The sequence below is a fragment of the Sorangium sp. So ce145 genome (assembly GCF_051525985.1).
GTDB classification, from domain to species: Bacteria; Myxococcota_A; Polyangia; order Polyangiales; family Polyangiaceae; genus Sorangium; species Sorangium cellulosum_B.
On record NZ_CP150315.1, the window covers coordinates 7,437,681 to 7,495,351 of the forward strand.

General features: G+C 71.2%; 44 protein-coding genes (1 of these 44 only partly in view). 19 read left to right on the forward strand and 25 right to left on the reverse strand.

Features of this window, described 5'->3' with window-relative positions; genetic code table 11:
• The 3 genes from WMF34_RS27310 to WMF34_RS27320 form a co-directional block, all read right to left on the reverse strand.
• On the reverse strand, nt 1-108 hold the start of the coding sequence (locus tag WMF34_RS27310; RefSeq protein ID WP_437989617.1) for a hypothetical protein. 600 nt of this gene lie to the left of the window's left edge; 108 of the gene's 708 nt are visible here — the first part of the coding sequence; the start codon lies at nt 106-108; its stop codon lies beyond the left edge, outside the window.
• 170 nt (nt 109-278) lie between these two features.
• The gene (locus WMF34_RS27315) at nt 279-1,028 is read right to left on the reverse strand and encodes a hypothetical protein (RefSeq protein ID WP_437989618.1); all 750 of its coding nucleotides are present in this window, start codon (nt 1,026-1,028) and stop codon (nt 279-281) included.
• 489 nt (nt 1,029-1,517) lie between these two features.
• On the reverse strand, nt 1,518-2,558 hold the full coding sequence (locus WMF34_RS27320) for a hypothetical protein (RefSeq protein ID WP_437989619.1): 1,041 nt from the start codon (nt 2,556-2,558) through the stop codon (nt 1,518-1,520).
• Nucleotides 2,559-3,493: 935 nt separating this feature from the next.
• On the opposite strand from WMF34_RS27320, the gene WMF34_RS27325 reads away from it, so the two are divergent.
• Entirely contained in the window at nt 3,494-4,177 is a 684-nt protein-coding gene (locus WMF34_RS27325) for an HAD family hydrolase (RefSeq protein ID WP_437989620.1), read from the forward strand.
• Nucleotides 4,178-4,247: 70 nt separating this feature from the next.
• Here the strand turns inward: WMF34_RS27325 and WMF34_RS27330 are convergent, their stop codons facing one another.
• From WMF34_RS27330 to WMF34_RS27345, 4 genes are all read right to left on the reverse strand, one after another.
• A complete protein-coding gene (locus WMF34_RS27330) occupies nt 4,248-5,099 on the reverse strand; it encodes a hypothetical protein (protein ID WP_157906934.1) in 852 nt (283 codons plus the stop codon).
• Between the two features lie 104 nt (nt 5,100-5,203).
• Complete coding sequence (locus WMF34_RS27335) at nt 5,204-6,229, reverse strand: AAA family ATPase (protein WP_437989621.1); 1,026 nt, start codon at nt 6,227-6,229, stop codon at nt 5,204-5,206.
• 1,240 nt (nt 6,230-7,469) lie between these two features.
• Entirely contained in the window at nt 7,470-7,601 is a 132-nt protein-coding gene (locus tag WMF34_RS27340; RefSeq protein ID WP_231864268.1) for a cytochrome P450, read from the reverse strand.
• Nucleotides 7,602-7,631: 30 nt separating this feature from the next.
• The gene (locus WMF34_RS27345; RefSeq protein ID WP_437989622.1) at nt 7,632-8,480 is read right to left on the reverse strand and encodes an STAS domain-containing protein; all 849 of its coding nucleotides are present in this window, start codon (nt 8,478-8,480) and stop codon (nt 7,632-7,634) included.
• Between the two features lie 242 nt (nt 8,481-8,722).
• Here WMF34_RS27345 and WMF34_RS27350 point away from each other — a divergent pair, with 242 nt between their 5' ends.
• From WMF34_RS27350 to WMF34_RS27360, 3 genes are all read left to right on the forward strand, one after another.
• A complete protein-coding gene (locus tag WMF34_RS27350) occupies nt 8,723-10,519 on the forward strand; it encodes a MutS-related protein (RefSeq protein ID WP_437989623.1) in 1,797 nt (598 codons plus the stop codon).
• A 1-nt stretch (nt 10,520) separates the two neighbouring features.
• Complete coding sequence (locus WMF34_RS27355) at nt 10,521-11,504, forward strand: hypothetical protein (protein ID WP_437989624.1); 984 nt, start codon at nt 10,521-10,523, stop codon at nt 11,502-11,504.
• Nucleotides 11,505-11,630: 126 nt separating this feature from the next.
• Nucleotides 11,631-12,398 carry a hypothetical protein gene (locus WMF34_RS27360; RefSeq protein WP_044965890.1) on the forward strand — a complete coding sequence of 256 codons (768 nt, stop codon included), beginning with the start codon at nt 11,631-11,633 and terminating at the stop codon, nt 12,396-12,398.
• A 24-nt stretch (nt 12,399-12,422) separates the two neighbouring features.
• Here WMF34_RS27360 and holA read toward each other — a convergent pair whose 3' ends face one another.
• Together holA and WMF34_RS27370 are read right to left on the reverse strand one after the other, a co-directional pair.
• Entirely contained in the window at nt 12,423-13,499 is a 1,077-nt protein-coding gene (gene holA, locus WMF34_RS27365) for a DNA polymerase III subunit delta (protein WP_437989625.1), read from the reverse strand.
• A 101-nt stretch (nt 13,500-13,600) separates the two neighbouring features.
• Nucleotides 13,601-14,140: a hypothetical protein gene (locus WMF34_RS27370; RefSeq protein ID WP_437989626.1), complete on the reverse strand. Its 540-nt coding sequence runs from the start codon at nt 14,138-14,140 to the stop codon at nt 13,601-13,603.
• 54 nt (nt 14,141-14,194) lie between these two features.
• Here WMF34_RS27370 and WMF34_RS27375 point away from each other — a divergent pair, with 54 nt between their 5' ends.
• Nucleotides 14,195-15,451, forward strand: coding sequence for an SLC13 family permease (locus WMF34_RS27375; RefSeq protein ID WP_437989627.1), 1,257 nt, complete (start codon nt 14,195-14,197; stop codon nt 15,449-15,451).
• An 82-nt stretch (nt 15,452-15,533) separates the two neighbouring features.
• Here the strand turns inward: WMF34_RS27375 and WMF34_RS27380 are convergent, their stop codons facing one another.
• A complete protein-coding gene (locus WMF34_RS27380; protein ID WP_437739757.1) occupies nt 15,534-15,731 on the reverse strand; it encodes a hypothetical protein in 198 nt (65 codons plus the stop codon).
• Nucleotides 15,732-16,021: 290 nt separating this feature from the next.
• On the opposite strand from WMF34_RS27380, the gene WMF34_RS27385 reads away from it, so the two are divergent.
• Nucleotides 16,022-16,783: an SDR family oxidoreductase gene (locus WMF34_RS27385; protein ID WP_437989628.1), complete on the forward strand. Its 762-nt coding sequence runs from the start codon at nt 16,022-16,024 to the stop codon at nt 16,781-16,783.
• A gap of 54 nt (nt 16,784-16,837) precedes the next feature.
• Here WMF34_RS27385 and WMF34_RS27390 read toward each other — a convergent pair whose 3' ends face one another.
• The 8 genes from WMF34_RS27390 to WMF34_RS27425 all read right to left on the reverse strand — a co-directional run bounded on the left by WMF34_RS27390 (nt 16,838) and on the right by WMF34_RS27425 (nt 26,769).
• Nucleotides 16,838-17,560 carry a hypothetical protein gene (locus tag WMF34_RS27390; RefSeq protein WP_012237934.1) on the reverse strand — a complete coding sequence of 241 codons (723 nt, stop codon included), beginning with the start codon at nt 17,558-17,560 and terminating at the stop codon, nt 16,838-16,840.
• Nucleotides 17,547-18,881: a B12-binding domain-containing radical SAM protein gene (locus WMF34_RS27395; RefSeq protein WP_162144012.1), complete on the reverse strand. Its 1,335-nt coding sequence runs from the start codon at nt 18,879-18,881 to the stop codon at nt 17,547-17,549. Before WMF34_RS27395 ends, WMF34_RS27390 begins: the two co-directional genes overlap by 14 nt.
• Nucleotides 18,882-19,038: 157 nt before the next feature.
• Entirely contained in the window at nt 19,039-19,881 is an 843-nt protein-coding gene (locus tag WMF34_RS27400) for a CPBP family glutamic-type intramembrane protease (protein WP_437989629.1), read from the reverse strand.
• A gap of 53 nt (nt 19,882-19,934) precedes the next feature.
• Nucleotides 19,935-20,906, reverse strand: a complete 972-nt coding sequence (locus WMF34_RS27405) for an OmpA family protein (RefSeq protein ID WP_012237937.1) — start codon at nt 20,904-20,906, stop codon at nt 19,935-19,937.
• 17 nt (nt 20,907-20,923) lie between these two features.
• The gene (locus tag WMF34_RS27410; protein ID WP_231864269.1) at nt 20,924-21,325 is read right to left on the reverse strand and encodes a DUF4398 domain-containing protein; all 402 of its coding nucleotides are present in this window, start codon (nt 21,323-21,325) and stop codon (nt 20,924-20,926) included.
• A 238-nt stretch (nt 21,326-21,563) separates the two neighbouring features.
• A complete protein-coding gene (locus WMF34_RS27415) occupies nt 21,564-23,462 on the reverse strand; it encodes a DEAD/DEAH box helicase (protein ID WP_437989630.1) in 1,899 nt (632 codons plus the stop codon).
• 254 nt (nt 23,463-23,716) lie between these two features.
• A complete protein-coding gene (locus WMF34_RS27420) occupies nt 23,717-25,672 on the reverse strand; it encodes a glycoside hydrolase family 9 protein (RefSeq protein ID WP_437989631.1) in 1,956 nt (651 codons plus the stop codon).
• 197 nt (nt 25,673-25,869) lie between these two features.
• The gene (locus WMF34_RS27425; protein ID WP_012237941.1) at nt 25,870-26,769 is read right to left on the reverse strand and encodes a 1,4-dihydroxy-2-naphthoyl-CoA synthase; all 900 of its coding nucleotides are present in this window, start codon (nt 26,767-26,769) and stop codon (nt 25,870-25,872) included.
• Nucleotides 26,770-27,072: 303 nt separating this feature from the next.
• On the opposite strand from WMF34_RS27425, the gene WMF34_RS27430 reads away from it, so the two are divergent.
• The 5 genes from WMF34_RS27430 (at nt 27,073) to WMF34_RS27450 (ending at nt 32,896) form a co-directional block, all read left to right on the forward strand.
• Nucleotides 27,073-28,305 (forward strand): PAS domain-containing protein, encoded by a 1,233-nt coding sequence (locus tag WMF34_RS27430; RefSeq protein ID WP_437989632.1) that lies wholly within the window; start codon nt 27,073-27,075, stop codon nt 28,303-28,305.
• A gap of 120 nt (nt 28,306-28,425) precedes the next feature.
• Nucleotides 28,426-29,523 (forward strand): fibrinogen-like YCDxxxxGGGW domain-containing protein, encoded by a 1,098-nt coding sequence (locus WMF34_RS27435; RefSeq protein WP_437989633.1) that lies wholly within the window; start codon nt 28,426-28,428, stop codon nt 29,521-29,523.
• 131 nt (nt 29,524-29,654) lie between these two features.
• Complete coding sequence (locus WMF34_RS27440) at nt 29,655-30,152, forward strand: hypothetical protein (RefSeq protein WP_044965895.1); 498 nt, start codon at nt 29,655-29,657, stop codon at nt 30,150-30,152.
• 26 nt (nt 30,153-30,178) lie between these two features.
• Nucleotides 30,179-30,817: a hypothetical protein gene (locus tag WMF34_RS27445; protein ID WP_157906940.1), complete on the forward strand. Its 639-nt coding sequence runs from the start codon at nt 30,179-30,181 to the stop codon at nt 30,815-30,817.
• 93 nt (nt 30,818-30,910) lie between these two features.
• Entirely contained in the window at nt 30,911-32,896 is a 1,986-nt protein-coding gene (locus WMF34_RS27450) for a protein kinase domain-containing protein (protein ID WP_437989634.1), read from the forward strand.
• Nucleotides 32,897-32,935: 39 nt separating this feature from the next.
• Here WMF34_RS27450 and WMF34_RS27455 read toward each other — a convergent pair whose 3' ends face one another.
• Nucleotides 32,936-33,850 carry a hypothetical protein gene (locus tag WMF34_RS27455; protein ID WP_012237947.1) on the reverse strand — a complete coding sequence of 305 codons (915 nt, stop codon included), beginning with the start codon at nt 33,848-33,850 and terminating at the stop codon, nt 32,936-32,938.
• Nucleotides 33,851-34,079: 229 nt separating this feature from the next.
• Nucleotides 34,080-37,973 carry a protein kinase domain-containing protein gene (locus tag WMF34_RS27460; protein ID WP_437989635.1) on the reverse strand — a complete coding sequence of 1,298 codons (3,894 nt, stop codon included), beginning with the start codon at nt 37,971-37,973 and terminating at the stop codon, nt 34,080-34,082.
• A gap of 206 nt (nt 37,974-38,179) precedes the next feature.
• Here WMF34_RS27460 and WMF34_RS27465 point away from each other — a divergent pair, with 206 nt between their 5' ends.
• Nucleotides 38,180-39,733, forward strand: a complete 1,554-nt coding sequence (locus WMF34_RS27465) for a serine/threonine-protein kinase (protein WP_437989636.1) — start codon at nt 38,180-38,182, stop codon at nt 39,731-39,733.
• 44 nt (nt 39,734-39,777) lie between these two features.
• Here WMF34_RS27465 and WMF34_RS27470 read toward each other — a convergent pair whose 3' ends face one another.
• Nucleotides 39,778-40,848: a class I SAM-dependent methyltransferase gene (locus WMF34_RS27470; RefSeq protein ID WP_437989637.1), complete on the reverse strand. Its 1,071-nt coding sequence runs from the start codon at nt 40,846-40,848 to the stop codon at nt 39,778-39,780.
• Between the two features lie 178 nt (nt 40,849-41,026).
• Here WMF34_RS27470 and cysS point away from each other — a divergent pair, with 178 nt between their 5' ends.
• Both cysS and WMF34_RS27480 read left to right on the forward strand, forming a co-directional pair.
• Nucleotides 41,027-42,565, forward strand: a complete 1,539-nt coding sequence (cysS, locus tag WMF34_RS27475) for a cysteine--tRNA ligase (protein WP_437989638.1) — start codon at nt 41,027-41,029, stop codon at nt 42,563-42,565.
• Nucleotides 42,566-43,280: 715 nt separating this feature from the next.
• Entirely contained in the window at nt 43,281-45,872 is a 2,592-nt protein-coding gene (locus tag WMF34_RS27480; protein WP_437989639.1) for a LamG-like jellyroll fold domain-containing protein, read from the forward strand.
• Between the two features lie 97 nt (nt 45,873-45,969).
• Here WMF34_RS27480 and WMF34_RS27485 read toward each other — a convergent pair whose 3' ends face one another.
• From WMF34_RS27485 to WMF34_RS27500, 4 genes are all read right to left on the reverse strand, one after another.
• Nucleotides 45,970-46,785: an arylamine N-acetyltransferase family protein gene (locus WMF34_RS27485; RefSeq protein WP_437989640.1), complete on the reverse strand. Its 816-nt coding sequence runs from the start codon at nt 46,783-46,785 to the stop codon at nt 45,970-45,972.
• A 101-nt stretch (nt 46,786-46,886) separates the two neighbouring features.
• Nucleotides 46,887-47,957 (reverse strand): type IV pilus twitching motility protein PilT, encoded by a 1,071-nt coding sequence (locus WMF34_RS27490; protein ID WP_012237954.1) that lies wholly within the window; start codon nt 47,955-47,957, stop codon nt 46,887-46,889.
• A 1-nt stretch (nt 47,958) separates the two neighbouring features.
• Entirely contained in the window at nt 47,959-49,803 is a 1,845-nt protein-coding gene (locus WMF34_RS27495; protein WP_437989641.1) for a type IV pilus twitching motility protein PilT, read from the reverse strand.
• Between the two features lie 219 nt (nt 49,804-50,022).
• Entirely contained in the window at nt 50,023-50,538 is a 516-nt protein-coding gene (locus WMF34_RS27500) for a hypothetical protein (protein WP_012237956.1), read from the reverse strand.
• 994 nt (nt 50,539-51,532) lie between these two features.
• Here WMF34_RS27500 and WMF34_RS27505 point away from each other — a divergent pair.
• From WMF34_RS27505 to WMF34_RS27525, 5 genes are all read left to right on the forward strand, one after another.
• Nucleotides 51,533-52,264 carry a class I SAM-dependent DNA methyltransferase gene (locus WMF34_RS27505; RefSeq protein ID WP_437989642.1) on the forward strand — a complete coding sequence of 244 codons (732 nt, stop codon included), beginning with the start codon at nt 51,533-51,535 and terminating at the stop codon, nt 52,262-52,264.
• A 100-nt stretch (nt 52,265-52,364) separates the two neighbouring features.
• Nucleotides 52,365-52,601 carry a hypothetical protein gene (locus WMF34_RS27510; RefSeq protein ID WP_012237958.1) on the forward strand — a complete coding sequence of 79 codons (237 nt, stop codon included), beginning with the start codon at nt 52,365-52,367 and terminating at the stop codon, nt 52,599-52,601.
• Nucleotides 52,602-52,825: 224 nt separating this feature from the next.
• Nucleotides 52,826-54,742 carry a dihydroxy-acid dehydratase gene (ilvD, locus tag WMF34_RS27515; protein ID WP_437293270.1) on the forward strand — a complete coding sequence of 639 codons (1,917 nt, stop codon included), beginning with the start codon at nt 52,826-52,828 and terminating at the stop codon, nt 54,740-54,742.
• Nucleotides 54,743-54,960: 218 nt separating this feature from the next.
• On the forward strand, nt 54,961-56,331 hold the full coding sequence (locus WMF34_RS27520; protein ID WP_437989643.1) for a formylglycine-generating enzyme family protein: 1,371 nt from the start codon (nt 54,961-54,963) through the stop codon (nt 56,329-56,331).
• A 142-nt stretch (nt 56,332-56,473) separates the two neighbouring features.
• Nucleotides 56,474-57,484 carry an FAD-dependent oxidoreductase gene (locus tag WMF34_RS27525; RefSeq protein WP_012237961.1) on the forward strand — a complete coding sequence of 337 codons (1,011 nt, stop codon included), beginning with the start codon at nt 56,474-56,476 and terminating at the stop codon, nt 57,482-57,484.
• The last annotated feature ends 187 nt before the right edge of the window (nt 57,485-57,671 follow it).

The following is a 57,671-nucleotide window of genomic DNA, read 5'->3' on the forward strand; positions in this document are numbered from 1 at the left end:
GACGACCTTCTGCCCGTCCCTGTTGCACGCGATCGTCGTGCAGTCGCCGGGATACTGGCCGCGGTACTCCCCCAGCTCCCGCTGGCACTCGCCATCAACGCACTTCACCGTGCCACACGCGGGGTCCGGCGGGTTGTGGCAGTCGTGCTCGGTCACGCACTCGGAGCGCTCCGGCAGAGGCGCAGGAGCCTCACCCGAGCATGCAATCCAAAGCGCGGCAATGGGGAGCATAGCGCCAGCGGCGAAAAGGTGCTTGCTCGTGATCATGTTGCCTTTCTTCATGGCTCTCTGCCTGAGATGTGCAGTGGGCACGCAATGGGGCAGCTCGCACCGCAGTCGATGCCTGGCTCGGCACCGTTCTTCACTCCATCATCGCACGTCGGGGCACGGCACGTGCCGTCGGTGCACACGCCGCTCTTGCAGGACGCGTGAGCGTCGCACCGGCGACCGGCGGCGCAGGCGGGACACGACGGCGCACCGCAGTCGACGTCGGTCTCGGCGCCGTTCTGAATTCCATCGCGGCAGCTCGTCTCCTCGCACAGCCTGTCCGAGCCACACGCACCCGCGATGCAGTCGCTGTCGACCGCGCACGGTTGTCCTGCCCTGCACGGCTGGCACAGGCCGCCGCAGTCCCGCGCCGTCTCGCCCGAGGCGTCATCGAAGATGCCGTTGTCGCACCACTCGAGGACGCACGTGCCCGATGTCGAGCAGGCGTACGAGGGGGTCCCGCAGTCCTCGTCGTGAATGCATGCGACCCGGTGCCCTTCGCCATCGCAGTACCCGGAGCCCTCTTCAGCTTCTCCTGCTGCCCTCGGCTCGTGTACGCTGACCCCCTGCGCGCATGTGTCGATCGTGCACTCGTTGCCGTCGTTGAAGGCGTCGCTGTCGTTGAGCTCGGCGACCACCCGCCCTGCCTCGTCACACCGCAGGGTCACGCAATCGCCGGTCCGCTGGTTCGGGATTTCATCTGGTAAGGCCAGCCTGCAGACCTCCGCTTCGCACACGGCCTCGCCGCACCGCGGGTCCACGGGCTTCGGACAATCCTCGGTTGTGTAGCACAGCACGACGTTGCACTCGCTGATGGGCCGACATTCCCGCTTGCAGGAGTCGCCCTCTACCTCCCTGGCGCCGGGCTCGCAGCAGCTCTCCTCCTCCGGGTCCGAGCACCTGCAGCGACCTTCGATGCACTGCGCGCCGCTCAGCTTGGGCTGGCAGTCTGCCGTTGAGTCGCACAAAGGCTCCTGTTCCACATCGACATAGGGGTCACCGTTGCAGGCCGCCCAGAGTAAGCCCCCCAGGAACACTGTGCCGGATGCGCACAGCCCGCGCTTCCATCTTCGAGCCATATATCAGGCATCCTCGTCCAGGGGATCGCGGAGATCCGGGCCAGTCGTCGAACGACGCGTGTCGTTCGCATTGCGATCTAGGTCCCCCAATTCTCCGCCCAAATGAACTACCCTTTCAGAACATTGAGCTCGGCTCCGCGCCCCGGAGCACGCCTCTGCCAAGGCCGAGCGCTACCACGAGAACGAGAGTCCCACACCGGGGGCGCTCCCCACGGCCCCCACGCGGACCTTTGCCTGTGGCGCGAGCAGGAACCCCGCGGTCACGGCGCCGGCGGCCGAAAGACCCGCACCGACGAAGGCGCCCACCGACAGGGCCGTGAACGTCTTCGTGCGCCCGTCGGCGTCGGCATACGCGTCGCAGGCAGGGAGCCCCGGCCGGCAATGGAAGACCTCCCACCGCGCCCGGACGAAGGCGGCGTCTCGCTCCTCGGCCGCGTCGTTGGCCTCCAAGACCGAGAGCGCCCCGACGGTGGCTAGGGCAGCCGACGTGGTCGCGAGCGCGCCCACGGTCCACCACCGGAGGGCGGGGTTGCGCGTGGTAGGAAGCGACGCCGCGACGGGCCGCGAGCGCACCTTGCTCACCGGAGGACGCACGGGCGCTTCGGCTCGGGCGCGCGGGAACATCAGCCAGACGGTCCTCTCGCCGCCCGCTTCGACCGCGGCCACGTGCTCACGCTGCGCCCCGGCGAGCTGTCCGCTCACGCGGTGCTGGCCAGGAGCGACGTACACGGGTCGCGGGAGCGGGGACACACCGACCTGCCGCCCGTCCACGAGCACGGCAGCGCCGGGCTCGCTCACGCGCACGTCGAGCGCGCCGACATGCCGCCGTGCTTCCGCGAAGTCGGCCCGCGCCAGCTCGTAGCTCTCCTTGAAGCCCGGCGGCACCCAGATCTTCGGGGCGTCGGGGGTGCCGACCATGTCGAAATAGATCGAGAGAAACTCCGCCGCCCTCTCGAAGTCGTGCAGCCTGAACGACAGCATCCCCACCCGGAACGCGTCGGAGGCGCTCTTCGTGAGCCCCCACAGCGTCAGGTGGATGTCGCGCGCGTCCGCGAGCCTCCCCTCGTCCAGGAGCCGCTTCGCCTCGTCGAGCATCTCCCGCTCCGGCCCGGTAGGCGGCGGCCGCCGCGGGAGCGGCGCTGCCGCCGCCGGCCCTGGGCAGGTGAGCAGCAGCAGGACCGCGGTGATCGGGCTGAAAAGCGGGCGTCGCATGGTCTTGTCTTCCGGGAGGCCTCCGCGCGGCGAGGGCGCCCAGCGGAGCTCGCGAGGGCGCCGCAGGCACGGCGCGCCTCGGGCTCAGGGTCGAGGACCTGGCACGAGAGCTCGAGCAACGCGCTCTCTCGATTTCCAGCGCCTCTCCTACCAGAGATCACCGCGCGGGTGCGCTCGAAACGCTCGACACCAACAGAAGATGTGAGGACGAACGACACGACAAGAACGCGCCAGGATCAGCAACACGCATTGCGTTTATCGAACAAAAATTCTCACACCAGGTGAGATTTTGCTCCAAAATTTTGACCCTGTTCTCAACCTGGGCCAGCTGACGCCCGAGATCACCGAACAGCTGCGTTCGAACCACTCAATATGTAGGCTGGACACCAGCACGAGCACGTTGCGTTGCATTGCATCGATCGAGATAAATTTCTCGCGCTCGATGAGCTAAGGCTCCAAAAATCCTCAACCTGGGTCAGCCGACGCGACGCCGCTCCTCAACCTGGGTGAGCTGGCGCCTCAACCTGGGTGAGCTGGCGGAGCTGGCGCCTCCGCCGCCGCTCCTCAACCTGGGTGAGCTGGCGCCTCCGCCTCAACCTGGGTGAGCTGGCGCCTCAACCTGGGTGAGCTGGCGCCTCAACCTGGGTGAGCTGGCGCCTCCGCCTCAACCTGGGTGAGCCGACGGCGTGAGCCGACGCTCCAGAAATTCCCAGCCTGGATAAGCTGGCGCAGGGCGGCCGACGCAGCGGCCCCTCAACCAGCCGCCGGAAGCCACGCGCCGACGTTACAGCCGCGCCGCGATCGGGCGGACCGGCGCGCCGCTGGCTGGACGCCCGGTCCCCGGCCCAGCCGCCTGTCGAGGCCGCAACGAGGCCGTCGCGCCCGCCGCCCTTCCGCGCTCGCCCTGAGCCGGCGCCGGTCTATACCATGGGGACATGCGCCCCACCGTGCTCCTCTGGGACATCGACGGCACCCTTCTCTCCACCGGCGGCGCAGGCCGGCGCGCCATGGAGCGCGCGTTCGCCCGGTACGCCGACAGGCGCGACGCGTGCGAGGCGTTCTCGTTTGCGGGCATGACCGACCGGGCCATCATCCGGACAGGGCTCGAGACGGTCGGGCGCGAGGCCACGGAGGACGCCATCGACGCGCTCCTCGCGATCTACGTCGAGATCCTCGCGCAGGAGATGTCGCTCGCCGGCGACACCCGGGTCCACGCCGGCGTCATCGAGGCGCTCGACGCCGCCGCCCGGCGCGCGAAGTGCGCCATCGGCCTCGGCACGGGGAACGTCCGCGCCGGGGCGCAGGCGAAGCTCACCCGGGTCGGCATCTACGAGCGGTTCGCGTTCGGCGGCTTCGGCTGCGATCACGAGCGCCGCGACGAGCTCCTGCGCATCGGCGCGGCGCGCGGGGCGGCGATGCTCGAGGCGCCGCTCGAGGCGTGCCGCGTCGTCGTCATCGGCGACACCCCGAAGGACATCGCGGCGGCCCGGGCGATCGGCGCCGAGTCGATCGCCGTGGCCACCGGCACCTACGCCCTCGCAGAGCTCGCCGCATGCGCCCCGACCCACAGCTTCACCGACCTCCGGGCGAGGGGCGCGCTCGAGGCGCTGCTCGGTTGAGATCCGAGATCTCTCGACGAGCGGCCGCCTGGCCGCTGCGGCGCCGATACGACAGGGTGTCTCCGCGAGATCACGCCAATGGTCGACGGATCCTCCGGAAGAGGATCAGATGGCGCGGCGAGCTCTCTGACACGTGGGGCGGCGGGTGCGTGGAGGTCAAACCCGCGTAGGTCCGCCGAACGAGAACCTGTGCTCGGTGACCGATGCGACGCCGGATTGCGGTTCGCAGCTCGCGGATCTCCTGCGGTACCCGATTCAGATCGAGCTGAGCTCTGGCGATCTCCTGGACGAACGTGATCCGACATTCGGGGTCTTTCGGACGCTTTCTGGTCCAGATCCTGGTCGTGAGGTCGCGGAGGATCTCCTTCCCGGAGAACTCCTGCCTCCAGGCGCCGGTGCTCAGCATCGCGCGGTAGCTGGCCTCGTGATCCGTGAGCTTCCTCGCGATCGTGGCCACGTTGCCCCAGTCCGGCTGGAGCGTGGGCAGGACCCGCGCCCACCAGAGGCTACCGGTGATAGCAGCCTCAGCGTCCCCTTGCGATTTGACGCGATCTCTCCGCGGATGTTCGAGAAAATCGTCGACCACCGCATCGCGGATCTCGGTGATCGTACGGCGGCAGCTCATCCACCAGGTGAGCGGCGTCGCGAGCATCGTGAGCTCCTGCTCGACCTGCGCTGCGTTGAGGCCCGACGTGTTGACCTGGCAAGCAGCGATGGCATCCGGGTCGAGGAGGAGGTTCTCGATCTCGACGACATCCGCCGTCAGGACCACCACCGCGTCCTCGTTCCACCGAGCCCGATTGGAACCGCCGAAGTCTCGATCGCGAAAGCCAAAGACGTGCGTATTGTAGTCATTTCGTGCGGCATTCACGACGGCGTGGAGGTGCCCGTGACCACCGGCGACGAGGACCTTGATGTGCAACTCGCCTTCCCACGCCGTCTGGAGGTACGTGCGCGTCTCCTCGTCCTCGACCCAGAGATAGGCCGGGAAATTTCGGTACAGGCCCGTCACGTCCGACGACGGCTTCATGACGCCTCTTGCGTGCACGGAAGGGGCTGCGCTTCGCGCCATGCGCGCGAGCGGGGATCCGTATCCGGCACGAGGAGGAAGCGCGCGTAGCTGGCCGTCTGATCCCAAACCGCATCGGCGTGCGAGGCAACGAGGATCTGCACGTCCGGGGCGAGCGCGTGGAGGGCCGGGAGGATCGTCGCCTGCCACTGCGGATGCAGGTGCAGCTCCGGCTCATCGATGACGAGCAGGCCGCCCTTCCAGTCGTTGAGGATGATCCAGCCCGCAAAGGAGAGGAGCTCGATCTCGCCCGAGCTGATCTGGTCGATGGAGCAGATCCTTCTCCCGTCGTCGGTCACCACGAAGAGATCGGCGAGCAGCTCTTCATCGTCCGGATCGACGATCTGGGCGTCGATGCGGGTGCCGTCGTCCCCGTGGAAACGACTCCACGCATCGTTGAGCCGGTTGAGCCAAGCATCCGCCCTTCCGAACCCCGGCAGGGTCCCCTTGTACCCCCCTCGCGCGCGCTCGTCATTGATCCGTTGCTTGAGCCGCCACAGGCGGTTGGTCTCGTTGTCGATGGGACGCCCGCCGCGCCCGACGAGCGGCTTGATCGGGCCTACCAGCTCCGGCGCGCGCCATGAAGAGAAGTACTCGACGGCCAGAGACTGCAACCACTGAGGAGGAATCGGCTCCTCCGTGCCGTCAGGAAGACGGTGGACGTGCTTGTCCGCCGTGCGGATCCAGGTGGTCGGATTCGCACCGTCGATGGCGACGTCTACTTCGATGATGGCACCTTCGGGGACGAGGACACGCCAGTGCTCTTCCCTGCGGGAGCGCTCGAGGTCACGCACGATGAGCGGGCCCATCCCCAGGCCGAGGAGCACCGCCTCGATCACGCTGGTTTTCCCGCAGCCGTTGGGCCCGGCGAAGACGGCCTGCTGCACTGAATCGCCACGCGGCGTGGTCAGCTCCACCTCCAGCGCTTCCTGGATGCGCCGGAATTTCTCGATCCGGATCCGGAGAATCTTCGGTGCGTGCAAGGGGCCTCCTTCGCGGGCGCGGGACGCTAGCACAGGCCACGGGGCGTTCGAAGGACGGGGCGGGCTCCAGGATCGCGCCGACGTCCGCGCCGCGCCAGACCTGGACCCCGCCGAGCGCGAACCGGAGAGCCGCCGTGGGTCACGCCCCGGCCGACGCTCGCGGTCGAGCACATCCATCGCGGGCGATCGGATCCCGCAGAGGTCGTGCGCCGCGACCCGACGAGAGGCGTCCCCGAGCGGCGGCGGACGCTCTGTTCTGCGGTCTGGAGGGGTCCGGTCCCCCCTTCTGGCACAACAACGAGGGCGTTCGCAGGGCTCTTGGCACAAAAATGCAATGCGAGACGCGAATTTTGGCACATTTTTGCTCCCGAAGACGCTCTGCAGAGCGATCTCTAGGGGTCCGGACCCCGGTGTGTCGCAATGCTTTGCGTTTGAGCCAGTGCCGGCGCCCGTCACCTGGCACAGGCCACGGCGGCCTGGCACAAGTCACGGGCGCTGTCCGCTCCGTGGCACACGGAGGCAGGGGGACAGGCGCCGCGGGCTCGCCCTCGGGTTTGCCGTTCTTCCGGGCGGCTCCCCGACCGCTCGGCCCGCGCGCCAGCTCGCGAGCGGCGCGAGCAGCTTGTCCGCGAGCTCCTGCGCCTCCGGCTCGTCGGGCTCGACCGAGCCCATCATCAGGTGGTGCCGGTGGCCGGTTACGCCGGCCGTGGCACACCACCCATGTGCTCGACCGCATCGCCGATGTTCCTGATCAGGGCTCCAAGGTCGAGCCCGAATCGCGGCGCCCGGGATCAGCGCCCGAACGCGGTCGCGATGGAATGCAGGATTTGCTGCCGCAGCACGCGGGCCGGCCGTCGTACGCGGCGCCGTTGCGCGCCTGTGCCGTCGCGGTCACCGGATAGCCGAGGGCCGAGATCCTGTCGGCGATGCGAAGATCCGAGTGGCGGCCCGGCCGCGGACCACGTGCCTTCCAAGGCCGGCGGCGGCGGCGAGGAGCGCGCAGATGAAGAGGGCGAAACGGCGCCGGCCCATGCGGAGGATGCTTCTCCGGGGGATCCGCCACGGATTGAGCTGCTGGATGCTGCTGTTGCCACGCGGAGGCTCGTGGCGCAGGCCATGGTGAGATGAGAGACGGGGTGCCCGGCGTCAAACACGATCTCCCATGGCCCACGAGGTTCGCTCTCATCCATCCTCTGCTCGACCGTCTCTGTTGCTCCCCGTCCGTCGTGGTCGCTCGGATTCAATGCCCGCCCGTGGAGCTCCGCGCCTCGAATCGCGCCGGCACCCGGCCCGACGGCCCGAGCGCGATCGTGCCGCGCGGGATGGCATAACCGCGGCTCCCGTCGTCCTCGACCGCCTCGCGGACGATCATCCAGGCCGGCGGGTAGAGCCGCGCGCCGCGTCAGAAGAGCCCCTGTTCGCGCATGCATGCCTTCAATGCCTGGCGCAGATTCTGGTACAGGCGGAGGTGGTCGAGCCCGACGCCGAGGCCGACCAGCGTCTGCGCGACATCGGCCCGGATGCCCACGAGGATCCCTGTTGCACCCAGGAGCTTCACGGAGCCGACGATCCGGAGGAGATGGTCGCTGGTGGCCGTGTCGATCACGGCGATGCCGGTGAGATCGAGGATGACGTAGCGGGCCTGTGTCCGCACGACCGCGTCGAGCAGCTCCGAGGTCATCCTGCTGACGCGCTCAGCGTCGAAGTGCCCGAGCAGCGGCAGCGTCACGATGCCGTCCCAGACCTCGATCACGGGCGTCGAGAGCGCATGAATCGTCATCCTTTGCGCCTCGATCTCCCTCCGCGCGGCCTCGAGGGAGGCGATCGTGTCGCGCTGGAAGTCGATCTGCTGCTTCGCCGCCTCGTTCTCGTTGCGCGTGTGGATGAGCGCCGAGACGTCCCGCTGGATCCCCAGGACATACGGCGCGGCGCCGTCCGGAGCTCGTTCGAGCGGGATGAGCAATGTCTCGACCCATGTCACCGATGAGCGGACCTCGATGCCGACCGATCGGTGCTTCTCCAGCCGCACCTCCGTCGGGGGGAGGATCTGGGTCTCTCCGCGGAACGCGCTCCGATAGCCCTGCATCAGCGTGGGACCCAGCACCGCCTCGTTCGCGAACAGGTTGAACACGCCGACCACCGCCGCTCGTGGGACCCCGATGAGCCGCTCGCAGGTGGCATTCATCGCCATCAGCATCCCATCGTCGCGGTAGATGTAGGACATCTCAGGGATATCATCGAGGATGCTCATGATGCTCAACGAGGACAGCGGCGGATAGTCGGGCATGCTGTAGGCTCCAGGTGTTGCGCACATCGGATCGTGCGCCATCGCGTGTCGAGCTCCGGAGCGCGACCGAGCACGCGAACGGACATCGTACTGTAAAGCGTTCGTCCCCAGAAGCTCGATGCCGCCGCGGCAGCGCGCGGCACCACTATTTTCATCGGTGTTCCCTGCGCGGGGGAACTTTTCCCGCGGGCGCGGGTCGTCTGCTCATGCACCCGATCCGCGCGCAGGTCCCCACCGAGAGCATTGCCCGCCCGCCCGAGCCCGGTGAGCCCCACGCGCCCGACGTGCCCCGCGCGCCCGCCCTCCCATCCACGGACAAGATCCCCAGCCTGCTCTTCGTCGACCCGCCCGCGCGGACCGATCTCGACGAGCTGCGACAGTCCCTCTCGTTCGCGTTCACCAGCGGCGTCTCCGGCGGGCTCTTCAGCCAGGCGCTCGATCGGGCGCCCATCGCGCCTTCCACGTGGGATCCGAAGAGCTTCGCGCCGGACCTGTTCCTGGAGGAGCTCGTGGCCCGGTGCTTCCGCGTCCGCGTCGGGGGGCACGAGGCCGTCGTCAACCGAGGGTTCATCCTCCGCGTCCTCTCCCGGCCCCCGAGCGACACGCGCGTGACCGAGCTCCGGAGGGGGATCCTCCACGAGCTCTCGGGCTCACCCACGTTTCGCGGGCAGCTCGAGAGGCTCTACACGGCCTCGTGCCGGATGCGGGGCGCGCTCGAGGGCGCGGTGGCAGGGAAGAAGTTCGATCCGACGCGGCGGCAGCTCGACGTGCTCGCGATCGTCAAAGAGGTCTTCGACCTGATGAGCGGGTCGTTCGAGGGCGCGCGATCGGGCCTCGCCCGGCTGCGCGATTTCGGCCAGGCGGTGCAGGCGACCGAGGGATATCGATCGATGGCCGATCTCCTCGATTACGACGAGCACCTCGCGACGCTCCGCCTGGACATCCGCGTCGGCGCCGACGGCCGCATCCGAGGCTTCGACGTCGTGGCCGTCCGGGAGCGGCAGGAGAACCCGTTCGTGCTGTCGCCGGTGCGGCGCTGGCTCGCGAAGCTCGAGATGTTCTTCCGCGGGTACAGCTTCGGCGACGGAGAGGTCATGGCGAGGCTCGTCGACGCGGTGTTCGAGGGCATCGAGGATCAGGTCGTCAAGCTGGTCCCGCTCGTCGGAGAGATGGAGGTCTACCTGGGAGCGCTCGGCTTCCGGGATCTCGCCGAGGCGGCGGGGCTCGAGGTCTGCCTGCCGGAGCTCCGGTCCGCCGCGGAGGGCGAGCGCGCGCTCCTCGGCCTCTTCAATCCGCTCCTCGTCGCCGGCGGAGGGAAGGCGGTGCCGTGCGACGTCGTGACCGATCGGGCCGACACGACGCTCCTTGTCACGGGGCCGAACTCGGGCGGAAAGACGCGCCTGCTCCAGTCGGTGGCGCTGACGCAGCTCCTCGCGCAGGCGGGCATGTTCGTGCCGGCGCGCAGGGCGAGCGTCGCCCGCGTCCCGGGGCTCGTTGTGTCGCTCATCCAGGAGACGAAGTTCGATCAGAGCGAGGGGCGGCTCGGCATGGAGCTCCTCCGGATCCGGGCGCTCTTCGAGGAGCTCGGCCCGGGAGCGATGGTGATCCTCGACGAGCTCTGCTCGGGGACGAACCCGTCCGAGGGGGAGGAGATCTTCGAGCTCGTCGTCACGCTGCTCGAGAAGCTCCGCCCACAGGCGTTCATCACCACGCATTTCCTGACGTTCGCGGCGCGGCTCGAGCGGGAGAAGGCGATAAGGAATCTCCGGTTCGTCCAGGTGGAGCTCGACGCTGCGCAGAAGCCCACGTACCAGTTCGTCGACGGCGTGGCCGCGACCTCGCTCGCGGCCCAGGCCGCGGCCCGGCTCGGCGTGACCCGCGGCGAGCTCGAGGGACTCATCGATCGCAACATCGATCGCAACCAGCTCGCCTCCCGGGCGATGTCCATCATGGGTCGGGACTCCGCGTTCGCGGGTCCCTCCGTCGTGGGTCGGGAGAGCTGACGTGGCGACGTTCCTCACGACCGAGCGGATGAACCCCGCCCTCCGCGCGCGCGTGGAGCGGGCCGCCAGCCACCGGGCGCGCGCGCGCCATCACGCGGCTCGAGCCGGGATCAAGGGGACGTTCGCGAGCGACAAGCGGCTCGGGCGCGCGCGGCTGCTCACGCTGCTGACGGCGGCGGCCGTCGTGCTCCTCGCGGTCGCGATGTACGTCCAGAATCGCCGCGCCGTCGAGGCCGAACGGCGCGCCCTGCTGGCCGCGCTCGACGAGCGCCGCGCGGAGTTCCCGGCGGGCCACGAGGGCTTCGTCGAGGCGACGGATCGCTGGATCGCCGAGGCCGCGGGCGACGGGGACCCCGCCGACGTCGTGGACCCTTCGCTCCGCGCCCCAGGGGCCCTCGACGCCCTGCTCCGCCGGCCCGCGGTGTACGTGCGCGCTCCTCGCGCCGAGCTGCGCGACGCTCGCGGGATCGACGACGCCGCGCGCGGATCCGACAAGGATGCATTCCTCCTGTGCCTCCTCACGCCTCCGCCCTCGCCCTCGGAGCGCGATCTGCTCACGAAGGTGCGAGGCGTGTACTTTGGCGGGACCAAGGTCGACGAGGAGACAGCGAACGTCCGCCGGCTCGCCGAGGCGCGGCTCGGCCTCGCGGTGCTCGGCCCCGCGTTCGAGGGCTCGGTGCGGGCGGCCCGCGACGTCGCGGCGGTGAAGAGGCACCGCAAGGAGCTGGATCACGCCCCGATCGAGCTGGCGAAGAAGGCGGCCGGCGCGGAGGTGCTGATCGTCGTGGCCGACAGCCCGGTCGAGAGCACGACGTCCGCGAGCTCGGCGCGCGTCTCGCTCGTGGATCTCGCGGCGAAGAAGGTCCTCTTGCGCGTGGGCCGGCGGGTCGACCAGCAAGGGCTCTCGCCGACGGGCGTGCTCCACCGCGAGCAGATCGAGGGCTGCGGCCTCGCCTTCGAGGTGCGGCGCAGCGTCGAGGAGTGAGGGCTTCGCAGAACACTCTCCATGCGCTCTGTCCCCCTGAACAAGCGATGACCTATCAACAATTCATAGGACATCGAGCGGGCAGAAACTCGATCTGGCACCGGTGGGCTGTACGATGACCCCTCGATGACCCTGGAGGAGGCGCTTCGAAGGTTAGCCCCGTTCGCGGAGCCGCAAGGATTCGACATCGAACGCTTGCGACAGAGCCTGGCATCCGATCCGTCGGGCGCGCGGGTGACCCAGGTCTTGCGCGAAGCCCTCGAAGCAGGTGAGGTCACGCCGTCCGCGTGGCAAAGCACGACGTCTTCACCCACCCCCGACGACTTCAGCCCGGCATTCGGTCGACTGTGGGATGAGCTTTGCAGGTTGGACCTTGCCGACTGGGCCCACGGATTCCCCGAACGCTGGAGCCAAGCGGCGCTTCGACTCTGGGCGTACACGAACGGGTGGCTCATCAGCAGCGAGGACGAAGATCTGGCGCTCATGACCGAAGACTTCATTCCGGGGTTGCTCGAGGTCGCCCGAGAGCCCGCTTGCCCGAAGCGAGAGTACGTCCTCGGGCTCGTCCGTTGCTGGGCGCGCAACACCGCCGCCACGGCCGCAGGTCGCGACGCTTTTCCGGACGTGGTCACGCGGCTTGCCGGGTACGAATCGCTTGCACGACAGGCCAACGATCCCGAGCTTGCAGACTACCTTCGGAGGCTTGGCTCTTATGGAGTTCCCGAGCCCGTCGATCGCGAGGGGGCGCACCAGCGCGGACGCGACCTGACTCGGAGCTACGAACCCAAGCCAGAAGAGGTCACGGTAGAGCGCGACGGCGCCTGTTGGCGGGTGGAAATGCCCGAGCGACCGAAGACCCTCCGCATTGCGTTCTCCGACGGCCGCATCTCGTGAGGCGCACTTCGGTGGACGTCGCGCTCAGCGCGCGCACATCTCCATCAGCATCGTCTCCAGGACCGCCTGCGCCGGGCGGCGGCTGCTCTTCAGCGCGAGATCCGTCTCCGCGAGCACGCGCATCCAGCCGGCGAGCGCGCCCCTCGGGAGCTGGCGGACCGACTGCGCCACGTCGTTCGCCTTGAAGGGGGCCACGCCCGCGCGCTGGGCGGCCTCGGCCTGGCTCGCGCCCCCGGCGAGCGCCGACTCGAACTTCACCATCTGCCGCACCGACCACGAGACCGCCCCGAGCAGCCGCAGCCCGCCGTCGCGCGGATCGTAGGCGTCGGCGAGGGCCGCGAGCGCGCGGTCGAGGCGCCGCTTCCCGAGCGCGTCGATCAGCTCCCAGACGGTGCTCTGCCGGACGCGGATGACCACCTGGGCGATCGCGTCCTCGGTGATCGGCTGCTTCGGCCCGACGTACAGCGACAGCCGCTCGAGCGCGTCGACCACGTAGCCGAGCTCGGGCCCGGCGAGCTCGGCGAGCTGATCGGCCACGTCGGGCGCGATCGGGTTGCCCTTCTCGCGGGCGACGGTCGCGATGAAGCCGGGCAAGGCGCGGCGGTTCAGGGGCTCGCACCCGACGAGGAAATCGCCCTTCTTGGCGGCGGTCACGAGGCGGCGCTGGCCGTGGAGCTTCGTCGCGACGAGCACGAGGACCGCGCTCGGCGACGGCGCCTTGGCGTACTCCGCGAGCGCGTCGAGCGGGCTCAGCTGCTTCGACACGCCCCGCTTGCCGCTCGCGCCGCTCGCGCCGCGCTCGTCGTCCCCCTCGCCGTCGTCGCCGTCGTCCTTCTTCTCCCAGCGATCGACGCCGCGGACGAGCACGAAGCGGCGCGGGGCCATCATCGGGAGCATGCGGGCGGCGCCGAGGATCGACTCGACAGGCGCGTCGCCCGCGGTGAACTTGTCCTCGTTGAAGCCGGCGATGCCCCCCTTGGCCGCCGCTTCCCGGATCGCGCTCACCACGCGATCGACCAGCCAGCGCTCCTCCCCCAGCACGAGGTAGACGGGGCGCAGGGCGCCGGTGGCCGCTTCCTTCAAGGCTTGGTCGGGCGTCACCGCTCCGGCATCGGGCGTTCAGGCGGGTGCGTCAAGGGCGCCGCGCTCGCCCCCGGCACCGGCGAGCCCGCGCGCCCGGCCTTCCCCGGCCTTCCCCTCGATCACGGCAGCGAGAACGGGACATCGACCCGCACGTTCGCCCCTGGCGGCGCGACGGCGACCGGCGGGAGCGCGTCGACCAGGCAGGCCGTGACCTCGGGGCGCGACGCCTCGCGATCCTCGATGATGCCGCGCGCGAGCTGCCGGCCCTGCGCGTCGAACGTGAGGTTGAATACGTACTTCACCCCGCGCGGCGCCGGCTGCGCCGCGACCGCCGGCTTGTAGCAGCGCTCGATCAGGGCCGGCCGGTGCGCCTCGAGCGCCCGCGCGGCCTGCGTCGCGACCTCGTCGCGCGGCACGCCCAGCGCGGGCGCCTGGAGCGGACGCGCCGGTGCGCCCGCTCCAGGCGCCCGCGCCGCCGGCCCGGCGGAGGGCGCCGCGGCGGCGGACGCCGCATCGGCAGGCGGCGAGGGCGCTCCCCCGGCGGGGCGCGGGTCCGCGGGGACGCCGGCTGGGCCGTGGCGAAGGCCGAGGTAGACCGCGGCGGCGATCATGGCGCTGCCGAGGAGGATCGCGGTGGGGGTCGAGAGCTGCCTGCCCATGCCTTGGCATTCCCAGTTTGACAGGATCCCCCCCGACCACTCTAGATCCGCGCCGTGTGGTCCGTCCTGCTCGTATTCGCCGTCACGTACATGCTCATCGCGGCGCGGCGCCTGTCGATCCTGCCCATCGGACGCCCGGCCGGCGCGCTCGCGGGCGCGTGCGCCATGGTCCTCCTGAGCGCGATCCAGCCGGGCGCCGGCCTGGACCCGCATGAAGCGTTCGCCGCGATCGAGCCGAACACCATCGGCCTCCTGCTCGGCATGATGCTGCTCGCGGCGTCGCTCGACGCCGCGGGGGTGTTCGAGCGCGCCGCCGCATGGGTGGCGCAGCGGGACCTGTCGCCGGTCCGCCTGCTCTACCTCGTCACGGTGGGCTCCGGGCTCGCCTCCGCGGTGCTGCTGAACGACTCGGTCTGCGTGATGCTGGCGCCGCTCGTCGACCGGACCGCCCGGCGCGCGGGGCTCGAGCGGGCGCCGTACCTCCTCGCGCTCGCGATGGGCGCCAACGCCGGCAGCGCGCTCACGCTCGCCGGCAACCCGCAGAACATGCTCGTGGGCCACCTCTCCGGCATCTCGTACCGCACGTACCTGCTGGAGGCGGGCCCCGCCGCGCTGATCGGGCTCGCCGTCACGGCCGTGATGCTGCACCTGCTGCTCCGGCGCCGCATCTCGGTGCGGACGCCCGCGCCCGAGCCCGAGCTCGCGCCCGAGCCCGCGCCGGCGGGAGGCGCCCGGCCGAGCGCCCTGGCGCCGCTCGCCTGCATCGCGGTCGTGTCCGTGATGTTCGTGCTCGGCGCGAACCTGGCGTGGACGGCGATCGGCGGCGCGACCGCGGTCATCCTGCTTCACCGGCGCGACGCGAACGCTCTGTTCGAGCGGGTGTCGTGGAACGTGCTCATCTTCTTCGGGGCCCTCTTCATCGTCGTGGCGGGCCTCCAGAAGACCGGCATGCCCGAGGAGGCGCTGCGCGCGGCCAGCCCCTTCCTCCCCGCCGGGCCGACGATGGGCCTGCTCGGGCTGAGCATCGCGATGCTCGTCGGGTGCCAGATCGTCTCGAACGTCCCCTTCATCCTCCTGGCGGACTCGTACATCCGCAGCCAGCCCGATCCGCACCTCGCGTGGATCACGACGGCGCTGGTGTCCACGCTCGCGGGCAACCTCACGCTGCTGGGCTCGGTCGCCAACATCATCGTGGTGGAGACGGTGGGCGCCGAGCGCGAGATCGGCTTCCGCGCTTACGCCAAGGTGGGTGTCCCGGTGACGCTCGCCTCGACCGCCGCGGCGCTGGCCTGGCTCCTCCTCGTACGCTGAGCCGCGCCGCCACGGCGCGACCCCGCCGCGCCGCCACGGCGCGACCCCGCCGCGCCGCCACGCGGAGCAGCCGCCGCGCCGATCACAGCGGCGCCTGCTCACGCAGGCGCAGGCGGCGATGGCGCACCCCGGCGCGCGCGAAAGGGCGCCGCCCCGGCGGCCTGCGCCGCACGTCGAGCCACGCGTGGATCACCGTGATCCCGACGGCCGCACAGAACACAGGCCCCATGGCGAGCATCACCAGGAGCCGCAAGGCTTGCCGGATCGCGCGCTTGTTCATGTGGCCCAGCGTACCATCCCAGGTGGGCCCAGCAGCGGATTGAATTGAAAAACTTCAATTCTGCTGCTGGAAAGACCCATGTTCAAGCTCCAGCGCGGAAAAATCTTGTATTGCTGGATCCTGCTCGTTTACAGCTGGGGGTGGCCGATCTCGACCCGCTGTCGACCTTCTGCCGCGCGGCCAGCGGTCCGCGCCCGCGCGGCAGGGAGGCCCTGGAGGCGCGCCTGTGCGGCCGATCTCCTTCGCGGCGGCGAGCGAACCGCGGTCACCCATCTCCCGGAGAAGCCTGAATGGCGCACGAACTATCCAAACGAGTCGCCCTGGTCACCGGCGCTTCCCGCGGCCTCGGGGCGGCCATCGCCCGCAAGCTCGCGGCCTCGGGCGCGCGGGTGGCGGTCAACTACTTCGGCAGCGGCGAGCAGGCGGCGCGCGTGGTCGAGGACATCCGCAAGGGCGGCGGCGAGGCCGAGGCGTTCCGCGCCGACGTGCGCGACGAGCAGGACGTCGCCCGCCTCGTGGGCGAGGTGCAGGCCCGCCTCGGCCCCGTCGAGGTGCTCGTGATCAACGCGACGGGCCCGCAGCCGTTCGTCAAGCTGGAGGACCTGACCTGGAAGCACTGCCTCGACCAGCTCGAGTTCTTCGTGAAGAGCCCGCTCCTCCTCGCGAAGGCGGTGGTCCCGGGGATGAAGCAGCGCCGGTCGGGGCGGATCATCAACATCGGGTCCGAGGTCTTCGAGCAGGGCGTCCCCGAGTTCTCCAGCTACGTCTCGGCGAAGGGCGCGCAGCTCGGCCTCACGCGCTCGTGGGCGATGGAGCTCGGCCCGCACGGGATCACCGTCAACCAGGTGTCCCCCGGCTGGGTCGTCGTCGAGCGCCACATCCAGGAGGGCGCGAGCGCCGAGGCCATCGAGGCCTACCGGGCGAGCAACCCGCTCCGGCGCATGGGCACGCCGGACGACATCGCCGAGGCCGTCGCCTTCCTCGCGTCCGATGCCGCCGAGTTCATCACGGGCCAGAAGCTGTCCGTGAACGGCGGCAGGACCCTGGCCTGAGCGCTCCCAGGCAGGGACAGCAGGACCCGCGCGTCCCCTGTCTCGTGGATCGGGTCAGCGATTCCGGCGGCGCGCTCCGCCGCGCCACCACCGCGCCTTCACGACGAGCACCCCGTAGACGACAAGGAGCGGACCCACCGCGAAGTGCGAGAGCAGCGCGAGCGCCAGGAGCACGCCGTTGACGCCGTCGTCCGGGCTCTTGGCGCGATCGCGCAGCCCTCCCATGATCTCGATCACGCCGGTGGCCAGGTTGAAATACGTGAGTCCCGTCACGATCAGCGCGAGGGGCAGGAGCGTCGCGGTGATCACCGCGGGCCAGCGCAACCCCACGCCACGCCGGAGATAGTGGACGAGCAGCGCGACGCGCCAGCCAGCGACGACCGAAAGAAACCCGAGGTTGACCTGGATGGCCACGGGCATGGAGGTGAAGCGCTCGACCGGGATCGCATAGAGCGCCGCCGGGGGCGCCGTCATCGTGATGACGGTCAGGAGCTTCGCGTACGAGAGCCGCAGCTCGTCCGGGCGCCGGAGCGGCGCCACGACGATCCAGAGAAACGCGCTCAGGAGGATGGCGTAGACGGCCGAGCCAAGGCCCGTCTTGCGCCAGGCGCTGGCGACCGGATCGTCCCAGGTCCGCCCGACGCCGACAAGCCAGGTGCAGGCCAGGCCGAGCGCGAGGTGCCGCCCGTCGAGGCGCGCGAGGTCGTCGCGCGAGAGCCGGAAGGTGAGCAGCCGCCCCGCGGCGCGGGCGAACGACGGTCGATCAGGATCGCGCATTCCGTCCCCTGCGGGCGCGTGTGGCGCGGCGAAACCGGCTGCGCCGGCGCGCGGTCTCCCCCGGACTGTAGAGCTCGCTCATCAGCCAGCGGAACCCTTGCTCGAGCGCCTCCACGCTCATGCGCGCTGGCCTGAAGGTCACGTCGAACAGCGTGCACGCGTCCCAGAACACGGGGCGGAGCAGCCGCCCCTGCAGATCGAGCGCGCGGTGGAGCGCGGTGCCCGGGAACGGCGTGAGCACCGTGATCTGCACCTCGGCGAGATCGCACTCCCGGGCGAACGCGAGCGTGCGCTCGAAGACGCCGTCATCGTCCTCGTCGAAGCCGAGCACGAAGCAGCCGTTCACCGGGATCCCGCGCTCCTGGATGCGGCCGACCGAGTCGACGTAGCGGGCCCGCTCCGCTGCCTTGAACCCCCGCGGCTCCGCGGCCCGGAGCGCGGTCGGATTGACCGACTCGAGGCCGATGAGCAGCTCGGCGCAGTTGGACTCGGCGAGCAGATCGAGGAGCTCTGGATCGTCGGCGACCGAGATGTCCGTCTCGGTGAACCACGCGATCGGGCGCGTTCGCCGCGCGTTGTACTCGACGAAGAGCCGCGCGAGCTCCCGCGCCCAGGGCTTCTGCACGAACGTGTTGTCGTCCGCGAGCTCGAGGAACGGCTGCGGCCACGCCTCGATGATGGCGTCGAGCTCGCGGCGGATGAGCGGGATGGGTTTGCGCTTGTAGGGGCTGATGAGCCGCGAGGCGGCGCAGAAAGTGCAAGCGAGCGGGCAGCCGCGCGTGGCCTGGAGCGTGAAGCGATTGTACCGAGCGACGTCGAGCAAGTCATAACGCGGCACCCGCGCGCCCTCGATCGAAAACGCGGGCCACGCGCCGCTCCGGGCGCTGTACAGCGGGCGCAGCCGGCCCTCGCCGAGCTCGTGGAGCAGCACCGGCCAGAGCAGCTCCCCCTCGCCCTGGACCACCGAATCGGCGTGCTGCGCCGCCTCGTCGGGGAGCGCGGAGGCGTGCAGGCCGCCGAGGACCACGGTGACGCCCTCGGCGCGCAGCCGGTCGGCGAGCGCGTAGGCGTCGAGCGCGCGCGCCGCGAGCGACGAGATGGCGACGACATCGTACCGGCCGTCCACGATGCGCGCGACGTCCGCGTCGGCGATGGCGTCGAGCTCGCGGTACTCCACCTCCCAGCCCTCGGGCGTGTGCGCGGCGATCGTGAGCAGCCCCAGGCTCGGCAGCGACGCGATGACCTCGCTGCGCTCGACGAAGCCCGGCAGCGTCAGCCCCAGGCGCGCGAGCTCCTCGTCCTTGACCCGGACGCCGCTCATCGCGAGAAGAAGCGCGCGTCGCGACCTTCGCCCCATCGTCGTCGCGGGAGGCATATCGCGGTCCCTCCCGGCGGGAAATGAAGTTCGTGCGAGGAGCACCGAGCGCAGCCAGCCGCGAGACGCCTGCTCTACGCGGCGAGGCGGCGGCCGCGCGTCGTCATAGACGCCCTTGATGCCACAGGGAGAGCAGGTCCATCGACGTCGCGACGACGATGTGGATGGCGCAGCCGCCCCAGATGGAGCCGCTCTTCAGGCTCACCGTGCCGAGGATGAACCCGGCGAGCACCGAGCCGAGCGCCTCGGGCAGCGGCTTGCCGAAATGGATCATCGCGTAAGGCACCATCATGGCGAAGATCGACGAGTAGCCGAGCGCGCGGCGGATCCCGTGGAGGAAGAAGCCGCGGTAGAAGAACTCGAGCGCGACGAACTGCGCGGCATAGAGCGCCTCCCACGCCCAGAGCCAGGGCCACAGGCCCTCGCCCGGCGCGAGCTTGTAATAGGGATACTTCGCCTGGAAGGCCGGCGAGAGCGACGCGGCGTAGAGGAACGGCGCCATGACGGCGAACAGGAAGCCATAGACGGGCAGGTGCCGCGCCGTCCCGCGGACGCGCAGGCCGAAGCTCCGGATCGGCGCCCGCAGCACGAGCTTCGCGACGACGAAGGTCGGTATCAGATAGCCGATGAGGCGGCCGAGCGCCCAGACGATCCGCTGGTGAAAGCGGCGATCCGGCGACGTGTTCAGCGCGTCGTGGAGCCTCGCCGCGGCGCCGTCGAGGCCCACGGCGCGCAGGCCATCGACCATCCAGCGCGTGTCGTGCTCGTTGCCCGCGAACCGGACGAAGATGAGCACCCCGATGACGGTGAGGAACACCCACACCATCCGGCGGGTGACCTCCCCCGCGGGCGTGGTGGCCCGGTGGTGCGCCGCCTCGGCGTCGAGCCGATCGCGCAGGTCGATGACGTACTCCTGCCAGATCCGGCGGAAAAAGCGTCCGATCACGCGCGGTGCTTATCACCGCCGGCGCCCCCGGCACAACCGTGGGGCAGGCGGCTCTACTGCTGGGTGGTGGGATTGACGATGATCTCGACACGCCGGTTGTTGGCCCGGCCCTCGGTGCTCGAGTTGTCCGCCACGGGGCGGTCCGGCCCGTGGCCGACGGTCGCGATCTTGTCCCCGGGCAGGCCCGCCGTGATGAGGTGGGCCTTCACGGCGTCGGCGCGCTCCAGCGAGAGCTTGCGGTTCGCCTGGGCGGAGCCGGTCGAGTCGGTGTGCCCCTCGATCCTGATGGGCGGCGACCCCTGGTCCTTCAGCGTGGCCGCGACCTGGCTGAGCTTCTCCTTGGCGATCGGCAGGAGCTCGGACTTGCCCGAGGCGAAGAGCACCGCGCCGGAGAGCGTGATGACCACGCCGCGCTTCTCCTCCTTCACCGCGGCGATCTCCTTGAGGCTCGCGAGCGCCGCGTTCGCGACGCGCTCGGCCTCCCGCCGCGCCGCCTCGGCCTCCTGGCGGGCCTTCTCGGCCGCGGTGCGCGCGCTCTCGGCCTGGAGCCGCGCGCTCTCGGCCTGCTGCTGCGCGGTCTCGGCCTGGGCGCGCGCGTGCCGCTCCCGCTCGATCTGCTGCTGGCCGCTGTGCAGCGCCTCCCTCGCGCTGGCGAGCTGCTGCTGCGAGAGGTCCTTGAAGGCGTCCTCGGCCGCGGCCTTGTCGCGCTGCGCCTGCAGCAGCGCCGCCGCCGCCTCGGCCTCCTGGGCCTTGCGGTCGGCGATGTACGCGAGATCGCGCGTCTGCGGGGCCTCGGGCTCCTCGCCGAACGCCCCCTCGGCGCGGGAGAGCGCCTGCTTCGCCGTGTCGAGCTGGGCGGGCGCGAGGCGCGAGGCGGCGCCTTCCGCCGCGCGCCTGTAGCTCGCGCGGGCGTCGACGAGCTCCTTCGGCGGGACCGCCGCGCCGCACCCCGACGCGGCGTAGAGCGCGGCGCACAGGGCGAGAGACCGGGCAGGCCAGGACGGGTTCTTCACCAGAGAAGCCATCACCATCACCTCTCGCTTCACTTGACCCCCGCCTGCTTCAGTTTCTCGACCTGCTTCAGCGCCTCCTGCGCCTCGGCCTGCGTGGAGCGCACCTTCGCGAGCGCCAGCGCGAGCTCGGCGTCGGCCTCGGCGCGCTGGAGGAGGCGCGTGGCAGACTCGTTGTCCTCGGCCTGCATCTGCTGCTTGGCCTTCTCGAGCTGCTCGCGCGCGAGCTTCAGGTGGAGGGTGGCCTGCGGGTCGGACCCGGCGCCCATCTCGTCGGCCGCGCGGATGGCGGCCTGGGACGAGGCGAGCTGGTCGTTCGGCGGAGGCACGGTGCCGCCGCACGCGGCGAGCGCAAGACCGAGCACTGCAGCGAGCACCGCGGCCGGGCTCGCGAGGCGGCGTAGGGGTGGCTTGTTGTTCGGGCTTCGGTTCACCCGGCCGTTGTACAACACCCGAGGTCTCCGAGAAATCAGGAAACCCCACGCCCTCGCAGGCGATCACAGCCGTAGCGCGGGATCTGCCTCGCACGCGGAGAGAGAGTTCAACGCAAAGGCATCGAGACGCAAAGGCGCAAAAGAAAGAACAATTGCCGTGAATTTTTGCGTCTTCGCGCCCCTCGCGCCGTTGCGTCGGCTCTCTCCGGATGCCTGGCCGGCCTTCCGGCGGGCGGCGCTACTCGACGCGCATCGAGCTCGCGCGGACGATGCGGATCCGCGCGTCGCGCGCGTCGGGCTGGTTGACCGCGCGCGCGAACTCGGGCGCGGCGGGGGACGCCACCTCGACGACGGACGCGGTGGAGCCGATGCGGATCGCGCCGATCTGCTGGCTCGACACGCCGCCGCGGCGGCACACGAGGGCGAGCAGACGCCGGGGGTCCGCGCCGTGGCGCTCCCCCCAGTTGACCTGGAACGGCACGAAGGGGAGGCGCGGGGGCTGCTCCCCGTTGCCCTGACGAGCGGCGGGGCGAGCGCGCGACGGCGCCTCGGACCAGGGCGGCGCGGAGGACCGGGCGCGCGACGGCGCCCCGGACCAGGTTGACGCAGGCGGCCGGGCGCGCGACGGCGCCCCGGACCAGGGCGGCGCCGGCGGCCGGGCGCGCGACGGAGGCGGCTCGGAGCGGGGCGGCGCGACGGCGGTGACGGGCTGCGGAGCGCAGGGGCCGGTGTGCTTCGCCCGCGCAAGGAGGGCCGCGACGAGCTCGGTCGCGTCCATGTCCGCGAGCAGGCGCGCGGCGAGCTGCCTGTGCCGCGCCTCGGGGGCAGGGCCGGACGCCTCGCGGGGGCCGCGCACGTTCGCATCCACCACGGCCGCGTCGCCCGCGGCCGCGTCGCCCGCTGCCGCGCCCTCCAGGCGCACCGCGGCGAGCTCGGCGGCGAGCCGCTCGTCGGCGGCGCGGAGCACGTCGTCCGGCGACGGCGCCGGCCGGAACGTGGCCTCGACGCGCGCGCGCCGGAGCAGCCTCAGCGCGTGCTCTCGCGCGAACGGCGCGACGAGCAGCACGCTCGTCCCCTTGCGGCCCGCCCGGCCGGTGCGGCCGCTCCGGTGCGTGAAGATCTCGGGATCGCCCGGGGGATCGGCGTGGATGACGCGCCCGACCTCGGGGACGTCGATGCCGCGCGCGGCCACGTCGGTCGCGACGAGGGTCGTGATGGCGCCCGAGCGAAACGCGTCGAGCGTACGGGTCCGCTCGCGCTGCTCGAGGTCGCCGCTCAGGGCGCGCGCGGGCAGGCCGAGCGCGGTGAGCTTGTCGGCGAGCTCGGCGGCGCCCTCGCGGGTGCGCACGAAGACGAGCGTGCGCTCGCCGGGCGCGAGGAGCAGCAGATTCACGACCGCCGCGTCGCGCTCCGCCGGCAGCACGAGGTGGGCGACGTGGGCGATGTCGCCGTTCGCGGCGCCGGGGCGCGTGCCCTCGACGCTCACCGCGTCCCGCTGGAAGCGATCGGCGAGCGCCCGGACCTCGCGGGAGAAGGTGGCCGACACGAGGTGGGTCTGGCGATCCCCGGGCATCTTGCCGACGATCGCCTCGAGGTCGTCGCGGAAGCCGAGGTCGAGCATCTGGTCCGCCTCGTCGAGCACGAGGGCGAGGACGCCGCGCGGGTCGAGGGTCCCGCGGTCCAGGTGATCGAGCAGGCGGCCGGGCGTCCCGGCGATGACCAGGGGGTCGCGCCGCAGCGAGCGCGCCTCGGCGCCGAAGCTCGTGCCGCCGGTGACGCACGCGACGCGCGCGCCGAGGGGCGAGAGAAGCCAGCTGAGCTCGCCGGCGATCTGCGCGGCGAGCTCGCGCGTCGGCGCGATGATCACCGCGGCCGGAGCCGCCGCGGTCCGGGGCGCGCCGTCGGGCGCGGCCGCGGCGGCGCGGTCGGCGAGGGCGCGCTCGAGGCGGGGGGCGAGCGCGAGGCCGATGGCCACGGTCTTTCCGGAGCCGGTCTGCGACGAGACACGAAGGTCCCGCCCGGCGAGCTCAGGGGCGAGGACAGCCTGTTGGACGGGGGTGAGGGAGGTGAAGCCGCGGCGGGCGAGGGCGCCCGCGAGCGGCGCGGGCAAGGCGTCGAGCGATGAGTCTGGATTCATGAAAGCCGCGCAACCTAGCAGAAGCTGGACGGTTGTCGCGGCCAATCGCTCAGCCGGCATGGCGCAGCGCGGCGCGGCCACCCTGCGCGCCGGGGGTGGGGAGCTCCCCCCCCGCCCTGCCGGGATGATGGAACCGCCAAGGCGCCAGAAGACGCCAATATGATTGAGATTTTCTTGGCGTCCTTGGCGTCCTTGGCGGCTCAAAAGCCCCGACGTTCAGTCGACGCGCCTCACCGCCGCGCTCCGGAACAATGTCACTGGGCGCTCGCCTTGGCCTTCTCGTCCAGCCAGGCCACCGTCCACGCGAACGGGCTGTTCCAGTTGATCGTGATCTCGTTCGCCGACCACGCCTCGATGTGGTCGATGTAGCACTTCTGCGGGACGCACTTCGCGCGGTCAGCCGTCGCGTCGAGCGCCTCTTTCGCCACCGGATCCTCCAGCCCGGAGTTCGGCCCACCGGAGACCGCGCCGGGAGGAGCGGACGGGAACGACGCGTCCAGCTGGTGCGCCCAGAAGCGATGATGCGGGTTCTCGAGCGGGTTCTCGCCGTAGCCGGAGACATAGGACTTGTCCATCGGGTTGCGCCCGAGGAGGTAGTCCGCGCCCGACGCCACGCCGTCGAAGTACTTCTGCTCTCCGGTGAAGTCGTGGGCGAGCGCCAGGACCAGCATGTTGTTGAGCACGAAGGAGTTCGAGCCCCAGGGATACCCTCTCTCGTTGGCCTTGAAGGGCACCCGGTACCCCTCCGCCCCGATGACCTCGAGGTACTTGTCGGCGATGGCGACCAGCTTGGTCCGGGCCGCCTCACGCTCCGCCGCGGCGTGCTGGGCCTCGACCACGGCGAGCGAGATGGCGCCCAGCCCGTCGACCTGGCCCCACGTCATCGCGCTGAACGTGCCGTCGACGCCGCCGAGCTCCTCGGTGTAGGGCGACGCCGCGAGCTCGGCCTGATACGTGGCGTCCTCCGTGGTGAGGAAGAGCTCGGCGGCCGCCCAGTAGAACTCGTCGCTCAGCTCGGCGTCCCCGTAGCCGCCGCCGCCCACGACGCCGCTCTCGTCCGGGACGACCTTCGGGTTCGCCTTCGCCGCGGTCCACGCCCGCGTCGCGGCCTCGAGGCACTGGGCCGAGAACGTGGGATCGAGCTCGCGCCAGATGCGCGCGGCCTGGGCCGCGGTGGCGGCCAGGTTGAGCGTCGCCGCCGTGCTGACCGGGCGCAGGAAGCGCGGCTGCGGATCCTCGTGCGGCGGCATCGGCAGGCCGGTCCACTCCAGGTCGTGGATCTTGTGGTGCACCATGCCCGCGTTGGCCTGGTTCTCCGGCACCTGCATCGCGAGCATGAACTCGATCTCCCACCGGGCCTCGTCGAGGAGGTCGGGGATCTCGTTCGCGTTCTCGGGGATCTTCAGCTTGCCGTCGCCGAAGTCGTCCGCCGTGGACCCGAGCGCGACGAAGCGCTCGTACTGGTTCAGCAACGTCCAGACGGAGATACCGCCGTTGACCACGTACTTGCCGTGGTCGCCGGCGTCGTACCACCCGCCGGTGACATCGAGCGTGTACGTGCAGCCGAGATCCGCGCCGCAAGGGGCCTCGTCCGGCAGGTGCCCAGCCGGGCGCGCGTGGTCCGGGCCGACGTACTGCTCCAGGATCTCGATGCCAGAACGGTTGTGATAGAAGTACGCGAGCGCGTCGTACTTCATCTGAGAGTAGATGGTCGGGCCCACGTCGAACGGGTGGCTCGACACCTCCCCTACGCGGAGGGTGTACCCCTCGCCGACGGTCGTGAAACCGCTGAAGTCGATGGTGTGCACGTGCTCGCCGGAGCTCGCGTCATCGCCCACGACGCGGGTCGCCCCGCTGGCGACCACCGTGCCGCCGGCGTCGACGAGCTCCCACGCATGCGGCTTGTCGGCCTCGGCGACGACCGTGGCCACCTTGGCGGCGGCCGGCAGGTACCCGACCTGGTTGACGCGGATCAGCTCGGTGCCCGACGGCGGCACCGTCTCGATCGGCGCCTCGCCCCCCGTGCCCCCCGTGCCCCCCGTGCCACCCGTGCCTCCCGCGCCGCCAGAAGCCCCGGCGCCGCCATCGCCGCCCGCGCCACCAGCGCCACCGGAAGCCCCTGCGCCGCCCGCGCCGTTCGAGGGGCTATCGTCGCCGCAGCCAACAGCGGTGAGGCCGCCTGCGAGCGCCAGAAGAAGAGACCCACCCAAACTCAGCCAGGAACGGTCCCGACGAGCCGACTTCGCAGCAAAAGAACAAAGCATGATGCGTATCTCCAGGTGAAGTTGAAGCCGCGTGAGCAGACGGCACACACGGAATCTTACAGCGCCGTCACCATCAATGAAGTGGATGTCGGTGTCAAGCGCGATTGTGGGCGCCTGGCGTGGGAGCGGGCGGCGCGTCGCCGTCAGTAGTGCCAGGGATAACGGGTGAAGTCCGGGCGGCGCTTCTCCAGGAAGGCGTCTCGGCCCTCCTTCGCCTCCTCCGTGCCGTAGGCGAGCCGCGTCGCCTCGCCGGCGAAGAGCTGCTGTCCGACGAGCCCCTCGTCAGGCAGGTTGAAGCCGTACTTCAGCATCCGCATCGCGGTCGGGCTCTTCGAGTTGATGATCGCGCCCCACCGCAGCGCCTCCTCCTCGAGCTCCGCGTGAGGGACGACGGCGTTGACCATCCCCATCGCCGCCGCCTGCTCCGCCGTGTAATCGAGCCCGAGGAAGAAGATCTCCCGCGCCTTCTTCTGCCCCACCTGCCGCGCGAGCAGCGCCGAGCCATACCCGCTGTCGAAGCTCGCGACGTCCGGGTCCGTCTGCTTGAACATCGCGTGCTCGCGGCTCGCCAGCGTCATGTCGCAGACCACGTGGAGGCTGTGGCCGCCGCCCGCCGCCCAGCCGGGCACCACCGCGATGACGACCTTGGGCATGAACCGGATGAGCCGCTGCACCTCCAGGATGTGGAGCCGGCCGAGCCGCGCCGGGTCGGCCTGCCCCGCGCTCTCACCCTCGTATTTGTACCCGTCCTTCCCGCGGATGCGCTGATCGCCGCCGGAGCAGAACGCCCAGCCGCCGTCCTTCGGAGAAGGCCCGTTGCCGGTGATCAGCACACAACCCACGTCCGAGGTCGTGCGCGCGTGCTCGAGCGCGGTGTACAGCTCATCGACGGTGCGGGGACGAAACGCGTTGCGGACCTCGGGTCGGTTGAACGCGATGCGGACGGTGCCCTGGTCCACGGCGCGGTGGTAGGTGAGATCCTCGAACGAGAACCCATCGACCTCACGCCAGCGCGCCGGGTTGAAAATCGCAGAGACGGTCATGGCCCACTCCTTTGGGGCGCGGACCGTACTCGCCTCATCGTGGGCTGGCAACCTCGGCGACATGACAGTGGCGACCTCCGGGCGCGCCCGTGTTCGCCAGACCCGGGCGTCCCTTCTGGCGCAGCCGGCCCAGCACGCCCGCTAACGAGCCTCGCGATACCCTTGACACATAAGGCGTTCTCGTGGACAAGCAGGCTTTGACGCGCGGTGAGGTCGACGTCGCGCCGCCTGGGGATTGCGCGTGCGCGCTCTGGCCAGGCGGCGTGCGAGGCGCTCGCCGGCGTTCGGACAGGGGAATCGCTGATGGCAGGCGGCCTCGACGGCGAGCGCGCTCTGCCTGCCCGCGCGGGGGACGACATGGGCTTGAGCTATGAACGACTTTTCCAGGTCTCGTCAGGACTCCTCGCCACCGCGGACGCGCGTGGCTACTTCCATGATCTGAGCTCTGCCTGGGAGCAGACCCTCGGCTGGTCCCTCGACGAGCTCAGGGCCAGGCCCTACATCGAGCTCGTCCACCCCGACGACCGCGAGGCCACGCTCGCCGAGGCCACCGCGCTGTTCCAGGGTCGCGCGAACGGCCGGTTCGACAACCGTTATGTGTGCAAGGACGGCTCGTACCGCTGGCTCGGCTGGACCGCCCGGGTGGACATGGCCCAAGCGCCCTCCGAGCGCCTCATGGTCGCCACGGCGCTCGACCTGACGAGCGACCGGGAGCGGACGGCGCAGCTCACGCAGGCGATGGAGCTGACCACGGTCTACGAGAAGCTGTTCCGGGTCTCCGTGGGCCTGCTCGTGACCCTGGACGCAGAGGGGTACTTCCGCCACGCCAACCCGGCCTGGGAGCGCACCCTCGGCTGGTCGCCCTCGGAGATGATCGCGAAGCCGTTCATCGAGTTCGTCCACCCCGACGACCGCGAGGCCACGCTCGCCGAGGCCGCCGCGCTCTTCCAGGGCCACACGACCATCAAGTTCGACAACCGGTACGCGTGCAAGGACGGCTCCTACAGGTGGCTCGCGTGGACCGCGCACCTGGACGCGGCCGAGGAGCCGTCGCGCCGCCTCGTCTATGGCACCGCCCACGACGTCACGCCGTACAGGGAGCTGCTCGACAGGCTCGAGCGGACGCTCGCGCGGCTCCGCGACACGATGCAGGCGATGTCGACGCCGCTCATCCCGATCACCGATCGCATCATGGTCATGCCCCTCGTGGGCCAGATGGACTCGGAGCGGATCGATCAGGTGATGTCGGCCGCGCTCGCTGGAGTCCAGTCCACCCAGGCTCAGGCGGTCATCCTCGACGTGACGGGGCTCAAGGAAATCGACACGCGGGTCGCCGCCGGCCTCGTCGACACCGCGAAGGCGCTCCAGCTGCTCGGCGCAAGGACGATCCTGACCGGCATCCGGCCAGCGGTGGCGCAGACGCTCGTCGGGCTCTCGCTCGACCTGGGGGGCCTCCTGACCAAGAGCACGCTCCAGAGCGCCATCGCCTTTGCGCTGCAAAGCGACCAGGGCGCGCCACGGCCCCTCGCCCAATAGAAGCGTCGGAAACGTGCCCGCGCGCAGCGGCGGAGCAGCCGGCCGCGCGGGGCGGATGCGCGCGCCGGGGGGGCTGGTGTATAAGGCCGCGTGGCGTGTGTTCGTGTCCCCGGAGGTCGCATGTCGCTCGGCCAAGGTTCGGTCGCGGGAGCCTGCTGCGCGGCCATCGTGTTGCTCACCGCCGTGTCGGCCTGCTCGACCAGGGTGCGGAGGTTCGGAGACGAGGGCGCCGGAGGCGGCGGGAGCGCCTCGGCGTCGAGCGCCGGCGGCGGCTCGGCCGGGAGCGCCGGCGAGGGCGGCGCTGTCTCGAGCGCGGGCGGCGGCTCTGCGTCGAGCGGCGGGGGCGGGTGCGAGCCCGGTCGCCAGGAGGCCTGTTACGGTGGTCCGCCGGCCACGTTGAACCGCGGAGCCTGCCGCGCCGGCGTGAAGAGCTGCGACGAGGAAGGGAACGGGTTCGGCCCGTGCGCCGGAGAGGTGCTGCCCGCCGCCGAGCGCTGCGACACCGCCGAGGACGAGGACTGCGACGGCGCGGCCAACGCGGGGTGCGCCTACGCCCGGTGCGCCGACGTCCCCCGCGGCCTGCCGAGCGGCGTGTACACCCTCGATCTGGACGGGGCCGGGGGAGATCCGGAGTTCCCCGTGGTGTGCGATCTGGAGACGGACGGAGGAGGGTGGGCGCTCGTCTACAACAGCGTCGGTTCGGCGGAGGGAGAGACGCTGTCGTTCTGGGACATCCCGTACGCCCAGCGGCTCGGGACCAAGGGCGAGCCGGCGCTCGAGCGGAACTTCTACAGGGGCTCCCTCTACCTCGTCGGCCGGGAGTACCGCGACGAGATCGCGGATATCAAGGGCACCGTCGCGGAGGTCATGCGGGCGACCGCCGAAGGCATCGACACGACGACCATGAAGCTCCTCCGCCCCCTGCACGTCTCCGGGGACGCCGACGTCTTCTTCTCCCATTTCCTCTCGGGGTGGTCGTCGGGCGATCACGACGGCGACACTGCCCCCGATAATAACTGCGCCATCGCAGCCCTGAACGTCACGCAGCACTACGCGCAGTGCTGGGAATACAACCTCGGCGCGGACGGGGACGCACCGTTCGACGACGGCGGCTGGGGTCCCCACCTCGGCACGCACGTCGCCGATCAGGCCAGGCTCGCGAACGACAATACACGGTATACCCGGGTGCGGCGAATCTCTCGCTGGACACGGTGGTGAGCCGGGCGCTCATGCGTACCTCCGCGCGTACCTCCGCGCGTCCCCCCGCGCGTACCTTCGCGGATTTCGTGACAATTTCCGGGAGGGTCGGGTATGCTCGCCCGGCCATGCGCTTCTATGCACTGACTTTTATGACGCTCTTCGCGAGCCTCTGCCTGGCGAGCTGCTGGAACAACGGCGGCTGTGTGGAGGGCGACGCGTGCGAGTGCTCCCAGGGTGACGAGTGTTACCTCGGCTGCGACGGTGACGATTGCGACCAGCGCTGCTTCCAGATGAATCGCTGCGGCGCCGTCTGCGAGCACGGGTGCTCGTTCGAGTGCTTCGATGTCGACGAGTGCTCGGCCTCCTGCGGGGACGACTGCGATCTCAACTGCCATAACACGGCGGCGTGCGGGGCCATCTGCGATCGCGACTGCCGGTACGAGTGCCACGACACGAGCCGGTGCGGCGTCAGCGTCGGCTCGGGCAGCGTCGTGACCTGCCGGAACGTGACCACCTGCGAGGTCGAGTGCCGGGGCTCATGCGAGGTGTTCTGCAACAACGTGGGCGGCGAGTGCCGCGTCACCTGCCCCGGCGGCGAGGCTGCGGTCGTGTGCCCGAACGGCTCGCGCTCGTGCGGCGGATGCTGAGGAGACCGAGACCGATGCAGAGAGCGATGACATCGCAGCTTCGCGCGCCGCGCCTCCTGGCCGCCGCGCTCTCGTTCGCGGCGCTGACGATCGGGTGGACCGAGGTCGGCGAGGCGCAGATGACGATCAAGCGCCCCGGCGATCGCCCCGACTACAAGGTCGAGCTGGAGCCGCACCTCCTCCTCACGCCGTTCGAGCCGCTCAGCGGCCCCGGCGCCGGGAGCGGCCTCGGCGCCGGGATGCGCGCCACCATCGACATCGCGCCCGACGGCTTCATCAAGCGCATCAACGACTCGGTCGGGATCGGCTTTGGCCTCGACGGCATCCACTACGGAGGGGACGCGGACTACCGCGGCGAGTGCACCCGCTTCGAGAACGGGCCCGCGGGCACGCGCATCTGCACCGAGGTCGACCGGTACGGGGCGCCCTCGAACTACGTGTTCGGCTCGGTCGTGATGCAGTGGAACTTCTGGCTCCACCGGAAGTGGTCGGTCTTCGGCGAGCCGGGGCTGTCGCTGTATCTCGGCGACGTGGGCCGCAACGGGGTCTTCGGGGTCTCACCGGCCCTGTTCGTCGGCGGCCGCTTCCACTTCACGGAGAAGGTGACGCTCACGATGCGGCTCGGATACCCCGCGTTCTCGCTGGGCGTCTCGTTCCTCCTGTGAATTTCGCGCGCTCGCGGACGCCCGCGTCGCGCGCCCCCGCGCCCCTCCTCACGGCTTCCCCGCGACGCCGGCCGACCTGATATCCTGCGCCGCATGCCGGAGACGCCGCGATCCGAAGAGACGCTCGGCTCGGCCTTGATCGAGGACCTCACGGTCCCGAGGCTCGGCGCGCCGGCCGCGCAGCCCATGGAGGAGCTCTCGAGCTCGGCGCTCACCGAGGACATCGAGGCGATCGAGGCGGCAGCGGCGGCCGGTGGCGCGGGCGGCGACCCGCTGATCGGGAGCCTGATCTCGGGGCGCTACCGCGTCGACGAGCTCATCGGGGAGGGCGGGATGGGCGCCGTCTACCGCGGCGAGCAGGTGCACCTCCGCAAGCAGGTCGCGATCAAGCTGCTCCGGCCCCTGGCCCGGCGGATGCCGGAGCTCGTGGCGCGGTTCGAGCGCGAGGCCGTCGCGGGAGCGCACATCCGGCACCCGAACGTCGTCGCGGCCATCGATTTCGGTCAGCTGGACGACGCGTCGTTCTTCCTCGTCCTCGAGTACGTCGAGGGCACGCCGCTCAAGGACGCGATCGCCAGGGGACGGCTCCCGCCCGCGCGGGCGCTCCGCATCGCGCGTCAGATCGCGTCGGCGCTCGCGGCGGCGCACGAGAAGGGCATCGTCCACCGCGACGTGAAGCCCCTGAACGTCCTGCTCGACGCGCACGATCAGGTCAGGCTCATCGATTTCGGGCTCGCGAAGGTGAACGTCGATCTCCTGTCCAGCCAGAGCCGCAAGACGGCGACGCCGAGCCCCGCCCTGACGAGCGCCGGCGAGGTCTTCGGCACGCTCGCGTACCTCGCGCCGGAGGCGCTGCGCGGGATGGACGCGGTGGACGCGCGCGCGGATCTGTACGCGCTCGGGCTCGTGCTCTACGAGATGCTCACCGGACAGCACCCCTTCGACACGAAGAACGTGGTCGAGCGGCTCAAGCAGCAGGGGCCGGGAGGGCCGCCGGCCCTGCGCGCGCGCGCTCCGGATCTGGAGGTGCCGTACGAGGTCCAGCAGGCCGTGATGCGGCTCATGGAACACGATCCGTCGTTCCGCTTCCAGACGGCTGCCGACGCCATCGCGGCGCTCGATGAGGGGCTCGCGGCGCTCGCTCGTTCGGCCGCGCCGCCGGCGCCGGCAGGGGGCGGGATCGCCGCGGGTGGGCAGGCCCCGTCGGGCGGGAACAGCGCGGCGGGCGGGGCCGCCGCGCAGGCCGCGAAGGCGGCGCCCAGGGAGCAGGCGCCGTCTGCCTGGCCGGGGCCCCGGGCGACGTTGCTCGCGCGCGCGCACCGCAGGCCCACGGCCTCGGCGCGCTGGGTGCCCCTCGCGGCGGCGCTCTCGGCCCTGGCGGCGCTCGCGCTCGGCGTCGCGCTCTGGCTCGTCGTCCGGCGGCCCGCGGCGACCACGGAGGCGTCGGCCGTCGCCTCCGTCGAGCCCCCGCCGGCGCCGGCGGCGCCGCCCCCTCCCGCGTCGGCGAGCGCGGCGCCCGAGGACGACGCCCGCGGCGCCCCGAGCCCGCGCGCGCAGCTCAGCCGGGCGGTGGCGACCAGGAACTGGGTGCTCGGGGCGCGGTCGCTGCTGGCCCTCGCCGAGGCCGATCCGGAGCTCGCCCTGAGCAGGGGCCTGCGCGAAGAGGTGCTCTCCACCGTGGCGGGCATCGGGTTCGAGGAGGACAACCCGGCGGCGGACGAGGTCTTCGACCTGCTCACGAACCGGCTCGGCAGCGGCGGGCTGGACGTGCTGCTCGACCTCGTGCGCGCGCGCGGAGGCACCAAGGCGGCCCGGCGCGCCAGCGAGATCCTGGCCCGGCCCGAGGTGATGGCGCGCGCGACCCCCGCGCTCCGCGTCCTCTTCGCGTTCCGCAAGGCCAGCTGCGGCGGCAAGCGGGCGCTCTTCGGCCGCGCCGCGGCCGAGGGGGACGAGCGCATGCTCTTCGAGCTCCAGGTGCTGCACGGCGCGCGGTGCAGGCGGAACGATCCGTGCTGCTTCCGCGACGACAAGGCGATCGCCGACGCGATTCAGCAGCTGAAGACGCGCCTCGGGACGTGACCGGCGCGCGCGGCGCGCCTCCTTTCAGCCGGGCGCCGCTCAGAGCAGGCCGCAGCCGTTGTAGAGCGGCAGGAGATCGCTGTCGCGCACCTCGCTCCGGATCGTCTCCGAGTAGCTCGGCCCGAGCAGCGGCCCGAGGAGCGGCCCGAGCAGCGGCAGCGTGTGGCACGTCTGGTTGCCGGAGGCGTCCTCCAAGCAGGTCAGGTCGCAGAGCCCCAGGAAGGCGATACCGCACGTCGACGCGAGGCCACACAGCCGCTCCAGCGAGAGGAGGCCGAGATCGAGCGGGCAGCTCAGCGAGAGCGCCGAGAGCTGCCCGGTGAGATCGGGATCGATGCAGGCATACCCGGCGATGGTCCCGGGAAGGAACGCGTTCCCGTACATCGTGGCGTCGTGGACGACGAACTCCGTGTAGGGCTCCTCGTTCAAGGGGCCATCGAGGGCCGGGTGGCCGCCCTGCAGCAAGATATCGACATGCTCGCCGGTGCCGTTCAGGTGCTGGAAGATGCAGGCCGAGACCCAGCGCTGCTCCGAGGGGGTGAGCGCACGCTCGGTCCACTCCGGCGCGAACCCGAAGGAGCCGTGGAACTCGCGGCCGTCCGGACCGTAGACGACCTGGTCAGAGGACAGCGCGCAGCGCACGGTGTAGTCGAGCACGCTCTTTCCGCCGGACGTGCCGAGCAGCGCCGTCGGGGCCACGACGTCGTTGGCGCCGGCGAGCGCGCGCTGGCCGAGCGCGCGGAGCGCCGTGCGGTTCGCTGGCGCCCAGAAGTCGCTGGGGAGCAGGCCGTTGCATCCGATGGGCACCGCGGCGCTTCGTATTGGCAGCTCCGCCGTCTCGAGGGGGTCGGTGTCGGACGGGGCGTCGGGGCCGGTGTCCGACGAAACGGCGCATCCCGCCGCGAACACACCGGCGCCAAGGAGACCAACCGCGATGAAACGGGTCGATGACATTCGGCTCTCCTCCGAGGTGGTCGCGCAGCCAGGCACACGGCCAGGTTCAGACATCGACCAGCAATATCGATCTTTCTTAAATTGGCAGTCTCCCATCTTCCAGGAAGGCGCGCAATGCTGAAAATCGGTATACGCTGGTTGTGTAGAAGGATCGCGCGAAAAGATTTACGTGAAAGTACGGATTCGCCTGAGCGCGACGCGGAATAAACCCTATCGCGACAGGCTGCCATCAGTCCGGCACGGGTGGATGAGCGTCCGGAGCCCGCGTTCTCTCCGCCTCGGCCAACCCGCGCTCCAGCTCGACGAAGCGGGACAGCCAGAGGGGGCTCTCCCCGCGGTGCTCCCGCGCGCTCGCGAGCGCCTCCTCCGCCTCACGCACGTGTCCGCGACGGAGCGCCATGCGAGCACGCCAGTAAAGGAACATCAGCGTCTGCTCGGCGATCGACTGGCCCCTCACCAGCCGGATCGCTTCGTCCCACGCGAGAGACGACGGAGGCGCCGGCCGGAGCCCGATCTCCGAGAGCACGAGCTCGAGCAAGCCATACTCCGTGAGGTCGCCCGGCTCGAGGGCGCAGGATCGCTGGATCCACTCGACGAGCTGGCTGGCCTGCTCGTACTCGTCGAGCGCGAGATGAATCTGCGCGAGCAGCATCGCCGTCTGGGGCATCGGGCGCTCGGAGGCCTGCTCTTCCAGCCACCGGGCGCGCCGCAGGAGCGCGAGCGCCTCGCGCTGCCTGTCGCTCCAGTGGAGCAGCACGGCGACGTTGTACGACGCCATCTTCTCCAGCCACGGATTGCCGATCTCGCGCGCGAGATCGACGGCGCGGCGCAGGTCGCCGACCGCGCCCGGCAGCGACCAGCGCCAGGCCCACAGCGCGATGCGGTTGATGTACGCCCCGCAGAGGTGAAACCGATCGCCGGCCGCCGTGACCAGGGCGATCAGGTCCTCGGAGGCGCGCTCGGCCTCGTCGCGGCGACCCGCGCTCGCGAGCTGGAACGACAGCATGATCAGGGCAGAGACGCGCGCGTCGTAGTCTCCCGACGCCGCGGCGCGATCGGCGCACGCGGTGAGCTCCGCGATGGCCTCCTCGGTCCTCCCCCGCCGCCACGCGGTGCGGGCCTCGGCGATCCGGAGGCGCAGCGCGAGCTCGGGAGAGCCCTGCGCGCGCGCGTGCGTGTCGACGAGCGGCCGCGCCTCCTCCACCCGGCGCGCCGACGCCTCGAACTCGAAGGCCCAGTCGAGCACGGTCGCGTCCTCGAGCAGGAGGCCCGCCCTCGCCTGCGCGTCGCCGAGCGCCTCGGCCAGCGCGAGCGCGTCGCCGAAATCGCCGCGCGCCTCCCGGACGCGGCACATCCGGTACCGGCTCCTGCCGCGGCCCGCGAGCGCGCGCGCGCGCCGGGGCGCGTCGCCCTCCTCGGCGACCTGGAGCGCGGCGTCGTAGCGCCGGTCCGCCTCGACGGCGTCGTGCCGCGCGGACGCGAGATCGCCGAGCGCGAGGTAGGCGTCGGCCGCCTCGGCGCGCTCGCCGCACACGGCCGCGTGGCGCGCGAGCGCGCGGAGGCCGTCGGTCGAGCCGGCCGCCACCTGCGCCCGCCAGTACGCGAGGGCGCTCCGGTGGATCGCGGCGCGGTGCGCCGGGTCGAGCATCTCGTAGACCGCCTCCTGGAGGACCGCGTTCTGGAACGCGTGCCGGTCGTCCACGCCGCCGCCGCGGCCCTGGCCGTCGCGCAGCAGGATCCGCCGCTCGACCAGGGCCGCGAGCCCGAAGCCCGCGTCGACCATCGCTCCGGCGCCGCCCGCGCGCTCCAGGCCGTCCAGCACCGCCTCGAGCTCGGCGCGGTCGAACGACATGCCGAGCGCCGAGCAGACCCGGGCGCACGTCGCGAGCTCCGGCGGCAGATCGTCGAGCCTCTGCGCCGCGAGCCATTGCCACGCCGGCGCGGGCGGCAGCGCCTCGATCTCCGCGGTCGCCACGTACGAGCCGCCGCCGGCGCGCCGGCGCACGACGCCCGCGCGCTTGAGCGACCGGACGATCTGCCGCAGGCAATCCGGGTTGCCGCCCGCCCAGTCGGCCAGCCGGCGGAGGATCTCCGCCGGCGGGTACTCGGCCGGCAAGAGCAGGCGCGAGGCGAGATCCATCGCCGCCTCCTCCGCGAGGGGCGCGAGCGTCACGCGGGCGTGGCGCTGGCTGCGCTGGCCCCAGCTGGGGCGGGCCTGCTCGAAGCGAGGGCGCGCGGTCACGACCACCCAGAGGGGGGTGCCCTCGCCGTCGAGCGTGGCGTACTCGAGCGCGTCGAGCAGCACGTCGTCCGCCTGGTCGGCGTCGTCGAGGATCACGGCGAGGGGGCCGCGGCGCGCCCCGCGGCGGAGCGCCTCGGCGAGCGCGAGCATCAGGCCGTTGCGGGCCTCCCCGGACAGGCGCCCCCCGCGGGGTCCGGCCCAGCCGAGCGCCGCGGCGACGGCCTCCCACGTCGCGCCGCCGAGCGTCTCGCCGAGCCGCTCCACGCAGAACTGCCGCGGGTCTCCGGGGCTCTCCCTCGGCGCGTCGAGCGCGACGCGGAGGAGCGCGCGCACGGCCTGCGCGGCGCCGCCGTGGATGGGGTGGAGCGCGCGCGCGGCCACCACGCGCACGTCCGGGACCGGCACGCCGGCGATGCTGGCCGCCTCGGCCGCGAGGCGCGTCTTGCCCAGACCGGCGTCGCCGATGAGCGTGAACAGGCCGGGGCACGTCCCGTCGAAGGCGTCGGTCGCGCTGGCCGCGAGCGCCGAGAGCACGTCGTCGCGGCCGAGCAGCGCCGGCTCGCGCAGGCTCTCCGGATCGCCCGGCGGCGTGGGGGCGAGCTCGTCGTCGGGCAGCGCGCGCTCGAACTCCTCGGTCATCACGAGCCCGCCCCAGGGCTCGGCCGGCAACCACGCCTCGGGGCGCTCGACCGGCGCGCCGTAGGCGGCGTGCAGCCCGCCGGCGATCCTGCGCAGGCGCACGCTGGCGAGGTGCAGCGCCACGCGCACGCCGCCGCCCAGCGCGAGATCGCGCGCCGCGGCCAGCGCCGCGCGGGCCGGGTCGTCGACGTCCCGCGCGGAGAACACGGCGAGGCAGCGCTGCCCCCGCTGCCGCGCGACGAACCCCCGGCGGCCGCCGATCGCCGCGATCACCGGCCCGGCGCCGCCCTCCGCGAAGAGCAGCGCGACCGGCTGCCGCCCCTCGGCGACGGCCGCCGCGGCGCCGTCGTCCTGCCGCTGCGATCGCGGCGCGGACGGAGGCGGGATCGAGTCGGCGCGAGGCCGCGCGCGCAGGGCGTGCAGGGTGAGCCGGAGCGCGGCGGCGCTGTCCGGGCGGCGGCTCGGGTCCTTGGCGAGGCAGGCGAGCGTCAGCGCCTCCAGCCCCTCGGGGACGTCCACGAAATCGCTCGGGCGCGGGGGGCGCAGCGCAAGGTGGCCGTGCTCGACGGCCGTCTCGCCGCCGACGAACGGCGGGCGAAGGGTGATCAGCTCGAACAGGATCACGCCGAACGCATAGATGTCCGCGCGCGCGTCGATCCGCGCGGCGTCGCCCCGCAGCTGCTCCGGAGCCATGTACTCCGGCGTCCCCACGATGTCGCCGGCGCGCGTCACGCCGGCGGACACCGCCGGCGGCTCGCCGCCTTCGGCGAGCCGCGCCAGACCGAAATCGAGCAGCGCCGCGCGCCCGCTCGAGCCGAGGAGAAAGAGGTTCTCCGGCTTGAGATCGCGATGGATGACGCCGCGCGCGTGCGCCGCCTCGATCACGGCGAGGATCGCGTCCGCGCGCCCGGCGGCGAGCTCCGGATCGAGCGGCGCGCGCAGCGCCGCCAGCTCCTCGGCGAGGGTCTGTCCGAAGAGCCTCTCCATCACGAGATAGGGCCGCCCCCCGGGGAGCTCGCCGCGGGCGACGAGCCGCGGGGCGTGCGGCACGCCGACGCGCTCGAGCAGCGCGGCCTCCCGCCGAAACCGCTCGCGCAGGTTCCACGCCGCGTGCCTCCCTACCTTGATGGCGACCGGCGATCCATCGCAGTCCTGCTGCGCGGCCCAGACGTCGGAGAAGCCGCCGTGACCGAGCGGGCCGAGCAGCGAGAAGCCCTCTATCACGGGCGCCGCGCGCGCCACGGTGTCACGCTCGCCGGGCGGCGGGATAAAGCCATCTCTGACGCACGGAGCGTCAGCGGCGAGCCGCCCGTGACATACGGAGCAACGGTGCATGATTCGGCTCGTCTGCCGGCAGCCGGGGGTCGCATTCGATACCGGCTTACGCGTACTGTAGTGTGCGGGCTCAGCAGTTGTCATTGAGGAAGTAAGCGGCTGTCGCATACCCCATGAAGAACCCTGGCCAGAACGATGAGTCGTTCCCCGCCGCGCCGCCGGCCGACGCCCCCGCGACGGGCGAGCCGCCGTTCGTCACGTCGCGGACATGCAAACAACGCACGCCCGACACGCGCGATCGCGAGGGCGCAGGCCCTGGCGCCCTGCGCGCCGCGGCGCTGCGGGCAGGCGAGTACCTCCTCGACGGCGTCATCGCCGAGGGTGGGTTCGGCGTCGTCCACCGCGCGGTGCACGCGACGAGCGGGGCGCCGGCGGCGGTCAAGATCATGCACGCCGACCTGATCTCGCGCGCCGACGTGGTGCTCCGCTTCCAGCGCGAGGTGGACGCGATCGGGCGGATCCGGCACCCGAGCGTCGTGGAGATCCTCGACGTGGGGCGGCTCGACGACGGGCGGCCCTACTACGTGATGGAGCTCCTCCAGGGCAAGAGCCTCGAGCAGCACCTGTTCGCGCGCGGCCGGCTCCCGGCGGACGAGGCGCTCGCGATCCTCGATCCGCTCTGCAGCGCGCTCGCCGCGGTCCACGCGCTCGGGATCATCCACCGCGACGTGAAGCCCTCGAACGTGATCCTGTGCGAGCGCGGCGGAGAGCTCAGGGTGGTGCTGCTCGACTTCGGGATCGCGAAGCTGCTCGGCGCGACGGATCTCTCGCTCACGTCGTCGCGGCACGTGGTGGGGACCCCGGCGTTCATGTCGCCCGAGCAGCTCCTCAACCGGCCTGTCGACATGCGGACCGACGTCTACGCGCTCGGCGCGCTGCTCTACACGATGATCGCGGGATCGACGCCGTTCCTGGCGACCACGTACCCGGTGCTGCGCCACCTGCACCTGCACCAGGCGCCGCCCCGCCCGAGCCTGCACGCGCCGGTCGACCCGGCGTTCGACGATATCGTCGTGCGGGCCATGAGCAAGGATCCCGCCGGCCGCCACCCGGACGTCACCGCGTTCCTGGGCGACGTGCGGGCCGCGACGGCGCGGATCGCGCGGACCGGCGCGGTGGAGGCGGGGCACATCCGACGCCTCGCCATCGGGCTGCTCGTCGAGGTCCTCGCCGAGAGCCGCGCGCTCGAGGCCCCCACCGACGCCTTCCTGGCCGAGTTCGAGGCCGTGGTCCCGGACGCCGTGGCCGCGCTCGCGCCCTCGGGGTTCTCGCCGCTCGCGATCACGAGCACCAGCGTGCTGCTCGCGGCGCCCTTTCGGCGCGGCGAGCGCGGCACCGAAGAGGCGCGCCACCGCGCGATCGGGGCCGCCGTCGCGCTGCACACGCGGCTCGCCGGGCCGGGCCAGCGCGATCCCAGGATCAGCGTCCGCTTCTGCCTCCACGCCGGCGACGTGGTGCTCACCGAGGACGGCGCCCTTATGGGCGGGAACCTCCTCGAGCTCTCCTCGTGCCTCCCGGAGACGGCGGAGCCGGGCGTGTACGCGTCGCCGGCGATGCTCGATGGCGTCGCCTTCTTGTCCCACCGGGTCTCGGGGGCCGCCGGCGCCACGATCCCGATGCGCCGCGTGTTCGTGCGGCCGCCGGGCCGCGCCGCGGCGCCCGCGTAGCGCCCCGGCGCTCGCTGGGCCGCGAGCGCCGGGCGCCGAGTGGATCAGCGGGCGGGCTTGACGAACTTGAGGGTCATGCGGTCGCTCTCGCCGATCGCGGCGTAGTGCGCGCGGTCCTTGTCGCCGAGCCGGAAGTTCGGCGGCAAGGTCCAGACCCCTTCCGGGTAGTCTTTCGTGTCCTTCGGATTCGCGTTGATCTCGGACTTGCCGCCGAGCTTGAAGCCCGCCGACTCGACCTTCTGGATCACCCACGCTTCCGGGAGGTATCCCTGCTTCGCGCTCTCATCGGGGTTGGCGTCGGGCTTCGCCCGGTGCGCCACGATACCGAAGACGCCGCCCGGCTTGAGCGCCTTGAACGCCTCGGCGACGTAGGCGTCGAACTTGCCGTTCCGGTGCCAGCCGTGCGCCTCGCGAATGGCGATGACGAGGTCGGCCTTGCCCTCGATCCCGAGCTTCGGGCTGTCGCGATCGATCACGACGACATCGACCTTGCCGAACAGCTCGGGCGACTTCTCGATCATGCGCTTCACGCGCTTGCCATAGAGCGTGTTGCGCGAGTCCGCGGGGCCGTTCGGATCGAACGCCGTGATGATGAGCTTGCCCTTCTTCGCGAGCACCGGCGCGAGCAGCTCGGTGTACCAGCCCTCGCCGGCCCCGAGCTCGATGACCGTGCTCGTCTGCTTGAGGCCGAAGAACTCCAGGTTCTCGACCGGGTGCCGGGCGGCGTCGCGCTCGGCGTTGCCCGGGGTGCGGTGCTTCCCCTTGAGCGCCGCCCGCAGCGCGGCGCCCGCGCTCGGGTAGTTGGCCGCGATGAGCGCCTTGACCTCGGCCTTGAGCGCGTCGTCGAACCGCGCCGCCTCCTTGTCGGCCTTGGCCTCCATGGCCTTCATGTCCTCGGCGAGCTTGGCGAGCTCCGCCTGCTTCTTCTCGGCTTCCGGGTCCGCCTTGGGCGGCGTCGCCGCCTCGGGCTGCGCGGCCGGCGCGGCGGCCGGCGGTGCCTGCGTGGGGGCCGGCGGCGGGGGCGGCGGGGCGCTCTCGACGGGCGGCGGGCTCCCCGCGCAGGCGGAGAGCGCGCCAGCGAGGACGAACAGCAAGGTCCTTGAAGTGATGTGCATGCGCTGCTGCGTAGACCGGAGGCAGGACGGCCGCAAGACGTGGCGAGACGTGGCGAGACGTGGCGAGACACCGCGAAACCACAGGGAAAACCGGCGAGGTTCCGCGTTGACCAGGCGGCGGGGCCAGGGTAGCGTACGCGGTCCCGGGGGGGTGCTCGCACACTCACGCAGGTGGCCGATGCCGCTCAAGGTTCATAACACGCTCACGAGGAAGAAGGAGCCTTTCGTCTCCGCCCGGCCGAAGGTCGTGCGCATCTACACGTGCGGTCTCACGGTCTACGCCCCGATGCACATCGGCCATGCGCGCACCTACTGCTTCTGGGACGTCTTCCGCCGCTACCTCGAGTACCGCGGCTATCACGTGCTGAGCATCATCAACTACACGGACATCGACGATCGCATCATGCAGCGCGCGAGCGAGCGCGAGGGTGCCGTCGACGTCGCCGAGCGGAACATCGCGGCGTTCCGGCGCGACTGCCGCAAGCTCCACATCAAGGACTACGCCGTCTACACGCGCGCCACCGACTTCGTCGACGAGCAGGTCGACATGGCGAAGCGCCTGATCGAGAAGGGCCACGCCTACACGGTGAACGGCGAGGTCTTCTACGAGGTCGGCACGTGGGCGCCCTACGGTGAGCTCTCGGGGCGCAAGGTCGACGAGCAGGAGGTCGGGGCGAGCGGTCGCGTCGAGGAGGACTTCGCTCGGAAGAGGCACCCGGCGGACTTCAGCCTCTGGAAGCCGACCGGCGCGGGCCAGCCGAGCTGGCGCACCGGCGAGGAGGGGTGGCCGACCGGGCGCCCCGGCTGGCACATCGAGTGCTCGGCGATGAGCACGGCGCTCCTGGGCGACCATTTCGATGTCCACGGGGGCGGCATCGACAACATGTTCCCTCATCACGAGAACGAGATCGCGCAGAGCGAGCCGCTCTGCGGGCGGCCCTGGGTGCGCTACTGGCTGCACCCGGAGCACCTCGATCTCAAGGACATGAAGATGTCGAAGAGCCTCGGGAACGTCATCTCCATCGAGGAGCTCCTGTCGAGGCACGGGCACGACGAGGCGCGGTGGTTCTTCGTCACGCAGCATTACCGTTGCAAGCTCCCGTTCGGCTGGGAGCTGCTGCAGCAGTCCGCACAGGGCTATGCGCGCATCAAGAAGCTCGCGACGGTCCTCGCCGGGAAGCTGAGCGGCGCGACGGAGGCTCCCCTCGCCCCGGGCGCGTACGCGTCGCAGCGGCCCGAGGAAGAGCGGTTCCCGAGGATGCGCCACCACTACGTTCACGGCCAGTTCGGGGAGCACACCGAGCGGTTCATCGCGCGCTTCATCGAGGCGATGGACGACGATCTGAACACGCCGAACGCCGTGGCTGCATTTTTCGATTACGTGAGCGCGCTCTATTCGGCTGGGATCGAGCAGTGTGAGGACCGCCCGTCGCTGCTCGCGGTCTACCGGGCGATCGTGCGTCACCTCGCTGTGTTCGGGGTGGAAATCGCCGAGCCGGCGCTCTATCCGGAGCTCGTTCCGGACTACGCGCTCGCCCCTGCCGAGGGCGCCGCTGGGCGCGGGGGTGACGCCGCGATCGACCGGCTGATCGCGATGCGCCAGGAGGCTCGGAAGGCGAAGGACTTCGCCAAGGCGGACGCCATCCGCAACCTGCTGACCGAGGCAGGTGTCGTGCTCGAAGACACCCCCCGCGGACCCCGCTGGTCTTCCTCCTGAGGAGCTCTCCCGCTTCGGATACGGGCCCATCTCGACGTTTTCGGTGCTCGGCGTACCAGAGTACGCCTCCGCGCCGAAAACGCCGATCTGGGCCCGTCTCCTGTGCGGGAGAGCTCCGCTAACGGATGTATCAGAGCTCGGAGAGAGAGCGGAGAGGATCGCGCGGCGGAAACTTGCCGGGGCGGGGAGCGGCGCGGCGGAGGGCGACGGTGGCATAGCGCGACGGCGGCGCGGCGCGATGCATTGAGACGGCTGCGCGATGCGTGGAGGAGGCGGCGCGGCGCGGCATATAGAAGCGGCGCAATGGATGACCGCGAGACGGCGGAGCTGCGGTCGGGACGAAGTGCGACGGGCGTGCGGCGACGAGAAGGAGCCTTGTTGTCTCTCTTTGCCGCGCGCCGCCGCGCACCATTCGGACGCGTCGAAAGCGTGCTTGTTTGATCTCGAGCCCCCGCCTGGGGGCGCAAAATGGGTGTGCCAGATGTGCCAGTGTCGGAGTCCCCCGACATGCCCAGGCACGCTGGGTTCGACGCGACAAGGCGAAAATCACGATCTGGGGCCGGGCATATCCATTGCCAATCGGGTGCTCCGCACCAGCGCCCAAACCCGAACGGCCCGGTCGGGTCAGACAGACGCCTGTTCGCGTCGCCGGCGGCAGCTCGAGCTGCCGCCGGACGGCGCTCGTGCAGTCAACTCTTACCCAACGAGAACGCAGATGCGGAACCTCTCCTTCGGCTTCACCCATACTCTCTCAATCAAAACCAGCTCGGCCGCGATCCTCGCCCTGCTCGCCTCGGGCGCCGCGTGCGGAAGCTATGACGTCGATGAAGGTTCACTCAACGATGCAGAACTAGCGCTCGAAGCGGCGGCCAGCGGGTCGAGCGCCGTCAGCGGCACCGTCTCCGGCGTCGGCACCAGCGTCGGCGTCGGCACCGGCGTCGGCGCGACCGGGACCGGCGGCTTCGACAGCAGCGTGGTCGCCAGCTCCACCGGCGTCGGCACTGGCGGCTCCACCAGCAGCTCGGTCACCGGCGTCGGCGGCGGCGCCGGCGTCGGCGGCGGCGACCCCGCCACCACCGGCGTCGGCGGCGGCGACCCCGGCGATCCGCCCCCGGTGGGGCCGCCGGCCGTCGGCTTCTGGCAGCTCGACGACTGCAACGCCGCGACCACGGCGCTGTTCGACTCGTCGAGCAACGGCAACACGGCCACCCGCTCGGCCAACGTGGCGTGCGCTCAAGGTGTCAGCGGCCTCGGCGTCGCCTTCAACAAGGACAACGACAAGATCCTTGTCGACGACGACGCCAGCTTCACGTTCGGACAGCACCTCGCCGTCGCCGCGTGGGTCAAGCCGACCGCGGTCTCAGGGTCGACGCCGCGGACCATCGTGCAGGAGAAGGGCGGCGGAGAGACGAGCTTCTCGCTCGACATCCGGAACAGCCAGGCGCGGTTCACCGTGACCTTGACCAGCGGGCGGACGGTCACCTCCCGGGCCCCCATCCAGGCCGGCGTGTGGACCCACGTCGCGGGGATCTACGACGGCACATTCGTGCGGCTCTTCCTGAACGGCGAGCAGGTCGGCCAGATCAGCGCGGCGGGCACGCTCCACGACATCGACGCGCCCATCCGTATCGGCAACAACGTGCAGAAGGAGCGCTTCACCGGCCTGCTCGACGAGGTCTGGCTCTCCGCCTCACCGACGACCGCCTTCGAGATCGCCCAGCTCTCCTGCCTCAGGCGCCCCACGACGGCCGTCGTCACGCCGGAGAGCAGCGGCCTGGTCGCCCCGAACACGCCGGTGGCGTACCAGATCGCCGTTACCAACAACGATGTCGGCTCGTGCCCCGGCCGCGACTACTTCCTCGACATCTTCAGCCCCTCGGGGGGCATCAACGTCTCCGGCGATCCCTCGTTCTTCCCCGGCGTCCTGCCCGGGAGCACGGCGACCTTCCCCGTCACCGTCACCGGCACCGAGGACGCGGATCCCGGCTCCCACGTGATCCCCTTCTCCGTGATCGACTTCAACTCGCCCGAGTTCATCGTCGCCTCCGGGGCCCTCGACTTCGAGCTGGCCGAGCCGACGGGGTGCTTCGTCCGGACGAGCCGGGAGATCTTCGTGAAGGACCTCAGCGTGGTCGAGGATCCCCTCCGCACGACGTTCAATGGGCCGCCGGGCGACCCCCGCACGGGCGCATGGACGTTCGCGCGCCTGATGGAGGACATGGCGCCCACGCCCGCCGACGCGCCAGCCATGGTCGAGGAGCTCTTCAGCACCTGGCTGACCGATCAGGTCGTCAACGGCTTCACCGTGCCAGCGCGCACGGCGATTCAGCAGGTCGTGCTCGACGAGTGGCCGAGGAGCCCTGACGGGGCGCTCGACCTGCGGCAGGCGCCGCTCTTGCTGCTCGGCATCGTCAACAGGATCGACGTGCGCAACCTCGCCGAAGGCCACGCCGGCGAAGGGAGGTTCGTGTTCGGCGTCGTCAGCCAGGGCTTCCCGCAGCAGTTCACCGTGATCCTGGAGTACAAGCTCCCCGCGTCGACCGAGGCCGACGTGCTCGACTGGGCGAACGACTGGCACGCCCTCGGCAGCCTGCCCTTCCCGTCCGAAGCGTACAACGCGGCGCTCCAGGACATCACCACGCGGTTCGCAGGCCGGAACGCCGCGCCCGGCAAGCCGAACGGGAGCTCGCTCGGGCAGCTCCGCACGAACGAGATCGCGCTCGCGGGGCCGTGGGAGCTGCGCGAGTTCGTCCTCTCGCCCGACACGGGCTTCCTGCGGCCGGAGACCGTCAAGCTGACGCCGGATCTCGGCTTCGACGGATCGCCCACGCTCGCTGACTTCGTGAACCAGAACGAGGCCGCGATCATCGCGGAGCAGCACACGGTGCCCGACACGTTCCAGGGAAACCCGTTCCTCGGGGGCTCGTCGTTCAACAACCTCACGGCCTGGACCGCTCCTGGCATCCTCAACAACGAGGCGCGGCACAAGTTCTCGCTCAACACCTGCAATGGGTGCCACGGCGCGCAGGAGACCGGGACGGGGTTCCTGCACGTGAACCCGAGGTCGCTCGGGAACGAGGCGTCGCTGTCGGGTTTCATGACGGGGATCACGGTCGGTGACCCGGTGAGCGGTGAGCCGCGCACCTTGAACGATCTGAGGCGCCGGAACCAGGATATGACGGCGCTGGTCTGCGAGCCTGCCCCGACCTTCGCGGCGCTCAGGGCCGCGCCGACAGGCGGCGCGGCGGCCGCCGCGGCCGCGAGCCGCTCGGCGTTCATCCGCCGCGGCATCGGGCGCGTCCACTGATCCGGTAGCGCCCCGGCGCGAGGGGCGGCGGGCGCGGACGGCGAGCCGCGCCCGCCCGGCCTCCCGGGCAGGGCCCCGAGGAGGACGCGCCGTCCCTTCAGCTATCGAGTCCCGCGCAGGAGAGCCGCGTCCCGGCCGGGAGCTCCAGCCCGAAGCGCTCTCTCAGGACGTCGAGGAGCGCGTCGTCGTGCACCGAGACGCGCTCGACGCCGTCCACCCGCCAAAACCCCAGCTCGCGGTTGCGCAGCGTCACCCGGCCTTCCGGCGACGGGAGCGCCACGATGAGGTTGTTCACGAACAGCGAGCTCGGGTGCGTGGACGTGTAGTGGTTCGCCACCTCGTAGTCGATCGGGAAATGCTCCTCGAGCGTGAACGCATAGATGTCCTGACACACCTCGCCCGCCCTGGAGGCGAGCACCCAGGACGAGCCCTCCCGGCGCAAGCCGATCACGTCGAGCACCCGCGCGTGCCCCTCGCCCTCGACGAGCGGGAGCGGCTGCAAGAGCCCCGGACCGCCGAAGCCGACGTCCGCGATGAACGGCCCCTCGGGCAGCTCGACCAGCGACAGCATGTGAGATCGAGGGCCCGTGTCGCTGCGCTGGAACCGCACCCGCGCGATGAGCGTCGTGAGCTTGAACCCGAGCCGGCGCAGCACCGCGGCGAACAGCGTGTTGTGCTCGAAGCAATAGCCGCCGCGGCGCGCCCTGACGAGCTTCGCCTGGACGCTGGCCAGGTCGAGGCGGATCGGCCGGCCGAGCAGGACGTCGAGGTTCTCGAAAGGGATGGAATAGACGTGCGCCGCGTGAAGCGCGTCGAGGACCTCCCGCGTGGCGGCGAGCGCGCCGCGGTAGCCGATGCGGGCGAGATAAGCGTCGAGGTCGAGCGACGCGCTGTCCTGTGTCGAAGGTTGCATTGGATCGGTGCAGCGAGGATACGCGGCCCCTCGCTTGAGCGTCAACGCACCGGTCAGCACATGGACGGCGGTGGAGCGCGTCTCCGCGGCTCGACTCCGCGTCACGCCCCCTGCGCGTCGGGGAAGAGCTTCTGGAAGCTGTCCTTGTCGATCGCCTTTTCCAGCGCCGCCTGGACCGAGATGGTGTCCTTCTTGACGAGCCGCTCCAGCGCCATGTCCATCGTCTGCATGCCGGCCGAGCGGCCTGCCTGCATCAGGTTCGTGATCTGGAACGTCTTGCCCTCGCGGATCATCGCGGAGAGCGCGCTCGATCCGACGAGGATCTCGTGCGCGGCGACGCGGCCCGTGCCGTCCTTCGTGCGGAGCAGCTGCTGGGCGATGATCGCGGCGAGGCTCTCGGCGAGCATGCCGCGGACCTGGAGCTGCTCGTCCGCGGGAAACGCGTTGATGATACGGTCGATCGTCGCGGCGGCGCTGTTCGTGTGGACGGTGCCGAAGACGAGGACACCGAAGCTCGCGAGCTGCAAGGCGAGCTTCATGGTCTCGTTGGTCCGGAGCTCGCCGATCAGGATCACGTCGGCGTCCTCGCGCCCGGCGCTGCGGATCGCGCTCGCGAAGCTGCCCGCGTCGGGGCCGACCTCGCGGTGCGTGATGTGGGCCTTGATGGGGCTGTGCACGAACTCGACCGGATCCTCGATCGTGAGGACATGGCACGCGCGCGAGCGGTTGATGTGATCGATCATCGCCGCGAGCGTCGTGGACTTGCCGGAGCCGGTCGGCCCCGTGATCAAGATGAGCCCGCTCGTCCGCTCGGACAGCCGGCGGGCGATCTCGGGGCATCCGAGATCGTCGAGCGAGAGGATCTTGCTCGGGATGGTGCGGAAGACGGCCGCGAGCCCGGTGGTCTTGTAGAAGTAGTTCGCGCGGAAACGGGCCTTGTCCGCGTAGGAATAGGCGAAGTCGAGATCGAGCTCGTCGACGATCCGCCGCGTCTCCTCGGGGGTCGTGATCTCGAAGAGGAGCGCCTCCATCTCGGCCGTGTCGAGGGGCGTGTCGCGCAGGGCGATGAGCTCGCCTCGGGCGCGCACGAGCGGCGGATAGCCGATGCCGAGGTGCAGGTCGCTGCCCTTCCTGGAGAGCAGCTCGTCGAAGAGGCGATCGATCCGGGCCACGTTACGCTCCCTTCTTTCCGAAGAGCGCGCCCGCGCGCTCGAAGAGGCCCTTGCCCGCCTCGACGGGCGCGGACTTGGACGCGTCGGGCGCGGGGGCGGGCGGCCTCCTGTCCGGCGTGAGCATGGGCTGCCGCCTGCCGGCGAGGACGGCCTCGAGCTCGTCGGGGGCCTCCGCCACCTTGAGCGCGGCCTCGAGCGTGGTCTTGCCGGCGCGGACGAGCTCGGCCAGCGAGTCGTCCAGGCGGATGATCCCGAGGCCCTTCCCCCGCTGCTGGAGGCTCGGTATCTGGAACGTCTTGGAGTCGCGGATCAGGTTCCAGAGCGGGACGGAGCCGGGCAGGACCTCGGCGGCGGCGACCATGCGCTTGCCGCCCTCGCTCGGCAGGAGCCGCTGACTGACGATGAGCCGGAGGCCGCCCGCGAGGGTGACGCGCACCTGCTGCTGATCGCCGGGCGGGAAGAGATCGATCAGCCGATCGATGGTCTTCGCCGCGCTCGGCGTGTTCATGGTGCCGAGGACGAGGTGGCCGGTCTCGCTCGCGGCCAGCGCCATGCGGACCGTCGCCGTGTCCCTGAGCTCGCCGACGACGATGACGTCGGGGTCCTCGCGCAGCGAGGCCTTGAGGGCGTTCTCGAAGGAGCGGGTGTGCGTCCCGACCTCGCGCTGGCTGATCATCGCCTTGCCGCGCGCATGGACGAACTCGACGGGATCCTCGACCGTGATGATGTGATGGCTGGTCTCGCGGTTCAGGATATCGACGATCGCGGTGAGCGTCGTGGTCTTGCCGTGGCCCGTCGGCCCGGTGATCACGATGAGGCCCTGGTGGTGGCGGGTGGCGAGCCCGATGGCGTCGGGCAGGCCGAGCGACGCGAGGGTCGGGATGGTGCGCGCTATCAGCCGGAACGAGCCCTTGTACCCCTGCCGGTGGCGCGAGATGTTCACCCGGAAGCGGCCGAGCGCGCCGAGCTCCAGGGCGAAATCGCAAGAACCCTCGACCTCGAGCACCCGCGAGAGGCGCGGCGGGACGCGCGGCAGGAGGAGGGACTCGACGGCCGCCGGGTCGAGCGGCTCGCCGTGCGGCATCAGCTCGCCCGCCACGCGCAGGAGCGGCGGGCGGCCGGCGACGAGGTGCAGATCGCTCGCGCCCTGATCGCGCGCCATGGCGAGCAGCCCTTCGAAGGCGGCCGACGGCACCTCGGCGGAGGAGGGCCGCGCGCGCCCGCCCGCGGCGACCGCGCGCGCGGCGGCGCGGGGCTCCGGGGACGGCGCTGACGGGCGGGCGGCCGGCGCGGCGCGCTCGGCGGCCGGCGCATCGTCGGCGCGCGCCTCGAAGCGGGCCACCGAGGGCCGGCTGGCGCGGGGCTCTGCAGGCGGCGGCGGGGAGCGGAGGTCGAGCGCGACCTCCGAGGAGCTCGTGCGCTTCGCGTCCTGCTCGCGCGGCGGTGGGCGCTGCCCCTCCTCGGGTGCGAGGTGCTCCCGCATGGAGAGCTGCTGCGAGGGGCGCGCGGGAGGCGCGGCGGCCGCGGTCCCCGAGGCGGCGGACGACTGCATCCGCGTCATGCGGGCGTGCACGAGGTCGCCCTGGCGCGCGGCGACGACCGAGATGGCGCCGATGCCCTCGATGCGGATGTGCCACTGCGACGGCTTGGCGCCGAGGGCCTCGATGTGGCGGCCGCCGCCGAGCGCGCTGAGGAGCATGAGGATGTCCTCCGTGGAGAGGGCGCCGGGATCGACGGCCTGGAAGGCGCCCGAGACCTTGACGCTGGGCATGCGCCCGGTGGCCACGGCGAACTCGGTCACCTCGGGGCGGTTCAGTTGCGAGAGCCAGGATCGAAGGGCGTTCATCGTCGTCGCTCGTCTCCGCAAGCCGACTCTATCAACGATGAGGCGCCGCGTTTCAAAATGTCGTGCGACGGAGGCGACATTCGGCCGTGGCGACCCGCGCCGCGCGGCCCCGCGCCGACTCCCTCCCACCGTGCCCGCTCGCGGCGACCGCGCGGTCCTCCCCGGAGCGGAGCGACCCGGCTCACGCCCGCGGCGTGCTCCGCCGCGCGCGGCGCCGGGCTACTGGATCGCGAGCTTGAGCCGAGCGCCCTTCACGAAGTGGCCAGGCGTCTTGCCCTTCTCGCCGGGCGGCGCCTGCGGCTCCGAGTCGATGGTGAGCTGCATGTTGCCGGTCGACTCGATCTTCTTCATGGTCACCCTGGCGATCTCGACCCATTTCGTGGATCTGGGTCCGCCGGGGTCCTCGACCTTGCGGAAGAGCACCGCCTTGGTCCCCGCGGCGACCGGCTTCTCGGTCGTGGAGACGAGCGGCAGCAGGGTCGCGACCTTCCCCGCGCGCGAGACAAGCCTGCCATAGACCTCCACGGAGAAGGTGTCCCACTCGCCCGCGCCGGGGGCCGAGGCGGGCTCTGCCGTAGGCGCGCTCTCCGCGCCGGCTGCCGCCGGCGCAGCCTGCCGCGGCGTGGCGGGGTGATCTGCCGAGGCCGCGGCCGGCGTGGCGGAGAGGAGCGCGGCCGCGCCCGCGGCGACGAGCGATCGCGAGCACCTGGAGAGCCAATCACCAACCGTCTTCATGCACCACGCTCCTTCGCTACTTGGACGCGATCCCACGACCTGCGCGAACTCCGCAGGCTCGCAAACACCGCAGTCACAAAACTTCTCATCATGACGCAAACTGGCACCTTCCGCAACTCATTTCTCGATCTCGACGGGGTTTGCGGTCATGAGCCGTTTCTTCATCGTCCATCATCCATCGTCAACTGCTCGTCAGATCGTCAGCTGCTCGTCAGCTTCTCTCCGCCCTGAGCGATTGGGCGCGCCTCGCTCAGATTCAGGTGCTGGCCGCGTCGGCGAGGCCGACCGGGCTCCGGCTGCGCGGCGCACGAGGAGCGCGGCGCGGCTCGACCGAGCTCACCTGGTCATCTGGCTTGCCTGTCGTTCTGGCTCGCCTGTCGTTCCGGCCGCCTGGTCGCCCGGCGTGACCGCCTGCCTGGGCTCTCCGGCTCGCCTCGCTGGTTCTCCGACAGGTCCATCAGCGCGCTTCGCGAGGCGCGCTCTCGAAGAGCGAAGCACCCGCGCGAGCGACAGGCTGGCTCGGTCCAAGCCCGCCGTACCTCATTCCCACCCGTCCGACGAAACCAGCTGCGCACAGCAACGCGATCTCTCCCTCTCCAACCTCGCTCCGGGAACCTTCCCGGTGCCTTCCAACACCGCCGACCCGAAAATCGATGTCGGAGTAAGAGTCGCGTTTCAACCAAGATATCATGTCTTCGTCAAAGCAGAGCAGAAATTTTCGGACGCAGTCGATTCTGGTGAGCCCCCGTGCGTCCATGTGTGCCGGCGCAGGCCTGCGCCGGTCTGTCCATGTGTGCCGGCGCAGGCCTGCGCCGGTCTGTCCATGTGTGCCGGCGCAGGCCTGCGCCGGTCTGTCCATGTGTGCCGGCGCAGGCCTGCGCCGGTCTGTCCATGTGTGCCGGCGCAGGCCTGCGCCGGTCTGTCCATGTGTGCCGGCGCAGGCCTGCGCCGGCGGGCCCTGCCGCTGTAGGATGGCCGCGGAGGAACAGAGCCCATGCCCACGGTCGCCGATCACTACGACAAGCTCCTCGCCGAGCACTATTCGCGGATGTTCGGGGATTACGACGCCAAGGTCGCCGAGCAACGGGCGCTGTTCGAGCGCCTCGGCCTGCGCCCGGAAGGCTCGCCCGAGGCCATCGACCTCGGGTGCGGCTCCGGCTTTCAGTCCCTCGCGCTGGCGCAGCTCGGGTTCAGGGTCACCGCCGTGGACACGTCGGACAGGCTGCTCGCCGAGCTCGAGGCGCGCCGCGGGCCGCTCGCCGTCGAGATCGTGAGAGGGGATCTCCTTGACGCACTGGAGGGCTCGGGGCCCCCCTGCGCGCTCGCCGTGTGCATGGGCGACACGCTCCCCCACCTCGGCAGCAAGTCGGACGTGGAGCGGATGTTCGCCGGCTGCGCCCGGCGACTCGCGCCCGGCGGCCACCTCGCGCTCACGTTCCGCGACCTCACCCGCGAGCTCGAAGGCGCCGACCGGTTCATCCCAGTACACGACTCCGCGGATGTGATCATGACCTGTTTCCTCGAGTACGAACCCGAGACCATCAAGGTGCACGATCTCGTTCACTCGCGCGGCCGAGAGGACGGCCGGTGGACGCTGTCGGCGAGCTTCTATCGCAAGCTGCGCCTCTCCCCCGATTGGGTCTGCGACAGGCTCGACGCGGCCGGACTCCGCGTCATCCATCGCGAGATCGCGCGCGGCCTCGTCACCCTCGTCGCGCGCTCCTGAGCTGACGTGGGCCGGGATACGAACACCCATTCAAATATATTTCATGGAGGTTGATGGCGCGGGCGACGCGGCGCTAACTTGATATGGGAGGATGAGACCCATGTCCGAGAGAGCGAGTCAGACAGGCACGAACGACGCGGGGCAAGCTGCGGTCGTCAACCGGCCGTCGCGGGATGAGGTCCAGGACCTGCGGCGAGAACGAGACGAGGCGCGCCAGCTCCTGGCGACGCTGGTCGTGGCGCTCAAGCGCGCGACGTTCCGGCACGGCACCTACATCGACGGGCTGGGCGCCGCGATGGTCGCCGTGGATCGGTGGTCCAAGCCACGAGGCCGATGATCGAAGGGCCGGCCCCGGGCTGCGGTGACGCCCGGAGCCGCGGGCCCACGCCCCGAGAGACCTGGTGCGCGCCGCCTTGGCCGCGCGAACGACCTCGCCGCTGGTGGACGTGGTGGACGCGGCGGGCGCGGTGGGCGCGGCGGGCGCGGCGGGCGCGGCGGTCCAATGACGCCGGCCCCGCCTGCCGGCTAGGCGCGAAGGCCGGAACGGAGTAGGTTCCCGGCATGGCCGGATACCGCAGTCGTACATCCACCCAGGGTCGCAACATGGCAGGGGCGCGCGCGTTGTGGCGCGCCACCGGCATGAAGGACGCGGACTTCGAGAAGCCGATCGTCGCCATCGCCAACAGCTTCACGCAGTTCGTTCCGGGGCACGTCCACCTCCACGACGTCGGCCAGCGGGCGAAGAAGGTCATCGACGCCGCGGGCGGGTGGGGCGTCGAGTTCAACACCATCGCGATCGACGACGGCATCGCGATGGGCCACGCCGGCATGCTGTACTCGCTGCCGAGCCGGGAGCTCATCGCCGACAGCGTCGAGTACATGGTGAACGCGCACTGCGCGGACGCGCTCTTGTGCATCTCGAACTGCGACAAGATCACGCCCGGCATGCTGCTCGCCGCCATGCGGCTCAACATCCCGACGGTCTTCGTCTCGGGGGGCCCGATGGAGGCGGGCAAGATCGTCGGGACCCACGACCGCGACGGCAAGCCGCTCATCCGGAAGCTCGACCTCATCGATCCGATGATCGCAGCGAGCGACGACAAGGTGACCGACGCGGATCTCGCCGCGATGGAGCGGTCGGCGTGCCCGACCTGCGGCTCGTGCTCCGGCATGTTCACGGCCAACAGCATGAACTGCCTCAACGAGGCGCTCGGCCTCGCGCTGCCCGGCAACGGCACGCTGCTCGCGACGCACGCGGCGCGCTGGGAGCTCTTCGAGGCGGCGGCGAAGCGCGTCGTCGCGCTCGCGCAGCGGCACTACGTCGACGGCGACGCCTCGGTGCTGCCGCGGAGCATCGCGACGTTCGAGGCGTTCGAGAACGCGATGGCGCTCGACATCGCGATGGGCGGCTCGACGAACACGGTGCTCCACATCCTGGCGGTCGCCCGCGAGGCGCAGGTGGACTTCAAGATGGCGGACATCGACCGGATGTCGCGCAAGGTGCCCAACATCTGCAAGGTCGCGCCGTCGTCGCATCACCACGTCGAGGACGTGCACCGCGCGGGCGGCGTGCTGACGATCCTCGGCGAGCTCGACCGCGCGGGGCTCATCCACCGGCAGGTGGGCACGGTCCACGCGGGCACGCTGGGCGAGGCCATCGACGAGAACGACATCCGCCGCCCCACGGCGACGGCCGCCGCGAAGAAGCGCTCGCTCGCCGCGCCGGGCGGCGTGCCGACCACGGTCGCGTTCTCGCAAGACAAGTACTTCGCCGACACCGACGATGACGCCCAGAAGGGCTGCATCCGCGACGTCGACCACGCGTACAGCCGCGAAGGCGGGCTCGCCGTGCTCTACGGCAACATCGCGGCGGACGGCTGCATCGTGAAGACCGCCGGCGTCGATCCCGAGATCTGGAAGTTCGAGGGGCCCGCGCGGGTGTTCCACTCGCAGGAGGCGGCGTGCGACGCGATCTGGGACAACCAGATCCGCTCGGGCGATGTGGTCGTGATCGTCTACGAGGGGCCGAAGGGCGGCCCCGGCATGCAGGAGATGCTCTATCCGACGTCGTTCCTGAAGGGGAAGGGCCTCGGGAAGGCGTGCGCCCTCATCACCGACGGCCGGTTCAGCGGCGGGACGTCGGGCCTGAGCATCGGGCACGTCTCGCCCGAGGCGGCCGAAGGCGGGACCATCGGGCTCATCGAGGAGGGCGACCGCATCCGTATCGACATCCCTGCCCGGACGATCGATGTCCTCGTCAGCGAGGCGGAGCTCGATCGCCGCCGCCGCGCCGCCGAGGCGCGCGGCGCCGATGCGTTCAGGCCGAACCGCGACCGGAAGGTCTCCCCTGCCCTGCGGGCTTACGCGCTGATGGCCACGAGCGCCGCGAACGGCGCTGTCCGCGACGTCGGCCAGATCGAGCCGAGCCGGCGCGCCGGGGACGGCGCGACCGCGGCCGCCCCCGCGCAGCGCAAATAACCGAGCTCCAGCCGCCGTCCAGCCGCCGAGCCGCGCAGGCGAGGCGCGGACGAGGACGCAGCGCCCGCAGCGCCGCGGCCGCCGCCGGTGGAACGGTGGCCACCGCCCCGGCCACCCGGCGCGCCTCGGCGCCCGGCGCAGGTCGGGCGCTGCAACGCTCCGGGCCGGTACGACATCCACCGCGACGGGGGTGCGCCCGGTCGCGTATGATGCCGTACATGAGAAAATTGGCGCTCATCGTGGCCACCTCTCTCGTCTCGGGTTGCAGCCCGAAGGTGCGTGATTTTCCTGGTGACCAGGACGTCGGGAGCGGTGGAAGCGGGGCCGGTGGCGGCAGCAGCGCCACCGCAAGCAGCGGTGACGCCACCACCAGCAGCGGCGTCAGCAGCAGCGTCAGCAGCAGCACCGGCGCCAGCAGCAGCAGCGGCGCCAGCAGCAGCAGCGGCGGTGCGACGGATAGCTGCGTCGACCCGGTGGAGGACTGCCCGCCAGCGCAGAGCGCCTGCGTGGAAGCGGTGTGCAGCGACGGTGAGTGTGCGGAGCGGCCGAGGCCGGCGCGGACCCCCTGCGGGGCGGACGGCAGCGCGGCGTGTGATGGAACCGGGGACTGCGTGACGTGCGCGGGCGGCGTGCAATGCGAGTGCGGGGAGCCGGGTTGCCCGAACACGTGCGGCTCGACGGACGTGATGGCCATGCCCCCGAGCTGCGCGGGGGGCAGGCCGGGCGCCGGGGACAGCTGCGGGCCGGGCGACGCGAGCTGCTGCGGCAACAGGATGGTCCCCTGTGGCACCTTCCTGAGGGGCTACGACGGGACGCCAAGCACGGACGACGCGTTCCCCGCGGCCGTCAGCGACTTCCGCCTGGACAAGTACGAGATCACGGTGGGGCGATTCCGGGCGTTCGTGGATGCCGGGCAGGGCGTGCAGGAGAGCCCGCCGGCCATCGGGGCTGGCCGGCACCCCCACGTCAACGGCAGCGGGTGGATCGCGGGGTGGAACTCGCGGCTCGCGCCGAACACCGCGGCGCTCCGGGCGGCGCTGCAGTGCAATGGCGATCGCCTCTGGACGTGGACCGACGCCCCCGGGTCGAACGAGGACCTGCCGATCAATTGCATCACCTGGTTCGAGGCGTTCGCGTTCTGCGCGTGGGACGGCGGCCGCCTGCCCTCCGAGGCGGAGTGGAACTATGCGGCTGCCGGCGGCGACGAGCATCGACCTTACCCCTGGGGCACCGGGATCGACGGCGATCGCGCCTCCTACAACTGCACCGGGGATGGAAGCGCCGCGGGGGTTTGCGCGCTGAGCGACATCCTGCCGGTCGGGTCGAAGCCGCGTGGCGACGGGCGATGGGGGCACTCGGATCTGGCCGGCAATCTGTGGGAGTGGACGATGGACTGGTGGCGGGATGCGCTCCCCACGCCGTGCATCGACTGCGTGCATCGCGTGGACGGCGATCGCGACGCGACGCGGGTCACCCGCGGCGGGAGCTACCGCGCGCCGGCGACGGACGTGCGCGCAGGCAACCGCGACTTCAGTTATCCCATCGACCGCGTCAACAACATCGGCGCCCGCTGCGCACGAAGCATCTAGAGCGGCGGTCACCCGCCCTGTTCGGCATGAGGCTGAGGTGGGCGGAAATTGCCGTGGATCGGACGTCGCGGGACGTCGCGGGACGTCGCGGGACGTCGCGGAACGTCCACTCAACCGGATTCGACGCCGGGCGTGGTGTGCGATGTCGACGCTGAGGCGCGGCGTGCTAGAGCGCGCGATCGTGGCGTCATCGCGGGGCCAGGCTCAAGGGCAGCAGATCACCGTCGTGGGCGCAGGGGTGATCGGGTTGACCACGGCGGTCGTCCTCCAGCGCGACGGCCACCGGGTGCAGGTGATCGCAGCGGCGCGCGGCGAGCGCACGACCTCCGCGGTCGCGGCGGCGCTGTGGCATCCTTTCCTGGCGAACCCGCCCGAGCGCGTCAACGCGTGGTCCTCGAGGAGCCTCGATGAACTCACGCGCATCGCGAACGAACACCCGGAGGCGGGCGTGGATCTCCTGACCGCGCGCGAGGCGGCGGACGACACGCGCCTGCCGTGGTGGGCTCCGAGCGTCCCGGACCTCGCGCTCGAGCCTGGACCCCACCCGCTGGGCGCGCCGTACAGCCTGCGATTCACGGCGCCGCGCATCGAGCCATCGTTGCACCTGCCCTGGCTGGAGGCGCAGCTCGACTGTCCAGTGCGCGCCGAGCACGTGCGATCGCTCGCCGAGGTCGAGGGTGACTGCATCGTGAATTGCACCGGGCTCGGGGCGCGCGCGCTCACCGGCGATGGCGAGCTCATCGGCGTGTACGGCCAGGTGGCGATCGTCGAACCAGGCGAGATCCCCCCAGATGTCGCACTGGGTGATGAAAGGGACGAATCGGCGCTCGTCTATGTCATCCCAAGGCGTCGCGAGATCGTGATTGGCGGTTGTTTCATCCCGTCGCCCGATGATCGCCCGTTGACGCCTGATCCCGAGCTCGCTGACGCAATGCTCCAGCGGGTGCGCGCGGCCGGGCTCAAGCCGGGCCGCTTGCTCGGCTCACGCGCCGGGCTGCGCCCTTACCGGAGCACCGTGCGGGTGGAGCGAGAAGGCCGTGTGATCCACAACTACGGCCACGGCGGTTCGGGATACACGCTGGCATGGGGTTGTGCCCACGAGGTGAGCGCAATGCTGCGGGACGGCAACGGGTCGACACACGGCCATGTCTAGCGGAATGTGACGAGCGCACTGTTTTGACGCGCGCCATGATGTCAACGTCAGCGTCAGCGCGGTGCTCCGGGCCTGTTCCTCGGACAACGGCAACGGCGCCAACGCCAACCCACGCCGCGAGCGCCGCTACGAGCCAACGCAAGCTCATGCAGGCGGACGACGTGGTCGCAAACCGACGCAACGGTTG

What these genes read in the sequence shown, in the direction of transcription:
- WMF34_RS27390 (WP_012237934.1), bottom strand. Translation starts at nt 17,560, where the DNA reads ATGCGCGATCCTGATCGACCGTCGTTCGCCCGCGCCGCGGGGCGGCTG.
- WMF34_RS27435 (WP_437989633.1), top strand. Translation starts at nt 28,426, where the DNA reads ATGTCGCTCGGCCAAGGTTCGGTCGCGGGAGCCTGCTGCGCGGCCATC.
- WMF34_RS27325 (WP_437989620.1), top strand. Translation starts at nt 3,494, where the DNA reads ATGCGCCCCACCGTGCTCCTCTGGGACATCGACGGCACCCTTCTCTCC.
- WMF34_RS27440 (WP_044965895.1), top strand. Translation starts at nt 29,655, where the DNA reads ATGACGCTCTTCGCGAGCCTCTGCCTGGCGAGCTGCTGGAACAACGGC.
- WMF34_RS27385 (WP_437989628.1), top strand. Translation starts at nt 16,022, where the DNA reads ATGGCGCACGAACTATCCAAACGAGTCGCCCTGGTCACCGGCGCTTCC.
- WMF34_RS27425 (WP_012237941.1), bottom strand. Translation starts at nt 26,769, where the DNA reads ATGACCGTCTCTGCGATTTTCAACCCGGCGCGCTGGCGTGAGGTCGAT.
- WMF34_RS27345 (WP_437989622.1), bottom strand. Translation starts at nt 8,480, where the DNA reads ATGAGCATCCTCGATGATATCCCTGAGATGTCCTACATCTACCGCGAC.
- cysS (WP_437989638.1), top strand. Translation starts at nt 41,027, where the DNA reads ATGCCGCTCAAGGTTCATAACACGCTCACGAGGAAGAAGGAGCCTTTC.
- WMF34_RS27465 (WP_437989636.1), top strand. Translation starts at nt 38,180, where the DNA reads ATGAAGAACCCTGGCCAGAACGATGAGTCGTTCCCCGCCGCGCCGCCG.
- WMF34_RS27485 (WP_437989640.1), bottom strand. Translation starts at nt 46,785, where the DNA reads ATGCAACCTTCGACACAGGACAGCGCGTCGCTCGACCTCGACGCTTAT.
- WMF34_RS27370 (WP_437989626.1), bottom strand. Translation starts at nt 14,140, where the DNA reads ATGGGCAGGCAGCTCTCGACCCCCACCGCGATCCTCCTCGGCAGCGCC.
- WMF34_RS27395 (WP_162144012.1), bottom strand. Translation starts at nt 18,881, where the DNA reads ATGAGCGGCGTCCGGGTCAAGGACGAGGAGCTCGCGCGCCTGGGGCTG.
- WMF34_RS27450 (WP_437989634.1), top strand. Translation starts at nt 30,911, where the DNA reads ATGCCGGAGACGCCGCGATCCGAAGAGACGCTCGGCTCGGCCTTGATC.
- WMF34_RS27455 (WP_012237947.1), bottom strand. Translation starts at nt 33,850, where the DNA reads ATGTCATCGACCCGTTTCATCGCGGTTGGTCTCCTTGGCGCCGGTGTG.
- WMF34_RS27415 (WP_437989630.1), bottom strand. Translation starts at nt 23,462, where the DNA reads ATGAATCCAGACTCATCGCTCGACGCCTTGCCCGCGCCGCTCGCGGGC.
- WMF34_RS27350 (WP_437989623.1), top strand. Translation starts at nt 8,723, where the DNA reads ATGCACCCGATCCGCGCGCAGGTCCCCACCGAGAGCATTGCCCGCCCG.
- WMF34_RS27480 (WP_437989639.1), top strand. Translation starts at nt 43,281, where the DNA reads ATGCGGAACCTCTCCTTCGGCTTCACCCATACTCTCTCAATCAAAACC.
- WMF34_RS27525 (WP_012237961.1), top strand. Translation starts at nt 56,474, where the DNA reads ATGTCGACGCTGAGGCGCGGCGTGCTAGAGCGCGCGATCGTGGCGTCA.
- WMF34_RS27470 (WP_437989637.1), bottom strand. Translation starts at nt 40,848, where the DNA reads ATGCACATCACTTCAAGGACCTTGCTGTTCGTCCTCGCTGGCGCGCTC.
- WMF34_RS27405 (WP_012237937.1), bottom strand. Translation starts at nt 20,906, where the DNA reads ATGGCTTCTCTGGTGAAGAACCCGTCCTGGCCTGCCCGGTCTCTCGCC.
- WMF34_RS27500 (WP_012237956.1), bottom strand. Translation starts at nt 50,538, where the DNA reads ATGAAGACGGTTGGTGATTGGCTCTCCAGGTGCTCGCGATCGCTCGTC.
- WMF34_RS27380 (WP_437739757.1), bottom strand. Translation starts at nt 15,731, where the DNA reads ATGAACAAGCGCGCGATCCGGCAAGCCTTGCGGCTCCTGGTGATGCTC.
- WMF34_RS27510 (WP_012237958.1), top strand. Translation starts at nt 52,365, where the DNA reads ATGTCCGAGAGAGCGAGTCAGACAGGCACGAACGACGCGGGGCAAGCT.
- WMF34_RS27495 (WP_437989641.1), bottom strand. Translation starts at nt 49,803, where the DNA reads ATGAACGCCCTTCGATCCTGGCTCTCGCAACTGAACCGCCCCGAGGTG.
- WMF34_RS27445 (WP_157906940.1), top strand. Translation starts at nt 30,179, where the DNA reads ATGACATCGCAGCTTCGCGCGCCGCGCCTCCTGGCCGCCGCGCTCTCG.
- WMF34_RS27520 (WP_437989643.1), top strand. Translation starts at nt 54,961, where the DNA reads ATGAGAAAATTGGCGCTCATCGTGGCCACCTCTCTCGTCTCGGGTTGC.
- WMF34_RS27320 (WP_437989619.1), bottom strand. Translation starts at nt 2,558, where the DNA reads ATGCGACGCCCGCTTTTCAGCCCGATCACCGCGGTCCTGCTGCTGCTC.
- WMF34_RS27360 (WP_044965890.1), top strand. Translation starts at nt 11,631, where the DNA reads ATGACCCTGGAGGAGGCGCTTCGAAGGTTAGCCCCGTTCGCGGAGCCG.
- WMF34_RS27340 (WP_231864268.1), bottom strand. Translation starts at nt 7,601, where the DNA reads ATGATCGTCCGCGAGGCGGTCGAGGACGACGGGAGCCGCGGTTATGCC.
- WMF34_RS27505 (WP_437989642.1), top strand. Translation starts at nt 51,533, where the DNA reads ATGCCCACGGTCGCCGATCACTACGACAAGCTCCTCGCCGAGCACTAT.
- ilvD (WP_437293270.1), top strand. Translation starts at nt 52,826, where the DNA reads ATGGCCGGATACCGCAGTCGTACATCCACCCAGGGTCGCAACATGGCA.
- WMF34_RS27430 (WP_437989632.1), top strand. Translation starts at nt 27,073, where the DNA reads ATGGCAGGCGGCCTCGACGGCGAGCGCGCTCTGCCTGCCCGCGCGGGG.